The organism is Sphingopyxis yananensis (assembly GCF_020687785.1).
GTDB lineage: Bacteria > Pseudomonadota > Alphaproteobacteria > Sphingomonadales > Sphingomonadaceae > Sphingopyxis > Sphingopyxis yananensis.
The window spans coordinates 854,391-911,068 of record NZ_JAJEWI010000005.1; the positions used below are offsets into that span (position 1 = coordinate 854,391).

A 56,678-nucleotide genomic window follows, 5' to 3' on the forward strand; every position below is an offset into this window, starting at 1 on the left:
TCGTGCCCGTGTGGCAGAAACGGCAGTTTAAGGTGCAGCCAACTTGGCTGGAAATGCACAAAGTTCCGCGATCGGCGTCGGGAATGAACACCATTTCATATTCTTGGCCATCCGATGCAGACAGCAACCATTTGCGGGTGCCGTCATTGCTGACCTGCGCCGTGACCACGGTGGGGCGACCGACAATGAAGCGATCGGTCAGCCATGGGCGCATGGATTTGGCGATGTCTGTCATCTCGTCAAATTCGGTGACGCCGCGATGGTAAATCCAATGCCAAATTTGCTTGGCGCGCAGCTTGGCCGCTTTGACGTCCAATCCCGCTTCTTCGAGCGTAGCGCGGATAGCGTCGCGAGAAAGACCGACAAGGTCGATACGATTGCCGCCGCGCAGCGAAACAGTGCCCGTTATAACGGGGTCAATATGGCCAGGGATCTGCATGATGGCTGGCCATATAGTGATTTTTCGGGGTGAAAGCAATCGTCGTAGGGCTTTGGGCGGGGCCTGGGCGCGGCCTTGGGATAGCAAGGCTGTGGGGCGTGATAGACGCGGGATTTTTAAGCTGGCGGTGTGCCGCCAATGGCGTCTTCAAATTCTTCGGTGGGGCCGACATGGTCTTCGGCCGGTGTGCCCGCACAGCGCGGAAAAATGGCGTCGATGCGTCGTTTCAGTACTTCGTCAAATCCGCTTTGATTGGAAATACGGCTGTTAGACACGGTGAGTTCAGAAATGATCGCACCCTTAATGCGGTCCAGCGCATCTTGTTTCAAAATGCCAGCGTTCAGCAATTCTTCGCACAGCTGAATGAGGCCAACGGTGGTCGCATGGGCGCGCAGGCCGATGAAATCGAGGGTGCGGTGCCGTTCACGGGCCACGGAATCGCCGCGTAGGGTGTCGGTCATGATATCGTCTCCTCCTGATCATCAGCCGGACAGAATAGAGACTTTGGTTGCGTTCCTTGGTGGGACGCGGTTGGTGATCCGCCGTCTCTGTAGATTTAACCATGCGCCGCGCGGCGTGGGGGAGCAAGAGGTCTTTTTGAAAAAAGACGAATAAATGACCATATTTTGCGAAATATTTTCCTGTATTTTCGACAACTTATTGCGGTGGTCGTGATTTTGAATGCGTTTTCATGGTGCTTATGTCATGGAGATTTGGCGGGAGGGCGTCAGCCTTGGCGGGCGCAGCCAAGGGCGGCGGCATCGGCAGCGGTGGCTGCGCCGCGCAATTCATAGATGTCGTTGATCGTGCCGCCGCTTTCGGTGGTGCCGTGAACGCGCATATTTTCCGACGAACGCAGCGCGGTTAATATGGCGGCGTCCATACGCGGATCGCCAGCCCAGCCATGCATGGCATTGCCGCGCAATATGAAGCGCCGTTCCCCCACCGTCAGGCGCAATTCGCGCCCTTTGCCCAAAGGTTTGGACAAGCGAACGTAAAATTGGCCGAAAATGCGGGAATTGGGCCAATATCCAATGCTGGCATAGCTTTTGAATTGGGGCGTGCCATGGGTCGAAAAAGGTTTGGCAATGGCATAGCAGCGCGGTTCATCATCATCGCGAAAGGCCGCCCAATTGCCATAGACGCCCAAGGTTTTTCGCTCGCTAGCATGAAGGGGCGAAGTCACAAAAAGGGCGGCACAGAATGGGGCAAGGAGGAAAGCGGAAAAGCGCATAATATGGGATTGCCCGAACGGCGACATTTTGCAAGTCCGCCAAATTTTATAGACCAAGCCCGTGATGGTCTTGCCACCGCCAACACGTTCGTTAAGGAAGGAAGGTAAAGTTTTTTTGGTCCCCATTGGGCAGGCGACTCGCCTGTTGTTGCGGGCCGCACGGGGGATTGTCCCGCGTGAGCATTGAGGATGGCGGATTAGAATGAAAGCGACGATTGAACGCGCAAACCTTCTGAAGAGCCTTGGCCACGTGCAATCGGTGGTTGAACGGCGCAACACGATTCCAATCCTCTCTAACGTCTTGATCGAGGCTGATGCCAGCGGTCAGTTGAAATTGATGGCGACGGATCTGGATTTGCAGGTCGTGGAAACGGTGGCCGCCAAGGTGGAAACCGCCGGAACCACTACCGTGTCGGCGCACACTTTGTTTGAAATTGCTCGCAAATTGCCCGAAGGGGCAGAAGTCAGCTTGGCGGCGGCGGATGGCAAGATGCAGGTGAAGGCGGGACGTTCCAACTTTAACCTGCCGACTTTGCCGCGCGATGACTTTCCCGTCATTGCTGAGGGCGATTTGCCGACCAGCTTTGAATTGCCCGTCGCGGAACTGATTCAGATTATCGACAAAACGAAATTTGCCATTTCGACCGAAGAAACCCGTTATTATTTGAACGGGATTTTCATTCATGCGGCCGAAGATAATAGCGGGCCTGTGCTGAAAGCGGCGGCGACCGATGGCCATCGTTTGGCGCGTTACACCGTGACCCGCCCCGAGGGCGCAGCGGATATGCCGGACGTGATTGTGCCGCGCAAATGCGTTCAGGAAATCCGCAAATTGCTGGATGAAGCGGAAGGCAATGTGGAAATCAGCCTGTCGGCCAGCAAAATCCGGTTCCAACTGGGCAATGCGGTTTTGACGTCCAAGCTGATTGACGGGACCTTCCCTGATTACAGCCGTGTGATTCCGACGGCTAATGACAAATTGCTGCGGGTGGACCCTAAGGGCTTGTTCAAGGGTGTGGACCGCGTATCGACCATCGCCAGCGAAAAGACCCGCGCGGTGAAGGTTGGTCTGGACAAGGACCGTATTACCTTGTCGGTGACCAGCCCCGAAAATGGTACGGCGGCGGAAGAAATTCCGGCCAGCTATGACCATGACATGATGGAAATTGGGTTTAACGCCCGTTACCTGAGCGATATTTTGGGCCAGATTGATGGCGATAGCGTGGAATTGCATTTGGCCGATGCCAATGCGCCGACGCTGATCCGTGAAAGTGAGAAAAGCCCAGCGCTTTATGTGCTGATGCCGATGCGCGTATAATCTGACGCACTATTCGCTGATTACAAGAGCGGGCGAGGGGATGACCTTCGCTCGCTTTTTTATGGGCGTGAGATGATGATGGAGGGGGAATGGTGCGCGGTGCGGCGGAGTGGTTTATGGCACAATATGAACTGCCTAGCCTGTGGATAAGTTTTCTCCTTATCAGGCAGGCATGAAAAAGGGCGGGGTTTGACGCCCGCCCTTTTGGTGGATTGATGTCGCGCTTATTTTGCGAAGACGCGCCAGATAACGCCTGCGCCATCATCCGCGACCAAGACGCTGCCGTCTTTGGCGATTTGCACATCGGCGGGGCGGCCGCGTGTGGTTTTGCCGTCGCTGGCCAAAAATTGGTCGAGCAGGGTGATGGGCAGTGTGTTGGTCGGTTGGCCATTTTGGCCAAAGGGTATGAATATCACATCATAACCTGCCGCCGGTTCGCGGTTCCATGACCCATGACGCGCCACAAGCGCGCCATTGGCGAAGCGGTCGTCCAGTTTTTGGCCTTGGGTGAAGGTCATGCCCAAGGGGGCGGTGTGGGCGCCCAGCGCATATTTGGGACGCTTGGTATATTGGCGGCGGCTGTCCAGTTCAGGGTCCACGCGGTGGTCGATATGGCCACCCCAATAATACCAAGGCCAGCCGTAAAAATCGCCTTCGGAGACATCGGTCAAATAGTCTGGGACCAAATCGCTGCCCAGCATGTCGCGTTCATTGACCACGGTCCATAAACGGTCACTGCCTGGATAAAAGGCCAAGCCAACAGGGTTGCGGATGCCCGCCGCAAAGGTGCGGACATAGCCATTTTCGGGGCGAACCTCGAGAACCGCAGCGCGGCGGAATTCGGCGTTCATGCCGGATTCGCCGATATTGCTGTCGGCGCCAACACCGACATAAAGCCAGCCATTGGGGGCGATGGCCAAGCTTTTGGTCCAGTGGCGATTGGTGCCCTTGGCAGGCAAATCGGCGATTTTCTTGGGCGTGGTGGCGTTTTTCGTTTCGCCCGCCTTATAAGGGAAGGCCAGCAGGGCATCGGTTGCCGCGACATAAAGAGTGTCGCCGCTAAGGACCATGCCATAAGGAGAATTCACCCCTTCGATATAGGGGGTTTGGACGTCAGCCACGCCGTCGCCATTTGTGTCGCGCAGCAAGGTGATGCGGTTGGCGGAGGTGCCACTGGCCCCCGCTTTGGCCATCAGATTCTTCATCACCGCGCCCTCTATGCCGCCGTCCTTGCGTTCGGGGCTGCGGGATTCTGCGACCAAAATATCGCCGTTGGGCAGAACCAGCATGGTGCGCGGGCTGTCCAAATCCTTGGCGAACAGGGCGGTTTCCAGCCCTTCGGCGGCGCGGGGTTTGGTGCCAGCGGGCCAGCCTTGCACGGCCGGAATGCGGATGGTTGGGAAAATTTCTGATTTCTGGGACGCCATGACCGGCACGCGGCCTGACAGTTCCGCTGTCGAGAAGCGCGCCACATCGGGCCGCGTCAGATAGTAAAGGACAAGTCCGCCCACAATTAGCAGGCCGAGCAGGATGAGAAGAACAGGTTTCAGAAATTTGCGCATAGGCCCGTTTCTACACGGGACAGGCGGTGCGGCAAAGAGGCGAAACGCACCTGATTTGCGCTTTTTCTGCGATGGCCCGCATCGTGCGAGCCAGCGCAGAGATTTTGTGGATTAGACCCGAAGTCCGGCGACTTCGTCGAGGCCAGCCATGATATTGAGATTTTGGACACAAGCGCCGCTGGCACCCTTGCCCAAATTGTCGAGGCTAGCGACCAAGCGAAGCTGGCGTCCATCGGCGCTGGCAAAGATTTGCAGGTCCATTTGGTCGGTTGCCGCATCGCTTTTGCGCAGCAGCAATTCGCCAGCATCGCCGCGCGAGACGGAAATAAGCTTGCTGTCGGCATAATGGGCGAGGAGCGTTTCCAGCGCGGCGTCAGCAATTGGGTCGGCGAAATTTAAAGGAACTTCGACCAACATGCCGCGAAAGACGGGAACAACCGCTGGCGCAAAAAGTGGGTCATGGCTGAGGCCCGAATATTTTTGCATTTCCGGCACATGTTTGTGACCCATGGCAAAGCCATAGCTGCGAAAGCCAATGTCCTGATCATCCTCGAAGCGGGCGATCAATTCCTTGCCGCCGCCCGAATAGCCCGACACGGCGTTGAGCGACAAGCGCATGTCGGCGGGGATGATACCCGCCGCGACCAAGGGAGCGACCAAGGCCAAGAAACCCGTGGGGTAGCAACCCGGGTTGGAAACGCGCTTGGACGCCGCAATTTCGGCGCGTTGGGCAGCGCTGAGTTCAGCAAAGCCATAGGTCCAGCCCGTGGCCACGCGGTGCGCGGAGGATGCGTCGATCACGCGAACTGCGTCATTGTCGATCATCGACACCGCATCAACGGCGGCGGCGTCGGGCAAGCATAATATGACGAAATCGGCACTGTTCAGCGCGCCGCGGCGGTGCGCCGCATCTTTGCGCTGGGCATCGTCCAAGCGGATGAGCGAAAATTCGCTGCGACCTGCCAAACGCTCGGCAATTTCAAGGCCAGTTGTTCCGGCGGCTCCGTCAATAAAAATGCTGTAGGTCATAGCTTAGGGCAATCTTTTGAAAATCGGTGTTGGATCAGCGGTGTCGATGGTTCCCGATCGTCGGCTGACCGCCATGGACAGCGGTTCTGACACCACTTTCCCTTGGATGGGGCAAGCGTGGAGGACATGATCGGCGTCGATCATCAGACCGACATGATCGCCGATAAACATCAGGTCGCCGCGCTGCGGCGCATCGGCTGTGATGGTGGTAGCCATTTGCTGTGTGTCGGCATCGCGGGGCAAGGACAGGCCCGCCGCCTGCGCGCTAATTTGTACCAAGGCTGCCGCATCAATGCCCTTGGCTGTGCGGCCACCCGATAAATAGGGGGCGTCCAGAAAATGAGCGGCGGTGCTGGCCATATCGACAGGCGTGCCGACCGGCGTCACCGACGACAGCGGGACGAAACCAGCGCTGACCGCCAGCCATTCGCCCTGAACATCGCCCATCAACAAGGCCCCAAAAGGCAAGATGGCCGAACCGCCACTGTTGCTGTCCATTTTGCTGTGGACCAGCACATCGTCGCGGACGACCATATGGGTTGGCGCAATAGTGGGCCCCAAGGCATCCACCGCCACATAGCCGACGCGGTGGTCGGCGTGGCTATAGCCCCATGCCCAGCCGCCGGTGACGTCCAGCAACGCAAAGGCTTCGCCATAAAGCAATTCGCTGACCATTGGGGCGGACAGGTCGGGCGCATCGCGCATCGCCGCATAAGGCGCAACGCCGCTGCCCATCATGGGCGCGGCATAATGGGGCGCGAAATGTTCGCCCGCGACGGCAATGTCCGCCAGATCGGCGCGAATGGCGATCAGGCGCGTGTCAAAGCTTTTTGACACACCGGTCAGGCCAAATCGATTGTGGCCCAAAGGCGTCGATCCGGGTTGGCCCATCCGCACGGGGGCTGTCATCGCGTTGTTGCCAGTTTCCAAAATTGCTACGTCCTGATGATATGCGCGCCAGATAAATGGCGGATAATCGCGCGCCATTAGCTCAGCAACGGAGCGCGATCAAGCACCATCGCTGGCGTGGCGGCGGGCATAGCGGTGCTGCAACATGGCCCATGTGGCACGCAGACCCAATGCAGCGCCGCCCTTGGGCCGGCCCGGCTTGGAGGAGGGGCGCCACGCAAAGGTGTCAAAATGCGCCCAAGCTACCTTGTCAGGAACAAATTTTTGCAGGAATAGCGCCGCCGTGATCGACCCCGCAAAGCCCGATGCACTCGCATTGCCGAGGTCGGCGATGTCGGTTTCCAACAGGTCGGCATAATCATCCCATAGCGGCAGACGCCATAGCGGGTCGTCACGTTCAGTGCCGCCAGCCAGCAAATCCTGCGCCAATGCGTCATCATTGGCAAAGAGGGCGGGCAGATCTGGTCCTAAGGCAACGCGCGCGGCCCCCGTCAGCGTCGCGAAATTGACGATTAATTCGGGGCTATATTCGGCGGCCCGAGTCAGCGCATCGCCCAAGACCAAGCGGCCCTCTGCGTCAGTATTGCCGACCTCGACCGTCAAACCCTTGCGGCTGGTGAGAATGTCGCCGGGGCGGAAAGCGTCACCGGAAATAGCATTTTCCGCCGCAGCAATGAGCATATGCAAGCGCACGGGCAGGTTGGCGGACATGATGAGCTGGGCCAAGGCCAGCACATGGGCTGCGCCGCCCATATCCTTTTTCATCAAGCGCATACCCGAGGATGGTTTGATGTCGAGGCCGCCGCTGTCGAAACAAATACCCTTGCCAACCAGAGCGATGACCGGATGATCGGCCTTGCCCCACTGAATTTCAATCAAGCGCGGCGCGTGATGTTTGGCGGCGGCGCGGCCCACGGCGTGGATCATCGGATAGCCTTGCTCCAAGGCTTCGCCCCGTGTGACGATCAATTGTGCGCCATGGTCCTTGGCGATATGTTCCGCAGCGGCTTCGAGGGCGGTTGGTCCCATGTCGGCGGCGGGGGTGTTGACCAAATCGCGGACCAGCGCAGTGGCCTTGGCTTCGGCCAAGATCGCCGGAAGGGCGGCGACATCTTGGGTCAGAAGAACCCGTGCGGCTGTGTCTTGGGCTGGAGCGTCGGCATCGGGGGATGAGCGATAGCGATCAAAGCTATATTGGGCGGAGAGCCAACCAAATAGCGCCTTGCCAGCCTTGGCCCCGTCGAGGCGGTAGCGCCCTGCGGGCAAGCTGGCGGGCAATTTGGCCAAGCAATAGGCACCCAGTGCGGCGCGATCCTTGACCGCTGTTACCACGCTCCATTCTTGTGTGTCTTTGCCGGGTAAAATCGCGTGGGCATGGGGCTTGGGCCGGAAATCCTGCGCGATCAACATGGCTTTTTCGGCCGCAGATCGGCTTTGGAGCCATGGGTCATAGCTGGCTTCGTCCACGACGAATATGGTGTGAGCGTCCTGATCTTTATCAGGTTGAATGCGGGTGGAAAGATCGGTCATGCTGGTCATATAGGATGTTCGGGAAACTTTTTCGACCTTTGGTGTTATAGGGATATGGCAAAAATGAAATCTTTGACTTCGGTTGCATTTCCAGCGGTGGCGCTGGCGATGTTGGTGTCGGCCTGTTCTGGAAATGCGTCTGCTCCGCCAGCGGGAACAGCGGGGGAGAATGGAGCAAAGGATGCGAAGGCTGCTGAAACCAAGGCGGCCAGTACGGCCGGCGCGGGTCAGGCGAGCGCTGCCCCCCTTTTGGTTAAGAAAGAAAATGAAGCCCTAGATTTTACCTATGGCTATCCCGTTGAGGCGGCGGCCATTCCGGCGCTGGCGTCTTATTTGGACGCAGATGCTGAAAAGAAATTGGTGGATACGCAAAAGGCCGGAAATGAAGATGTGAAGAGCGCGAAGGAAAATAATTTTCCGGTGCGTCAGCATATGTTTTCCCAGATTTGGCAACGTGTAGCCCAGACCCCGAAATTTTTAAGCCTGTCGAGCGATGTCGAAACCTATACGGGCGGAGCGCATGGCATGGTGAATTTTGACAGCTTGTTGTGGGACCGCGAGAAAAAGATCGTGCTGCGCCCTGTGGATATTTTCACCAGCGCGGCGGCATTTGATGCCGCGATATCAGAGCCATTTTGCAAAGCCATCATATCGGCGAAACGGAAAAAAGGCATTGATCCGCAGATGGACAAGGATGGCGTGTTCGAATCTTGCCCCAAGGCAACGGAACAGACGATCTGGCTGGGGTCTAGCGATGGTCAGGCATTGGACCGTTTGACCATTGGCATTACCGCTTATGTTGTTGGCCCCTATGCCGAGGGGAGTTACAAGATTGATGTGCCGATGAACGCCGCCTTGGTGCGCGGGGTGAAGCCGGAATATGCAGCATTTGTAAAAGAGAAACGCTGATATTGGCGGTGTGAGCATGGGGTTTTGTGAATTTAAAAGCGCCGCTGACCCGATGATGGTCAGCGGCGCTTTCATGCGGTTGGGGCTGCACGGCCATAATAGGCCGTGCCGATTTTAGTCGGCTTATTCTGCCGCCTGAAGTTGGTTGATGCCGAGGGCGTTCTTGGCCTTGGTGCCAGGGGCATTTTCAAAGCATAGCAAACCGTCATCCACGGGCGCTTGGCGCATGTCGATGCGGTCGCGGACATAATCTTGGCTGAGGCGCCACGGATTATCCACAGCGCTTTTCGGCATGATGTGCATGGCGCGTTGGATATAGCCAGACGAGAAATCGAAGATATTGTCTTCGACCAAGCTGTTTGGATTGGCCAGCACGGGGGTGGCAATATCTTTGCCAGTGGCGGTCATATGGTTCAGCACACGGCAGACATATTCCGATACAATGTCGGCGCGCAGCGTCCAACTGGCGTTTAAATAGCCGAATACCGTGGAGAAGTTCGGAACATTGCTGAACATGCAGGCCCGATAATAAAAATGCTCATTCCAGTGGATAAGCTGGCCATCAACCCGAACCGGAATTTTGCCAGCAACCGCCAGTTTGAGGCCGGTGGCCGTGACAATGATGTCGGCGTCCAGATGCTTGCCGGATTTGAGCTGAATACCGGTGGGGTCAAAATGGTCGATATGATCGGTGACGACCGCCGCCCGATTATCTTTGATCGCGTTGAATAAATCGCTGTCCGGAACCAAGCAGAGGCGTTGTTCCCATGGGTTATAGGGCGGCGTGAACGCTTGTTCGTCATAGCGATCGCCCAGCGCCTTTTTGATTTTCTTGGTCAAAAATTCTTTGAATTTTTCCGGTTTTTCGCGGGCACGGCGAAAACCCGCGTCTTGCAAGGTCACATTTTTATAGCGCGTGATTTTATAGGCCAATTTTTCTGGCAGGACGGAACGCAGGAAGTTGGCGAAGCCGTCCTTGGCGGGGCGCGTGAACATCCATGTCGGGGTGCGTTGCAACATGGTTACATGGCCAGCCTCGCGCGCCATGGAAGGGACGATGGTGACCGCTGTGGCGCCCGAACCAATGACCACCACTTTTTTACCGCGATAATCCAGATTTTCGGGCCAAAATTGCGGGTGCAAAATTTGCCCCTGAAAATTTTCGCGGCCCGTAAATTCGGCCTCGAAAGGTTCGTCATAATCATAATAGCCAGAACCGAGATAAAGCCAGCGCGTCGTCGTGGTGCTGGTGTTTCCGGCGTCGTCCTGCATCGTCACGGTCCAACGGGCGGTGTCGCTGTCCCAATCGGCACCGACGACTTTTTGGCTGAAGCGGATGGTGTCGCGAATGCCGCGTTCATCGACGATGCGATTGAGATATTCCAAAATGGCTGGGGCGTCGGCGATGGATTTTTCGTGCCGCCACGGTTCGAATACAAAACCCAATGTATGCATGTCGCTGTCTGAGCGGATGCCGGGGTAACGGAATAAATCCCATGTGCCGCCCAAATTGGCGCGGCGTTCGACCATGCCAAATCGAAGTTGGGGGCAGTTGAGCTGTAAATGCACAGCCATGCCGATGCCGGAAATGCCCGCGCCGACAATCAAAACATCCTGATCCACCGGGTGGCTGGATGTGTTGGCGGCACCCTGACCGGCCGATGACGCCTGTGCAGATGATGCCCGATCAGATGATGGATGCGCTGTGGTGGCTGCCATTATCTTGTATCTCCCAATTTATATTTTGCGGAAACTCTACGCCTTTGGGTGGGATTTGCAACTGCGTTAACATGATTGAAGGTAGCTAATTGAAATCTTGTTTTGGCGGGTGGTGGACATGGGCAAAATGGGCGCAAGAAACCGCCTGCATCCTGCGACCAACTTGCGACTGACATCAATTTGTCATATGGGCGCAACGATTCTGAAATATATGGCGCTTTGCCACTTTGCATTATTGCATCGCATCTACCTTTGGAAAGGGAAATGGAATGCGCCAGATCGCTGTGCTTCCCTATCGCTTGGGCGGTGGGCGGCCGGATGGCCCAACGGAAATTATGTTGATTACATCGCGCGAAACAAAGCGTTGGGTAATCCCAAAGGGTAATCCTTTATCGAATATGGAGCTTCATGCCTCGGCTGCTGTCGAGGCAGAGGAGGAAGCTGGTGTGGTTGGCGCGGTTTGTCCGACGTCCATTGGCAGTTTCCAATATCGTAAGCGGCGCGCCAATGGGGCGTCGATCATGTATAATGTCGAAGTCTTTCCCTTGGCGGTGACCCATGAACTTTCTGAATGGAAAGAAATGGATGAGCGCGAGCGGAAATGGTTTTCCTTTAAAGAAGCGGCGAATGCGGTGGAAGAGGAGGATTTGCAAGCGCTGATCCGTTCCTTTGGTGCCATTGGTTTTCGCGCGGCTGCACAGCCCCGAAGTGTTGTGCAGAATGTTGCTCAAAAGACAGGGGTTAGCTGGATGTTCGCTTGGTTTCAGCGTTTGCTGCCGCGACAAGGTAATTTTTTCGAACTGTTTGAAAGCCACGCTGAATCATTGGTGCTGAGCGCCAATGCTTTGTCGCGCTTGTTGCAGGGTGGTCCGGGAATTGCCGATCATATTCAGGAAATTGTAGAACGCGAGCAAGACGCAGATGCGATCACGCGGGAAACATTGCAGACGGTACGCCGCACCTTCCTGACGCCATTTGACCGTAGTTCGATCACCAGCCTGATTGGCGCGATGGACGATGCGATTGACGAAATGCACAAAACCGCGGGTGCGGTGGACCTGTATGATGTGACGCAATTTGAACCAGAAATGCTGGATATTGCAGCGATTATCGTCGATGCCGCGCGCTTGACCGCTGAGGCATTGCCCTTGCTGCGCAATATTTCGGCCAATGCGCCGCGCTTGCATGAATTGACCGAACGCCTTGTGCGGATGGAAGGCCATGCGGACGAAATTCACGCCGTCGGCCTGAAGCGTGTGTTCAAGGAAATGGGGCAAAGTGATACGTCGCAATTCTTGATCGCCCGCGAAATTTATCGCCATTTGGAACGTGTGACCGACGCTTTTGAAGACGTTGCGCATGAAATTGATGGTTTGGTGATCGACCACGCCTGATCGGACAGGCCGTCCGATGGGCGGCCAATTCCACAGACAAAGAGCGGAACCATGCACGAAATCGCGCTTCCTCTTCTCGTCGGCCTCGTCATTTTGGCGTTGGCGTTCGACTTTCTGAACGGCCTGCATGACGCCGCCAACAGCATTGCCACGGTGGTGGCGACACGTTTGTTGAAACCGGTTCATGCGGTGTTGTTTGCGGCCTTTTTTAACTTTGCGGCTTATTTTCTGTCGCTGGCCTTTCCGGCACTTCACAAAGTGGCGGAAACCATTGGTGCGGGCTTGATCGACAAAGATCTGGTGACGCCTGCGGTGGTTTTTGGCGCGTTGGTTGGCGCGATGTTTTGGAACATCGTGACGTGGATCAAGGGTATTCCTTCATCGTCCAGCCATGCCTTGGTGGGCGGAATTGTTGGCGCAGGCGTCGCCCATGCCGGATTTGAAGGCATTCAATGGTCGGGCCTGAACAAAACGGTAATCGCCATTTTCCTGTCGCCCATGCTGGGCATGGTGCTGGCGATGATCGTGATGCTCTTGTCGAGTTGGGCGTTGCGGCGGGCGACCGCACGCACGGCGGAAAAAAGCTTTCGCGCCCTGCATCTGGTGTCATCGGCCGCTTATTCGATCAGCCATGGTTTGAATGATGCGCAAAAGACGATGGGTATTATTGCGGTGCTGCTATATTCGACCGGCTATTTGTCTGGTGAATTTCATGTGCCGCATTGGGTGGCCTTTGCTTGCTATGTCGCCATTGCGATGGGGACTTTGTCGGGCGGTTGGAAAATTATTGAAACCATGGGTGGGCGCATCACCAAATTGTCGCACCACCAAGGCTTTGCGGCATCAAGCGGCGGGTCGATCATGGTGTTTACCGCCAGCTTGCTGGGTATTCCGGTGTCCACAACCCATACGATCACCGGCAGCATCATTGGTGCGGGTGTATCGCGCCGTGCCAGCGCGGTGCGTTGGGGCGTGGCAGGGAATGTGATTTCCGCATGGTTCATCACCATTCCCGCAGCAGCGGCAGTGGGTGCGCTATTTTATTCGCTGACACGCCTGTTCTGACCCGCTGGGATTAGGACGGCGATAAAGCCGTGATGATAGAAGAAACCCGCTTTGGCGGGTTTCTTTTTGTCTGGAATGGCGGGGATGCCAAAAGGCATATTAGCGGGTTGGCCGATAGTCCACGGTTGCATGTCCAACCATGCGAACGGGCAAGTAAACTCCATTGGCATAAGCGCGTATTTGGCCGATCTCGAAATTTTCGACGCCCGCGCGCACGATAAAGTCCCCCTCGTGCCGCAGATCGACGGCGCGACGGATTTTGTCCTGAAGTTCCGTGATATCCTTGGTGAAATTTTGGGTGAGGGCGTCGGCAATTAAGGTTGCAAAGCCTGGGCTGTTGCCCAGTTTAATGAGCAAATCGCCGCCCACACCATTGGTGCTGCCAGTCACGCCCAAATTGGTAAAGCGGACGGTGGGGCTGCCGACGTCATTGACTGGTGTGGCGGTGACCCAGATTTTACCCGATGTCGTTTGCCCGCCTTGCGGGGTTGCTTTTAAGGTGATGCCCACCGCGATTTTCCCGTCCGGCGCGCCATAGCTGATCAGCTTTTCAAATTGCGCATGGACCGGCCCAATGCCGGGGATGTCGATCGGGCGAGCGGAGCGTTTGACAAGGGCGCGCAAAATGACCGGCGAGAGATGCTGATATTGCGCCAGCACCGGAATATGCACATCCAATTGCGGGTTGATTTTCGCCTTTTCTAAGGGAGGGAGAGGGGTGGCGGCTGGGTCGGCCGGACGGGCAGAGATATAGGCCCCTGTGACGGCTTCGATCGCGAAATTCAGGCGGCTTTTGGCACCGTCGATGTGATAGCCGCCATAAATGATACGCTGGGGGGTGAGGCGCAGCCAGACAGGTGGGTTTTCGTGGTTCAGTTCCAAAGAGGTGAAGCTTTGCCGCCAAATCGCGGCGGCTTGGGATTTGATGTCCAGCTTGGCAATTTCTTGGGATAGGGTGCGTTCGACATCGGCCAATACCGGTTTCAGCTTGGCATCCGCTTCGTCGGTGAAGGTGATGCGTTGGCCCAGAAAATCGATGCCCGGCGGCGTGGTCCAACCATAGCTGAGCCGCGCGGTGCCCCGTGCTTGCCAATTTTCGTTGATGTCGAAGCGGATGCGGGCATGGACCATCGCAGAGCCGGTGGCTGTTTCGCCCTTGAGTAGCCCGCCGACGTCGCGCGCGCTGATGCGGGCATGGATCGGCACGTCGGCCACAATGTCATTACCCTCGCCCCGTAGTATCACAGCGCCGCGTGTGACCGCGCCAATGATGGTGCAGCTGATGGCGGGGGTGACCTTGACCGCTTTGCCGAACAATTTGACACGCTGTGGTTCCACGCATTTTTTTTCTTTGCGGTTGATGGTCCAAAGCGTGCGGGGAAGGGCGCGGTCCAAGGCGTGTTGCAGCGATGCAGTGCTGGCGTTGATGGGGACAGCAATCAGCGATTTTTGTGTTGGAATAGGTGCTTTGTCGGTTGCCATGTCCGGCGCATCATCACGGTTTTTCGAACAAGAGCTGAGGGCCAGCACCAATAAGACGCCGCTTGTTAAGCGGCCAAGGTGAAATATTGCCCATCCCATGTTGCGCCCCCTGCTTGTTCACATGGGCTAACGCGGCAATTTGAAATCTGGTTCCCACGCCGCAAAGGCGCCGAAAAGCAAATTTATGTGTGTGTGGGGGGGGGGGAGGCGGGACGGAGTGGAAGGCCGTAGGCCCCGCCTCATGGGTTGTTGTCAGGGTTAACTGGCTTTTACGCCGAACAGATCATGTTCGTCGGCGTCTTCGATTTGGACGTCGATAATATCGCCAGCCTGCAAATCGGCAGGGACGTCGCGTAGATAGACATGGCCGTCGATTTCGGGGGCGTCGGCTTGGCTGCGGCCCGTTGCGCCCATGCTACCGTCTTCGTCAGGCTCGCCGACTTCGTCGATGATGACGGGCAGGGTGCGACCGATTTTCGCGGCTTGCTTGGCGGCGCTGATTTCGGCGGTTTTCTGCATGATGCGCTGATAGCGCTCTTCTTTGACCTCTTCGGGGACAGGGTCCGGCAGATTATTGGCCTGCGCGCCCTCGACAGGTTCAAAGCGGAATGCGCCCACGCGGTCGAGTTGGGCTTCGTCCAGCCAATTGAGCAGATATTGGAAATCTTCTTCGGTTTCGCCGGGGAAGCCGACGACAAAGCTGGAGCGGATGGCAATGTCGGGCGCGATGGCGCGCCAGTTTTTCAGGCGGTCCAGCACCTTGGCTTCGTTGGCGGGGCGCTTCATCAGCTTCAGCACCTTGGGGCTGGCGTGCTGGAAGGGAATGTCCAAATAAGGCGTCAGCAGCCCTTCGGCCATCAGGGGGATGACCTGATCGACATGGGGATAGGGATAGACATAGTGCAAGCGCACCCAAGGGGCGCGGTCATCGCTGGTGCGCAACTGACCAAGCTCGCGCGCCAAGTCTGTCATATGGGCGCGGACTTCGCGGTCTTTCCACATACGGGCGTCATGGCGCGTGTCGACGCCATAAGCCGATGTGTCTTGGCTGATCACCAGCAATTCTTTGGTGCCTGCCGACACCAGCTTTTCCGCCTCGCGCAGCACAGCGTCGATGCGGCGGCTGACCAATTTTCCGCGAATGTCGGGGATGATACAGAAAGAGCAGCTGTGGTTGCAGCCTTCGCTGATCTTGAGATAGCTGTAGTGGCGCGGCGTCAGTTTCAGCCCGCCTTCGGGGACCAGATCGACAAAGGGGCCTTGGGTGGCGGGCGCCGCTTCGTGGACCGCGTCGACGACCTGTTCATATTGATGCGCGCCGGTGACAGCCAAAACATTGGGGAAGCGGGCCCGAATGACGTCGGCTTCATTGCCCATACAGCCGGTGACGATAACACGGCCATTTTCAGCCATCGCCTCGCCAATCGCCTCGAGGCTTTCTTCTTTGGCGCTGTCCAAAAATCCGCAGGTGTTGACCAGCACCACATCAGCGCCAGCATAATCAGCGGAAAGGCCATAGCCGTCGGAGCGCAGCTTGGTCAGAATCCGCTCGCTATCCACCAGCGCCTTGGGGCAGCCGAGCGAAACCATGCCGACCTTGGGCTGGGTTGGGAGTGTTTTGACTGTCATGATTGGCATCGCCCTTAATCGATTTTTGGCTGCTTGTCACGCACCACGTCGCGGGGGTAGAGGCTGGCAAAAGGAGTCGTATAAAAATGGCGCAAATGAATTGGTTGGCCATCCTTGTTGCAGCCTTGTCAGGCTTTGTGGTGATCAATTTATGGTATGGTCCGCTGTTCGGCCGCGCATGGCGGCGGGTGGCGGGGATTCACGATAATAATATCAACCTGCCGCCAGCGCTTGTTTTTTACGGACTGGCTTTATTCTTTAGTTTTTTGGCTGCGGCGGTGGTCGGCCATTTGCTGAGCAATTTTCCGGACCGGCCCGCTTATGAATATGTGATGATGACCGGAGCCATTGGTGTGGGATTTGTTTTTCCGGCGCTGGCCATGCGGCATATGTTCACCCGCAAAAATAGCCGTTTATTGATGATCGACACCGCTGGTTGGACGATTTTCTATTTGGTCATGGGCGTGGTTTTTGCGGTTTTTTATTGATGCACCATCGAGGGTTTGCGAGCGGTGCTTGTTTTGATGTTTAGGTTGGTCCCTAATCTGTGGCGCCTTCGGCTGTATGCGATTCGGGGCTTGGGCTGTGAATCACTTCGACGATGCGGTCGCCATGTTGCAGGGATTTTGCTTCATCTTCCCAAAAGCCATAGGGTTTTCCAGCGCGATAGAGGCGCAGACCCTGACCGCCGCTGGCAAGGTTGGAAAGGCTGCTGCCCAATTCTTCGGCTTTGACGGCGCGTTCGCGCAGTTGGACGCGGCCGCCCACGCTGGCCAAATCTGTTAGATAGTCCGACACATGCTCGCCCTGCGCCGACCCCGCCAATAACAGGCCGGTAAAGCTGACGGGGTTAATGACCGTGGTTGCGCCCGCCTGACGGGCCAGCAATTCATTGTCTTTGCTGCGGATCACCACGCTGATGGGGACATGGGGGGCCAAATGGTGCGACGTCAGCACGATGAGGATAGACGCATCGTCGCGCCCCGCCGACACCAATATGGACGAGGCATTGGCAATGCGGACGGCGACCAGATTTTCGTCGCGGGTGGCATCGCCCTGCATGACATTACAGCCCATGGCTTCGGCCCGCCGGATGGGTTCGGGATTGGGGTCGATTACGACGATGGACGACGCTTTGGTGCCGCGCGCGATCAGCTCGCGCACCGCTTCATGTCCGCTGATGCCAAATCCCAGCACCACCAGATGATTGGATAATTTTGCTTGAATCTGCGCCATGCGCCATTTTTCCCAGCTTCGTTGCAGAACAAATTGATAAGCGGTGCCCACGAAAATGAACAGCACGGCGATGCGAATGGGGGTGACGATGACCGCTTCGACCAGTCGGGACCGGTCGCTGACGGGCACAATGTCGCCAAATCCGGTGGTGGTCACCGAGATCATGGTGAAATAGACGACATCGCCAAAGCTGACCTGCCCGTCCACCGTATCGCGTAAGCCGCCACGGTCGAACCAGTGGATCATGACCACCACGGCAATGAGGAAAAAGGCCACGCTGAGGCGGGTGAGGACATCGGCCCAGATCGGCCAATAAGTAGCGCGGCGCAGCGGTTGAAGGCGGCGCTGCATGGTTTGCCGAAATGTTTCGCGCTTGTTCATGGCCCCGCCGAATGATTTGTGGCGTACAGCCTAGCCCAATCGGGCCAGACTGCAAGCGATGGAAGGCCTGCTGTTGTTATTCACCCATGGCCGTGAAGCGCGAGCGCAGGGCCGCCAAGGAAGCGTCGTGGGTGAGGTCGAGTTGCAGCGGCGTGACCGAGATAAAACCGTCCGCAATGGCTTCTAGGTCGCTGTCATGCGCGGGCGAATGTTCGATGCCGTGCAGGCCGAACCAGAAATAGGGATAGCCGCGTGGGTCCGTTCCCTCGACGATGGTGCCGCGCGCATAATCATGAAAGCCTTGGCGGGTGATCCGCACGCCTTTGACAGCATCGGGCGCAATGGCGGGGAAGTTGATGTTGATGACGGTGCGTGGCGGAATGCTATAGTCGAGCAAGGGGCGCAATATTTTTTCGCCCCATGCCTCTGCCACCGCAAAGGGGATGGCGTCAGCCATGCCTTCGGTGGCGTAAACTTGGCTGAGCGCGATGGCGGGAACGCCCGCGAGCGCCCCTTCGATGGCGGCGGAAACCGTGCCGCTATAGGTGATATCATCGCCCAAATTGGCCCCGCGATTAACGCCGGACAAAATTAAATCAGGCTTTTCTGGCATTAACCGGCCCACCGCCATCATCACGCTGTCGGTAGGGGTGCCGGTGCAGGAAAAACGCTTTTCGCCATGTTGGCGGACGCGCACGGGGCGCGATAGGGTGAGAGAGTGGCCCGCGCCCGATTGTTCTTCGGACGGGGCGCAAACCCAGATATCGTCGGTCAATTGGCGCGCAATGGCTTCCAATACGGCCATGCCAGGGGCGTGATAGCCATCATCATTGGTCAGCAAAATACGCACATTTTTGTCCTTTGAATTGACGCTGTTGTATCGTTAAGCGGCGGGGGACAGCATGGTGATGCCGCCCATATAAGGGCGCAAGGCATCGGGGATGATGACGCTGCCGTCGGCTTGTTGATAATTTTCCAGCACGGCGACCAAGGTACGGCCAACCGCCAAGCCGGAACCGTTCAGCGTGTGAACAAATTCTGTGCCTTTGGCCCCTTCGCGGCGGAAGCGGGTGTTCATGCGGCGGCCCTGAAAATCGCCGCAGGTCGAGCAGCTGGAGATTTCGCGATAGGCCGATTGGCCGGGCAACCAGACCTCAAGATCATAGGTTTTGCGGGCGGAAAAGCCCATGTCGCCGCTGCACAGCAGCATTTTGCGATAGGGCAGGCCCAAGGCTTCGAGGATTTCTTCGGCCGCGCGGGTTTTGCGTTCCAGTTCGGCGTCGCTATCCTCGGGACGGGTGATCGACACCAGTTCGACCTTGGAAAATTGATGCTGGCGAATATAGCCGCGCGTGTCGCGCCCCGCAGAACCCGCTTCGGAGCGGAAGCAGGGGGTGAGGCTGGTCATGCGAACGGGCAGATCAGATTCGGGAATAATTTCTTCGCGGACCGCGTTGGTCAGGCTCATTTCCGATGTCGAGATCAGCCAGCGACCATCGGTGGTCTGGAACAAATCTTCGGCAAATTTGGGAAGCTGGGCGGTGCCAAAAGCGGCTTCGTCGCGCACCATCAAGGGGGTGACGCATTCGACATAGCCATGGTTTTCGGTTTGGCGGTCCAGCATGAATTGGCCCAAGGCGCGTTCGAGGCGGGCCATTTGACCGCGCAAAAAGGCAAAACGCGCGCCGGACATTTTGGCGGCGGTTTCAAAGTCCAATCCCAAAGCAGGGGCGAAATCGGCATGTTCCAAGGGTTGGAAGTCAAATTCGCGTGGGGTGCCCCAACGGGAAATTTCGACATTGCCGCTTTCGTCTTCGCCCGCAGGGACGTCGTCGGCGGGAAGATTGGGGATGGCCGCCAAACGGGCTTGGAGCGCGGCCAATTTTTCGCGTTCGGCGCTTTCTTGGTCGGGCAATTGGGTCTTGAGCGCCGCAACTTCCGCCTTCAGGCTTTCGGCTTGATCTTTGTCGCCCTTGGCCATGGCTTGGCCGATCAGCTTTGACGCTTCGTTGCGGCGGGCCAAACTTCCTTGAATTTCGGTTTGCAGCGCGCGCAATTCAGCGTCTGCGGCCAGAATTTCAGCCGAAAGTGGTGCAAGGCCACGGCGAGCGAGGCCAGCGTCGAAAGCGGCGGGATTGTCCCGTATCGTGCGAATATCGTGCATGGTGCCCGCTATGGCCGCGTGGAGGATGCGGCGCAAGTCTGGCGTCCTTGTTGCAGCCTAATTTATCGTCCATTTTGGTCCGTGGGATGGTGGATCATGTCGGCAGGCCATGGGGGCATTTTTGTGGCGGGATGCTCAGCGGAATAGTTTGGGAAATTCCATCGGCTTTGGAAGGAAATCATGATCCCCGCGATGAAAATATCAGGCTGGGGACAGGGATGGTCGGTGCAGCGGGGTAGAAAAGTAAATCCTTTGCTGAATAGTTGGTGAATAAGGGGGGTGATGGAATAATGCTGGCCCAAGCTGAGGTCGTGTGAACGGATTTTATTTGTAATTAACTATCGAGGGAAACTCTTCGTTACACGTTCTTCGATACTTAGGGTGATTATCTATAAGTCTGATTGGGAATGTGGCGGGAAAAGCACATTTTGATTTGCTTTGCTGGCTTGTCACCATCACTTCATACGGTTATTAGGCGCGACAAGGCGTTGGGCGTCATAACGGTGCCCTGCAAACAAGAGGATGATAGAGCCGGACATGGAGACTCAGACCCTCGATATTGGCGCGGATGCGCTGCGTAAGGCGATTTCTAACCTCGACTCGGATTATCTGCCGAGTGATGACGAAGAGTTTATGAATGAGCGGCAGCAGGAATTTTTTCGCGGGCTGTTGATCGCTTGGAAAAAATCCATCCTGAGTGAATCGGAAACCACGCTGGCATCGCTGCAAAATGGGCCATTGATGGCACCAGATTTGGCCGATCGGGCATCCAGCGAAACCGATTGGGCGCTGGAATTGCGGACGCGGGATCGCCAACGCAAATTGATCGCCAAAATTGATGCTGCGCTGCGCCGCATTGACGAGGGTGAATATGGCTATTGCCAAGTGACGGGTGAGCCGATTTCCTTGGGTCGTCTTCGCGCCCGTCCCATTGCCACCATGACGCTGGAAGCGCAGGAACGGCACGAACGGAATGAGCGCATTTCCCGCGATGATTAAGCTGGTTCAGCCGCTGGCAAGGATAGTATTATAAGATATTCATTGGGGAATATGCGATCCAATGCTATCTGAAATTATGTCTGATTCCTTGCCAGATGACCATTGCGCGGACGCTGATCCAGCGCCGCATGCTGAACGAAATGGCGAACGCCAAAGCTTGTTCATGCATGGCGCATTGACGCTTGCCTATATGGATGCGCCGCAGCGCGTGCGTATCCGCAACCTGTCCAAGGGCGGGGTTATGGTGGAAAGCGCCCTGCCTGTGGAGATGGGCGAGCGGCTGGTTATTGAATTGCCCAATATTGGCGCGGTGCGTGGCCGTGCGGCATGGGTTGTGGAGGGCCGCTTTGGCGTGGCCTTTGACGCCGAGGTGGACCCCAATCAAGTGCGCCGCAAGGTCGAAATCACCAGCCCGAAAAACGAAGCTTATGTGGATTTGAACAAGCGTGTGGGGCGGCCTGGCTTTCGCAGTTGATCAAGCGTTGGCGGCGGGGGGCGGTGGATGTTGATGCCGCCCAACAATCGGTAATCTGTTTGCCATGACGCCAAAGGGATGCCACCAAAAAGCTGATAGCGGATGGGTGTTTGCAGCAAAATGCGCGTTCGCCAATTCGCAGATCATCAAATCGGGTTGGTGTGGCCATAGCGATTGGATTCTGGCCGCTACAAATCTGGCCAATAGGCTCTTGTCATTCTGACGATGAAATAATGGGAAAAGATCAAGCGGGGCCCCGCCCGATAGCCGGGCGACGCTGTGCGGCCCGGCTGGGTGTTTTGGCGATGCTTATACGCCGGCTAAGGATTCTTTTAATTTTAGCTTTTGTTTTTTAAGCTGAGATAACAGGGTCATATTGGGCGCAGGACGGCGCTCTTCTTTGTCAATCTTGGTCTGAATATCTGCGTGGCGGGATTGCAGCGCAGCTAAATGGGAATTGCTCATGCTCTTCTCCTCTCGACTCGACTGGAACTTTGAATAGATCATAGATTGGGGGCGAAATCTCCCCCATTCGACCAGATGGTTTCCATTGCGGATGGATTGACGCCGTGGCATCAGCAGCATGTGACTATGGACGAACTTGAACAGCGGCTAGAGGCGCTGAAAATCGAACATCGGGATTTGGACGACGCGATTGTTGCCATGTCTGAAAGAGCGATTCCCGACATGATGCAATTGGCGCGGCTAAAGAAGCGCAAGCTGCAATTGCGCGATGAAATGGCGTGGTGCGAAGATCAATTATTGCCGGATATTATCGCCTGATCGATGTGGGTTTCCCGTCAATATATTGATAAATTTATCTTTTGATAAAAACCATATTGTCCGGCTTTGGCACGTATAGGACCGTATGTGGGGCGTCCTATTGCAATTTGGTGATGCTGTGTCATGCCGCTATCTATGTGGAACGGTGATGCAAATCCGGTGATGGAATGGGCGCATGTGGCGCCTGTTCGCCGTGCGCAAATCGAAAGCCTGTATTCCGAAGCCTTGATCCTGATCGATGAGGCGCAGCAGATGTTCGCCCATGCGCAGGTGATGAATGCTGGCGGCTATGACCCCGAATTTACCGTAGCGGTGATGAGCGAGGTGATGTTGACCACCGCGCGGCTAACCCATGTTCAGGCGTGGTTGTTGCACCGCCGTGCGATGATCGCCGAGGACCCCAGTGCGCGCGGTGATGATAGGGCGGTGGTGCTGGATGGTGTGACGCCCGCCGATTGGGCTATTTGTCATTATATGCCGGAAGCGATGCGCCGGATTGTCGCGGCGAGTGAGCGGCTGATGGAGCGTTTGCATGTGATGGACAGCATATGGCGGGAAACCCCGATGGCGCTGCCCCATGTGGTGCCGGTGCATGAGATGATGGACATGCTGCGCGCGCGCCTGTGACGCGGGCGATAGGCTATGCTGGCCTATGAGCTTATAATCAATTGACCCATGCGCCATGGGCGTGGGCTTGTGCCAGCTTATGGGGTTCCGGGGCGGACGGCCAATGGCGCAAGATCAGTTCATGTTGCAACAAGCTGCGGTTCGCTTCGAGGGAAATCCATGCGAGCGGGCGGTCCGGGGTGGCGGCGCGCCCTGCGGCTTCCATCGCAAGGATGATATGCTGTTGCTGGTCGTCCGGAATATATTGCCAGACGATGGAGTGCATCAGCACCCGCGTTGTCCCAGCTAGCTGGGGGCGGCGCAATTGTTGTTCGACAAAATCGGCGGCGTTCATGCGCGACAGGCTGGGCGGCTTGGCTTGGGCGGCCGCAATGGCGGCTTCGAGGCGCGCAAAGCGTATGGGGTTGTCGGGCCAGATATAGGCTTTTAGGCGATTGGCTTGTTCGTCATCGCACAAATCAATGGGCGCGACATCGCAGCCAGCCAGCGATATGAATTCTAAGCTGTGTTGCGGCGGATGATGGCCGCGCCATTCGGGCTGAAGGCGCATGACGGCGTCTTGGGGGCCGACATGCACCCCGCCCAAATCATAATGATAGCGGTCGATCATCAGGTTAATCCCCGCGCTGGACCCAATTTCCATGACGTCAAAGCGAGCGGGGCAGCCTTGGTGGGTCAGCCACAACATGGCGGCGATGAAGCTGCTGGAGCGGCCTGCTTCGTTGGTTTGGGGCGGGCTGTCGAGCCAAGTTAGCAGTTCCGCGTCAAAGCGGCGGGCGACAGCGTTGATGATCAGCGCGTCATTGACCCCCGTGGCATCGGCATAAATGGGTGCAAGGTCGGGGGCTTGATGGGCCATATGCAGCGCATGAAAGCCCGCTGCGGCGCGCAAGGGGAGGGCATCGGCCAGCGCATTGCCGGCCCAATGGGCCATGCGGTGCGCAAAAAGGCTATGTGGCTCGCCCAGCAATTGGGCGATCGCCGCCACGACCCGCGCGGTGATGGGGGCGCCATTGGCGCGGCAATAGTCGACTTGATTGGCAAAGGCTTGTGCGACCGACAATGACGGCACGGGGGTGGCGGGCGCAGATGGCGGGGCGGCGGAATTTTTATCCGCTGGATGCGCATTTGGGTTGGAAAGATCGCGGTCTTGCATTGCCCTTTTCTCCCGTTCGCACTATGTGCCACACGCTTATGCCCGATCCTATCATCTTTGCCATCCCCAAGGGACGCATCCTCGACGAGGCTTTGCCGTTGCTTGCCCGTGTGGGCATCGAACCGGCCGCCGATTTCTTTGATAAAAAAAGCCGTGCGCTGATTTTTGGGACCAATCATCCCCATATATCCTTGATCCGTGTGCGCGCTTTTGACGTGGCGACCTTTGTCGCGCACGGCGCGGCCCAGATGGGCATTGTCGGGTCGGACGTTATTGACGAGTTTAATTATAGCGAGCTTTATGCCCCTGTGGATTTGGGCATAGGCCATTGCCGTGTGTCCTTGGCAGGGCCGGAAAATAGCGCGCCGCCGGGAATGAGCGAGAGCCATATTCGCGTCGCCACCAAATATCCCAACATCACCCGCCGCTATTTTGAGGGGCAGGGGATTCAGGCGGAATGCGTTAAGCTGAACGGGGCGATGGAAATTGCGCCCAAGCTGAATTTGGCCAGCCATATTGTCGATCTGGTATCCACAGGGCGGACCTTGGTGGAAAATGGCCTGAGCGAACAGGTGGTGATTAGCGAAGTGTCGGCGCGTTTGATCGTCAACCGCGCGGCGTTTAAGCTGCGATCCGCCGAAGTTCCGGCCTTGGTGGAACAATTCCGCGCGGCGGCGGCGCAAGGGGCTGATGATGCTGCGGCTTGACGCCAGCGCCGCCGATTTTGCAGCGCAATTTTCGGCCTTGGTGAATGACCGCCGCGAAAGCGCGTCGGATGTGTCGGTTGATGTGGCGGCGATTCTTGCGGCGGTAAAGCGCGATGGCGATGCGGCTTTGGCCGATTATACCGCGCGCTTTGATCATTTTGATTTGAACGAACAAGGGTGGAGCATTTCGGCAGCGGAATGCGCCGCCGCTTATGATGCGTTGGAACCCAAATTGCGCGATGCGCTGATATTGGCGGCAGAGCGTATTCGTGCCTATCATGCCGCGCAATTGCCCGAAGACCGCGATTACCGCGACGCAGCGGGGGCCCGCTTGGGTGCACGCTGGCGCGGTGTGGACGCGGCGGGTGTCTATGTGCCCGGCGGCCGCGCGGCCTATCCATCATCTGTGTTGATGAACATCATTCCCGCCAAGGTTGCGGGTGTGGACCGCATTGTGATGGTGACACCAACCCCCAAGGGTGCGGTGAACCATACGGTGATGGCGGCCGCTCATATTGCGGGCGTGGACGAAATTTGGCGTGTTGGCGGGGCGCAAGCCATTGCGGCCTTGGCCTATGGCACCGAGAAAATCGCGCCGGTCGATGTGGTGACGGGCCCTGGTAATGCGTGGGTGGCCGAAGCGAAGCGCCAAGTTTATGGCGTGGTGGGCATTGATATGGTGGCCGGACCCAGCGAAATTGTGGTGGTGGCCGATGGGAAGAATGACCCATTGGTGATTGCCGCCGATTTGCTGAGCCAAGCCGAGCATGACCCGACCAGCCAGTCGATTTTGTTCACCGATGATGCGGCCTTTGCCGATGCGGTGGCGGCCGGCGTGGAACATCATATCCCGCGCCTGTCGACCGCCGATACCATGCGGACAAGCTGGGATGATAATGGCGCGATTGTGCTGGTGCCCAGCCTGAGCGACGCAATTGCCCTGTGCGACCGTCTGGCCCCCGAACATTTGGAATTGGCCGTGGATGCCGACGAAGCGGACGCTTTGTTCGCCAAGGTGCGCCATGCGGGGTCGGTGTTTTTGGGTCGCCAAACGCCGGAAGCGATTGGCGATTATGTTGCCGGACCCAATCATGTGCTGCCTACGGGCCGCCGTGCGCGCTTTTCCAGTGGTCTGTCGGTGACAGATTTTATGAAACGCACCAGTTTTCTGGCGCTTGATGACGCCGCTTTGGCCGCCATTGGGCCCGCTGCGGTGGCTTTGGCCGATGCGGAAGGCTTGCCTGCCCACGCATTGTCGGTCAGCCAGCGCCTTAATTGAAATGAAGTGACTATGTCGAAACGCTCTATATCTCGTTCTGCGGCCCGCCTCGCGGCGGTGCAAGCCTTGTATCAGCATGAAATGGAAGGCACGCCCGTGGCGGCCTTGATCCATGAATTTCACCTGCACCGCTTGGGTGCTACCATCGAAGAAGAAGAATATGCGGGCGCGGATGTGCCTTTCTTTGACGATGTGGTGAAGGGCACTTTGGCGCGGCTGGACGAAGTCGATACCGCGATTACGGCGCGTTTGGCAGAGGGATGGTCGATGGACCGTCTGGACCGCACGATGAAGGCGATTTTGCGCGCCGGTGCTTATGAACTGATCGCCCGCGAAGATGTGCCGATTGGCGCAGCAGTGAGCGAATATGTCGATGTGGCCAAAGCCTTTTTCAGTGGCCGTGAACCAGCCTTTGCCAATGGTTTGTTGGACGCCATTGGCAAGGCCGTGCGCGCCAAATAAGCGAAGATTTTCGTCGCGCCTGATCCGCCGCCGCATTATCCTTGGGCCATGGCTGATGGATGGTGTGACTGGCAAAAGGATCAGGCGGGATGAGCCAAGAATTTGATTTCATTGCCCGTCTGCGGGCCATTGCCAGTGATCCTGCCGCAAGAGGCTTGGCCGATGATGCGGCTGTGCTGGGCGATTTGGTGATGACCCACGATATGATCGTGGAAGGGGTACATTATCTGCCCGACGACAGCCCGCAGGATATTGCTTGGAAATTGATCGGGGTGAATCTGTCCGACCTTGCCGCCAAGGGGGCAAAGCCGGTTGGCGTATTGATGGGTTATAGCCTTGGCGATGCGGCGTGGGACAGGGCATTTGCGGATGGATTGGCAGATGCTTTGGCCGCTTATGATGTTCCATTGCTGGGCGGGGACACGGTGCGGATGCTGGCGGGCGCGCCGCGCGCATTGGGCTTGACCGCATTGGGCCGCGCACCAGCGGGTGGTGCGCCGCTGCGCAGCACTATGCAAGCGGGTGATGATCTGTGGGTGAGTGGCACCATTGGTGATGCGGGGCTGGGTCTGGCGCTGAGGCTGGGGCAGATTCAGTTGGATGACGCGGAAGATGCTTATGCCGCTTACGCACGGCCCGTACCGCGCTTGGCGCTGGGGCAGGCAGCCGCGCCCTTTGTCAGCGCGATGATGGATGTATCGGATGGATTGTTGATCGATACGCTGCGCATGGCGCAGGCGAGCGGTTTGGCCGTGACGTTGCAACTGGACGCTGTGCCCTTGTCGTCCAGCTTTGTGCGTGCCCATGGCGACGGGCCTGATGCCTGTTTGACCGCGGCGACGGCGGGCGAAGATTTTGAACTGTTATTTTCCGCGCGTGCTGACATGGCACCGCAGATATTGTCGCTGGCGGACCATGTCGGTGTGGATGTGGTGCGGGTCGGGCAGGTGAGCATTGGGGACGGATTGCAACTGCGATACCGAAATTCCCCTGTTTCTTTGCCAGAAAAGCTGGGCTGGATGCATTAGGGTCAGCGCCCATATATTTCACGTTCGAGGCGCCGAAATGGCGAAGATATTAGTTTGGGGTGGATGCAGCGGGTCGCATCGCTACCCGCACGGATGCACGAGCCTGAGATCGAGGCCATTTCGGCGTCCCGTAGGGATTTGACCGATAGGCCCCATGGCTTCGTCGAAAATCCTTGAAATATTATCATATTCCTTCGGCTTTTCTCCTCGCCCTGCGGCCTATCGCCTCAAACCTCGAACGTAAAATATATGGGCCCTGACCCTAAAACCACGCAATATCCGATCATTATCGGAAAATATATGGGCCAGATGACTATAGAAAAAGCGCACTTGCCCTAAACAATCTTTCTTTCCATAACTGAAAGTCCGAACAATTTGGGGTGGTCGCATCAGGGAGAGGGCGCACCAGCAACAATAGGCGGGGCGTTTTCGACTGTTAAACATGGGTCCACCCCCAGTTTTGGGGAAGGAATAACCATTGTTAGATCCGGTTTTAATCGCGATAGCGTGCGGCATTCTTGCCGTCTTATATGGTCTGATTACAGCAAAACAGGTTTTGAGTGCGCCCGCGGGTAACGCCAAAATGCAAGAAATTGCTGGCGCTATTCAAGAAGGGGCCAAGGCTTATTTGGGCCGCCAATATCGCACCATTGCCATTGTTGGCGTGGTGGTGGCGATTTTGGTCGGCTATTTCTTGGGCGCTATTTCGGCGACGGGCTTTTTAATCGGGGCCATTTTGTCGGGCGCGGCGGGATATATTGGCATGCATATTTCGGTGCGGGCCAATGTGCGGACCGCCGCTGCAGCGCAGACGGGCTTGCAGGCCGGACTGACGATGGCTTTTCGCGCGGGCGCGATCACCGGATTGCTGGTGGCGGGTCTGGCGTTATTGGCGATTGCAGCCTTTTTCTATTATTTGACGGCCTTTGCCGGATATAGCGTGGGCGGCAGTGACCGCACCGTGGTGGACGCCTTGGTGGCCTTGGCCTTTGGTGCATCGCTCATTTCCATCTTTGCACGTTTGGGCGGCGGTATTTTTACCAAAGCGGCGGACGTGGGCGCGGATTTGGTCGGCAAGGTGGAGGCGGGTATTCCCGAAGATGACCCGCGCAACCCCGCCGTGATTGCGGACAATGTGGGCGACAATGTTGGCGACTGTGCGGGCATGGCGGCCGATTTGTTTGAAACCTATGTCGTGACTGTCGGCGCGACGATGGTGTTGATGGCTTTGTTGTTGAAAGGCGCGGGGGACGCGCTGATGCCGTTAATGAGCCTGCCTTTGTTAATTGGCGGGGTGTGCATCATCACGTCGATTATCGGCACTTATTTCGTGCGGCTGGGCAAAAGCAACAATGTGATGGGGGCGATGTATAAGGGCTTTTTCGTCACGGCTTTGCTGTCCATTCCCGCCATTTGGTGGTCGATCAGCCACACATTGGGTGATATGAGCGCCAATATTGCGAGCACCAATTTCAGCGGTGAAGATTTATTCTTTTGTTCCATGGTCGGCTTGGTGATCACCGCGCTGATCATTTGGATTACTGAATATTATACGGGCACCAATTATCGCCCTGTGCGGTCGATCGCCAAAGCGTCGGAGACTGGGCATGGCACCAATGTCATTCAGGGACTGGCGATTTCGTTGGAAGCAACGGCGCTGCCCACCATCGTCATTTGTGTGGGGATTATTGTCACCTATCAAGTGGCGGGACTGATTGGCATTGCCTTTGGCGCAACTGCGATGCTGGCCTTGGCGGGCATGGTTGTGGCGCTGGATGCTTATGGGCCCGTCACCGATAATGCGGGCGGCATAGCGGAAATGGCGGGGCTGGATGACAGTGTTCGCGAAAAAACCGACCTGCTGGACGCGGTGGGCAACACCACCAAGGCTGTCACCAAAGGCTATGCCATTGGGTCGGCGGGTTTGGCGGCACTGGTGTTGTTTGGCACTTACACGGCGGATATTACCGAATATTCGGCGGCCCTAGGGTTGGATGCACCCCTGACATTTTCCCTGTCATCGCCTTATGTGATTGTGGGATTGTTGCTGGGGGCGTTGCTGCCTTATTTGTTCGGCGCGCTGGGCATGACTGCGGTGGGCAAGGCGGCAGGCGATGTGGTGAAGGATGTGCGCGACCAATTTGCACAGGATAAGGGCATTATGGACGGCACCAGCCGCCCCAACTATGCCCGCACGGTGGATTTGGTGACCAAGGCAGCCATTCGGGAAATGATCATCCCGTCCTTGTTGCCGGTCTTGGCCCCGATTGCCGTCTATTTCATCATCCTGTGGGTGGCGGGTCCGGTGGCCGCGCTCGAAGCCTTGGGTGCCTTGTTGCTGGGTGTGATTGTGGGCGGCTTGTTCGTTGCCCTGTCGATGACATCGGGCGGCGGCGCTTGGGATAATGCCAAAAAATATATCGAAGATGGTCATCACGGCGGCAAGGGCAGCGAAGCCCATAAAGCGGCGGTGACTGGCGATACCGTCGGTGATCCTTATAAGGATACGGCCGGCCCTGCGGTGAATCCGATGATTAAAATCACCAATATTGTTGCGATATTGTTGCTGGCGGTGCTGGCACACGGATAGCCGATATGAAATCGGGGCGTTTCCATATTAAAAGTGGAAACGCCCCGACCATCCTCGGGGGGAGGATCGCGTTAAATGTCTAGCTTTGCAGGGCCTCGAAATAGCGATTGAGGCGTGAGCGGGATTCGTCGCTGAGCCGCATGTTGATGCGGCGACCGTCATTGGGGTCTTGTTGGCGGATCAGCCACCCTTGATCGGACAAAAGCTTGATCCAGCGCAGCGCCGTCGTGGTGGGCACGGCTGCTGCAATACAAAGGCTGGAAACGGAAACGTCGCTGCCTTCGAGTTCGGCGGCATATAGGTCAAGCAGCATGTCCCATGCGGGGTCGGCGAAAATTTCCGCGCTAAACAAATTTTCGCGCTTGCGCCGCTGGCGAATACGGTCACGCACGCGGGCTGCAAGCACCAATTTGTCGGCTGGGTCGCCGATGGCTGGGTGCGTGCGGCGCGCGTGTGTAAAGCCGTTATTTTCTGCGGCAAAGCCGATGAAGTTGCTGGGGAAGCCTGAACTAGCTTCATCGAATAAGGGGGCAGGGGCAGGGGTGGCGGATGTCCAAGACCCAGAGGAGATTTTTTCGATACTCTCTCTCAGGCTGTCAATTTGTTCCTCAAGGTCACGGATACGCCGACTATTAGCCCAGCCGCTATCGGCATGGGTTTGAAATTCCTCGGGCCTACTCATCTTGCTCATGATCTGTCTTTCCACCAAAAACAGCGTCCGAATTGGGCTATAGTCATGGGTTAGCAGATGGGTTGGAGGCGAGAATGTGGCATAGGTTCACTTTCGGTAGTATTTCCCCAACAATTTGAATTTAGTGCATTTAAATTTGGCCTCAAAATGATGCAATTTTATAGTAAAGTTTATGGAACTTTTCCCTGTTTCGTGAAATGGGAGGCTGCGCGCATCGGTGTTCCATAAGTAATTGTTATATAAGTAACCTTTATTTCAACGCATAGCGCGCAGCGGTATATCATCTGGTTCAGAATGGATGTGATCCGAAAAATATCCAATCTCAACCGGTGCGGCTGGCATGCCGAAGTAAAATCCTTGGGCCTGCGGGCAGCCTTCGTCAGATATAATTTTACGTTGTGCATCGGTTTCAACGCCTTCTGCGACCACTGGTAAGTCGAGGCTGCGGCCGAGGCCCACAATGGCGCGCAAGATCGATCGGGCGCTATCTTGGTGGGTCAACTGGCTGACAAAGCTGCGATCGATTTTGATCTTGTCAAAAGGGAAGGCCTGAAGGTTGCTGAGCGAGCTGTAGCCGGTACCAAAATCATCCATGACAATGCGGATGCCCAGCATTTTGAGGCGATGCAAAATGCTGAGCGCCGAATCCCGATCCCGCAGCATGACGCTTTCGGTGACTTCCAGTTCCAGCCGATGCGGAGCAAGGCCGGAATCTTGGAGAGCAGACGCCACGATGGCGGGAAGATTGGGCATTTGAAATTGAACCGCCGACACATTGACCGCAATGCTGATATGGTCTGGCCATTGCCGAGCGGTATTGCATGCTTCGCGCAAGACCCATTCCCCAATGGGGATGATGGCACCAATATCTTCGGCAATGGGGATGAATTGGTTGGGAGCGACCGTTCCACGTTCGGGGTGGTCCCAGCGTAGCAAGGCTTCATAGCCAATAATGTCGCCCGCATCGGTGGACACGAGGGGTTGATACATGAGGCGCAATTGGCCGCGCGCGACGGCGTGGCGCATATCATGTTCCAAATTGCGGCGTTCGCGAACCAAACGGTCCATATCTTGGTCGAAGAAACGCGCGGTTCCTCGGCCGCCGTCCTTGGCGCGATAGAGCGCAAAGTCGGCATGATGGCGCAGCATTTCGCCATGATGGGCGTCGTCGGGATAGAGCGCCACGCCAATGCTGACGCCGACGGCCATCGGGTCGCGCGTAATATCCATTTCGACGGCAAAGGCGTTCAGAATGCGCTGGGCCAATTGTTGTGCGTCATCGACACCATGAACATGGCGTTGGATGATTAAAAATTCGTCCCCGCCGATGCGAGACACCAAGTCGCAATGCGATACATTATCGCGCAGCAGGGCCGCGACACGGCATAAAATCGCATCGCCTGCGGCATGGCCGAACACGTCATTCACCGCTTTGAATCGATCAAGGTCGAGCGCGAGCAAAGCGAAATTTTCGTCGGTTTTGCACAATTGATCCAGCACCATGGTGAAATGGGCGCGGTTGGGTAGGTCGGTTAGGGCGTCGTGGGCCGCAAGATGCGCGATGCGCTTTTCCGCCTTTTTGCGCGCCGTGAGGTCGCGGACCGCCAAGACTTGGCATTGTTTTCCGCGATATTCGATATCATGGGTGTTGACCTCGACAATCATAAACTCGCTATTGAGACGGGCGACTGTGGCCTCTGCTGGGCGGGTGCGGGGTTGATGCAGAGGCTCTCCATCCGTTGGTTCGAACCAATGATTGGGGTCGGCGCCAATCAGATCCTGTGGTTCGACCTTGAGCAAAGCCGCGAGTTGGTGGTTTGCTTCGATAATGCGGCCGTGGCTGATAATCGCCAAGCCTTCGAGGGTCGCTTCGGTTAAGCCACGCAAATCCGTTAACATGCGGTCGACGATGGCGCTGATGATGACGGCCAATATCATGGTGAAGGTGACAGCGGCTATGCTGCCGACCAGCCAATTCGGATTGGTGTCGATATTGGTCAGGCCCAGCGTGGGGTCTGGAACCAAGATAGTGGCAGACATGGCCGTAAAGTGCAGCGCGATGACGCCAAAAATAGCAAAAGCCGCAGGGATGACAATTTGCCAAGCGCCCTGAAGCTTGGAAAAGCTATAATAAGCTGCACTGAAGGCAAGGGCCACCAAAATGCAGGATGTGATGATCGGCGACCATTGATAATGAATGGATGCAGGAGCAATAATCGCAGACATGCCTGTGAAATGCATGGCGGCGATGCCCAGCATGGCGACGATACCGGCGGTTAAGCAGCGACCGCTATGGGGTTTGGAACCCATGATTTGCAAGCTGATGCCAAAACCAAGGATGACAAACACCACGCTGAGGGTCGTCAGCCCAGGCCCAAAGCTGATGGGCATGCTGCCGTCATAAGCCAGCATGGCGATAAAGTGGGTCGCCCAAACCCCTAGCCCCGCGACAATGGATGTGACGAGCAGCCAACGGCGACGGCGCGCCTCGACGCAGTCGGTGGCACGCTTGAGCAGCAAAAACATGGCCATGCTGCCGAATATCCACACCAAAGCGGCCAATAGGACAAGGCCGTGTTGATGTTGTTCGGCAATACATTCGACGACACGAAACATGTTTTCCCCCTATTTAGAGGAGTAGATGTGACCCAAGAGGGTTAACACTATGTTGTGATACTTTCCTATGTGGTAGTAAATATTGGAAATTGGATCGTGATTGGAAACTTAACGAATTGAATTATACGGATAATGGCCGGAATATGCTGCCATATTGGTAGTTGTTTCATGGGCGATGGTTCGTGGGGCCTAGCACTTGCGTCAGACGGCGGGCCGTGCAAGGGCAGGCGGCGATAGGCGGAGGATATGCCCTGTACGGTTTGGTCGGCCCATGCTGATCGGCGAAGCAGAAGGTGATATAGAAAGAGGATGCGTGATGCAGTTTGACGTGGTGATTGTAGGCGGTGGTCATGGCGGTGCGCAGGCAGCGGTGGTGCTGCGGACGCAGAAATATGAAGGCACGATTGCGATTATCGGCGATGAGCCCGAACTGCCTTATGAACGCCCCCCTTTGTCCAAAGAATATTTTGCGGGCGAAAAGGAATTTGAACGCATTTTGCTGCGCCCTGAAAAATATTGGAACGAACGCGGTATCACCATGATGCTGGGCCAAAAAGTGGTGGCCGTCGATGCCGACGCGCATCAGGTGACTTTGGCCGATGGCACGAGCGTGGGTTATGGCAAGTTGATTTGGGCCACGGGCGGTTCGCCGCGCGTTCTGCCTTTGCCTGGCGGCGATTTGGCTGGCGTTCAGGGCGTGCGGACCCGCGCTGATGCGGATGCCATGAAACGGGCGTCGGAAACAGCGCAGAATATTGTGGTCATTGGCGGCGGTTATATTGGCTTGGAAGCCGCAGCGGTGTTGAGCAAGGCTGGCAAGAAAGTGGTGTTGCTAGAAGCCTTGGACCGCGTTTTGGCCCGCGTGGCGGGAGAGCCTTTGTCGCGATTCTATGAACTAGAGCATCGCAGCCACGGCGTGGACCTGCGTCTTGGTGTGGGCATTGAGGCGCTGGAAGGCGACGGTCATGTCACCGGCGTGCGTTTGGTGGGCGGCGAGGTGATCCCTGCGGATCTGGTGATTGTCGGTATTGGCATTGTGCCCGCCGTCGAGCCTTTGCTGGCGGCTGGCGCAGAGGGCGGCAATGGTGTGAATGTGGACAGCATTTGCCGCACCAGCTTGACCGATATTTACGCCATTGGCGATTGCGCGGCGCACAGCAATGGCTTTGCCGAAGGCGCGACCATAAGATTGGAATCGGTGCAGAACGCCAATGATCAGGCCAACGTAGTCGCCAAGTCGATTTGCGGTACGGATCAGGATTATCATGCCGTGCCTTGGTTCTGGTCGAACCAATATGATTTGCGTTTGCAAACCGTTGGCCTGTCGACAGGGCATGATGAAGCTGTGCTGCGCGGGGATGTGGCGGCGCGCAGTTTCTCGATTGTTTATTTGAAACAAGGCCGTGTGATTGCGCTGGATTGTGTGAACGCGACCAAAGATTATGTTCAGGGCCGTGCGTTGGTGCTGAACGGCGCGGAAATCGCGGCAGAGAAATTGGCGGATGCCAGCGTGCCGTTGAAGGAAATGCTGACGGCTTGATGCGGTCAGCCCAGCATTGCAGCCATCCCCCCTATATGGCCACCCTGTCAGGGATGGTCGGATGATATGGGGGGAGTGGTGGCTGCGTTGGGGACCTCGGCTGAATATGGGGTGACGGCCTATCAACCGCCTGACTGGGTTCGCGATTAAGAAAGCGCCGTGCAGAGCGGGCGAGGCGGCGCAGCGCGATGATCACCACAATCGCCGCGATCAGCAACACGAGGGCGATGACCACCCCCAGCATGGGAAAAGCAACGACCAGAGCCAACAGACCGGTTGTGGCGACGTCTTCGCCCGCGGACACAGCGGCGTTGGTGTAGGGTTCGGGGCTGAGGTTGACCATCGCCCGCGTGCCCGACTTTGCGCCGTGGCTGATGAGGGCAGCGCCCCCGCCCAGCAACAGCGACACCACTTGCCATACAGGATCAGAGGCATCGACGACCGCCAAGGTTAAGAGCGCGCCGCCGACAGGGCGAATGACGCTGTGGACCATATCCCAAAAACTGTCGAACCATGCGATTTTGTCGGCTAGAAATTCAGCCACCGTGCCCGCCGCCGCGATGCCCAGCACCCAGGGATTTGCCAAGACTTGCAGCGATTGCAGATGTTCGGGCAAGGGCAGCCAGCCAAAATGCATGGCAACCCCCGTCACAAAGACGGTCAGATAGAGACGCCAACCGGCCAAGAGGCTGAGACTGCCTGCAACGCCCAAAATTTCGGTTATGCCCACCGCGCTCTCCCCGAACAGAATAGATATTTTGTGCCGTGTCGTCCGATAGCGGCTGCGATATCATGGGAAGAAATGCTTATCGCGAACAATGGCTGCATGATGGACGCTCGGTGGGTGATGGAACGAGCCTTTTGCTGATCCGATGCGGTGTTCGACTTGGTGCTATTGATGGGGTGACAAGCGCCCTGCGGCTGGATAGGGTTGGGCCATGACAAATAAAAAGCGCGACGGGCAAGCATCCCTGCCGGACAATGCCATTCCAGCAGCGACGCTGGTGATCATGCGCCCGGGAGAGGGTGCGGGGCCTGACGAAATCCTGCTGGTCAAGCGGGCGTCGAACATGGCCTTTGCGGCGGGGGCGATAGTGTTTCCCGGTGGCCGGCTGGATGACGATGATTATTTGGTCGCGCGCCAACATGGCTTTGCCGACGGCGACCCCGATGGCGCTGCGCGGGTGGCCGCCTTGCGGGAAACATTGGAAGAAACGGGTATGGCGGTGGGCTGGGACAGCCTGCAAGGGCCCAAGCTGGACGAGGTTCGGCGTAGCTTGTTAAACGGTGGTTTATTGTCGCAAATTTTGGAGCATCGCGGCGAGAAGATCGCTTTGGATAGCTTGGTTCCCTTTGCGCGTTGGTGCCCGAATTTCAAAGAAGCCCGTACCTTTGATACAAGATTTTACGCCGTTCAAGCGCCTAGCGAGCATGCGGAGCTGAGCTTTGAGGAAGCGGAGCTGAGCCATTTATTTTGGGCGAGCGCCCGCGATACGTTGGATATGGCCGATCGCGGCGAGGTGGATGTTATTTTCCCAACGCGCCGCAATTTGGAACGCTTGGCCAGCGCGCCGCTGTTTAGCGAATTTTCGCGCCATGCCGCAGATTATCCGCCGCAATTGATTACGCCGTGGCTGGAAGACCGCGAGGGCGATACGCATTTGTGCATTCCCGACGGCATGGGATATCCCGTGACATCGGAATTGTTCAAGACCGTGCGGCGTAGTTGACCCCCAAGGCGGGGTTTTCGTTGACGGCGACTTATAGGGTGACCGCCCGCATGGCGCGCGAACGGGCCAAGGGGATGGCGCTGCGCGCTGTGCTGCGTTGCTGTGGGTCTATGGCGGCGTAGAGGATATGAAAGCCGGCATCCTGAGCCGAACCATCGGCATCGCCGCCAGCATCGCCAATCACCTCGCCCCATGGGGCCACCGCCAAGCTGTGACCATAGGTAGAGCGGCCATCGGCATGCTGGCCGCATTGCGCGGTGGCCAAGACATGGCAACCGGTTTCAATGGCGCGGGCGCGCATCAAGACATGCCAATGCGCCTCGCCCGTGGGGACCGTGAAGGCGGCCGGAATGGCGATCACTTCTGCGCCCATATCGGTTAAGCGGCGGTATAATTCGCCAAAGCGCAGGTCATAACAAATGCTCAGGCCCATTTTGCCCAAAGGTGTGTCCACCACCACCACTTGGTTGCCGCCGTCATATAGGGCGGATTCGGTCCAAGCCTCGCCCGTCGGCAGGGATACGTCGAACATATGGATTTTGTCGTAGCGGGCCTGAATCTGGCCATTTGCGTCGATGACATGGGTGCGGTTGACGCGGCGTTGGCCGTCCTGTGCCAGAAACGCAATCGACCCTGTGTGCAGCCACAGCCGATGTTGGCGCGCCAGATTTTGCAGTTCGCGCAGGTGCGGACTGTCTTGTTCCGTATAAATGTGGGGCGCGGCGCGCTGGCGGTCCCTGTCGAGCAACAGCGACATTTCGGGCAACATGAGCATGACCGCCCCCTGTGCTGCGGCTTGTTCCATACCCAAGGCGATGTGCGCCAAATTGGCGTCAGGATCGGTCCCGCTGGTCATTTGCATCAGGGCGGCGATGGGCGGGTTGGTCATGTTGGGGCCTTGTGTGATGGCAAAAGAGCGGCGACGGCAAAATCATTCATTTCCGGTGTAAATTAACCATAGATGCGATGCGTTGCAAAGATTGCCTTATATAGCGGCATTTTATTGGGGGCGGGGCGGAACTGCTTTTTCCGCAACAAGTTCATTAGCCAGACAGGTTTCATGGCGATAAGCAATATATATGGTTCAATATTTCGCGCGGCGCGCATTTCGTTTTCAGCACAAATTGATTCTGTCGGTTGCAGCGGCCGCTTTGTTGTGCCCGACCCCAATGTTGGCGAAGGAAAAAGCGCCGCAGCAGCAGGTTCAGCGCAAGGCGGATCAGGATTGGCTCTATGCCGGATCGGATATTCCGCGCGATGCGGGGTGGCGTTTTGGTATTTTGCCCAATGGCCTGCGCTATGCGGTGCGGCGCAATGAAGTGCCGCCCGGCCAAGTCGCCATTCGCGTACGCATGGATGTCGGGTCGCTGCACGAAACAGAGGCGGAGCGCGGCTATGCCCATTTGCTGGAGCATCTGAGCTTTCGGGGGTCGACCTATATTCCGGATGGCGAAGCCAAGCGCATTTGGCAACGTTTTGGCGTTAGTTTTGGCAGCGATTCCAATGCGGTGACCACGCCGACCCACACCGTGTATAAATTGGACCTGCCCAGCGCGACCAACGCCAGCTTGGACGAAAGCATGAAATTGCTGTCGGGTATGTTGCGCGCGCCCGCCATTAATAATGTTTCGGTGCGGTCCGAACGCGGTGTGACCATGGCGGAACTGCGCGAAAATGACGGGCCGCAGTCGCGGGTCTCCGAACAATTGGTCGGCCATATGATGGCGGGAACATTGCTGGCCGATCGCCGCCCGATCGGCACGGTGGCATCGCTGTCGTCCGCCGAGGCAGAGGCGGTTTCTGCCTTTCATGACCGTTGGTATCGGCCCAGCCGCGCGGTGGTGGTGATATCGGGCGATGGCGACCCTGTGCTGTTTGAGCAGTTGATCAAACGCTATTTTGGGGATTGGCGCGGCAAAGGGCCAGCGCCCGCCGACCCTGATAAGGGCGCTTTGGATGTGTCCGCGCCGGAGGTGCTGAATATTGTCGAACCGGGCCAGCCGGTGGGCTTGTCGCTGGGCTGGGTACGGCCCTGGGTGAAGCGGGTGGATACGCTGGACAACACCTATCGACTTTATATGGAATATTTGGCGCAAGCGTTGGTGAACCGCCGCTTGGAAAATCAGGCGCGGCGCGGCGGCAGCTTTTTGGTGGCGACGGCCAGCCAAGAATATACCAGCCGCACGGTGGACACGACCTTGGTCAATATTGTGCCAGTTGGGGATTGGAAGGCGGCGCTGGCGGATACCCGCGGGGTGATTGCCGACGCGCTGCAAACCGCGCCGTCACAGGCCGAAATTGACCGCGAATCCAATGAAATTGCGGCCTATTTGCGCAAGGAATTGGAAAATGCCAGCAATGAACCAGGGGCGCGTTTGGCGGATGATCTGGTCAATAGTGTGGACATCAACGAAGTGGTCGCTAGCCCGCAGACCCATGTGAATATCTTTGAACAGGTGCGCGCGCGCGCCACACCGGACGAGTTGTTGGCGGTGACGCGCGCGCTATATCAGGGCAAGGTCAAGCGGTTGGTGCTGATTACGCCGACGCCGGTCGAGGGCGGCACGGCGGCCTTGCAAGCGGCCTTTGATGCGCCCGTTACCCCCATTGACCAACGGCTGAGCAGCAATGGCGCGAAGTTTAGCGATTTGCCCAGCATCGGCCCCGCGGGATCGGTGATCGCGGAACAGCGGATGGCGGGGATGCGGCTGGACCAATTGCATTTGTCCAATGGCGTGCGCGCCATGGTGACCGACAATTTGATTGAACCCGGCAAAGTGCGTGTGCGCGTGCGCTTTGGGTCGGGATATCGCAGCCAGACGGCAAACAAACCCAATTTGCTGTGGTCGGGCGATTATGCCTTGATGGCCAGCGGTGTCGGGCCGTGGGGATTGAACGACATGGACGAGGCGATGAATGGTCGCCAGATTCAGATGAATTTTGCGGTCGAGGATGACGCCTTTGAATTAACCGCCGAAAGCAGCACGGCGGACATTGCCGATCAATTGACGCTGTTGGCCCAGAAATTGGCGCACCCGCGCTGGGATGCGGCGCCCGTGGCGCGGATGCGGGTCAGTATGTTGACCGGATATGATCTGGCCGAAGCGACGCCCAATGCGGTGCTGGATGCGCAATTGCGCGGCCTGTTGTCCGACAATGACCCGCGTTGGACTCCGCCCAGCAAGGCAGAGATTGAGGCGCTGACGCCGGAAAGTTTCAAGGCATTTTGGCAGCCCTTGTTGGCCAGCGGGCCCATTGAGGTGCAGTTGTTCGGCGATTTGCGCGGGGTCGATTATCGTGCCTTGCTGGCGTCGACCTTTGGGGCTTTGTCGCCGCGCACCCGTGTGGAACCGGAAGCTGGGGCGCTGGTGCGTTTCCCCAAGGCCGGCACGCAGCCCACCGTTGTGCATCATAATGGCGATGGCCAACAGGCCGCCGCCGTCATGGCATGGCCGACCAGTGGCGGCTTGCAAGACACAAGGGACAGCCGCGCGTTGGAGGTTTTGGCGTCGGTGTTCAGCGACCGCTTGTTTGACCGTCTGCGGTCGGAACAGGGCAGCAGCTATAGCCCGATGGTGCAAAGCAATTGGCCCACTGCCTTTGGGAATAGCGGCGGCTATATCATGGCGCTGAGCTTGCTATCCTATCAAGATATCGCGCCATTTTACGATATTGTCGCGGATATTTCCGCCGATTTGATCGCCAACCCACTGAGCGCGGACGAATTGGCGCGTCATTTGGGGCCGCTGCGCGAGCAGTTGATGCGGGCATCCACCGGCAACGCCTTTTGGCAATATGTGCTGCGCGGGGCGACACGCGATACGCGCATTGCGCAAAATGCCATTTCGATGGAGGCCGATTATAACAGCGTTACTGCCGCCGATGTTCAGCGATTGGCGGCGCGCTATATGCGCGGAAAAATGCCATGGAAACTGGCGGTGTTGCCGCAAAAAGTGACAATGGCAGATGTGGAGCAAGCCGGCAAAGTGGACCGCCGCGTGGGAGATGTGCCCCAAACGGCACCGCAGCCTGTGCCAGCCCCGCAACCGACCCCGACCACGCGCCCTGTGGCCCCGCGCGACCCCGCCGTGCCGACGGGGTCGCCGCTGCCCGTTGGGTGATGGGGCCGGCAGGGCGGCCTAGCCGCGTGCCACGTTCATTTTTGCGGCATAGCCGCCCCGCACCGTGGCGTTGACTTGGTCGAACAAGGCTTCGGGGTCGCTGCGGCGCAATTGGGCAATGGCTTGTTCCGCGCCGGTCGCCAAAATCAATTCCCGCGTGCCTTGGTCCATCGCCGCCAATATGGCGTCGGCGGCCATGCTGGGTGCCATACCATTTTCAATGGCTTGGTCGCTTTCCCCGCGCTTGCTGCCGTCGGCGGTCAGCGCGTTGCGGCTGACATTGGTGCGCACGCTGCCCGGCGCGACGACCAAGATTTTGACGCCCAAATGCTCATTTTCCGCGCGGACACTGTCGTGATAACCGATGAGCCCATGTTTGGCGGCGCAATAGGCGCTGCGCAGCGGGACGCCTGCAATGCCCGCAACACTAGAGATAGCGATGATCTGGCCAGATCCGGCTTGCACCATATGGGGCAAGACTTGCTGCGTTAGCGCGATGGGGGCTAGCAGATCGACCCCAATGATATTTTCATAGACGGAAAAATCCGTTTCAATGGCCAGACTGCGCTGGGAAATGCCAGCATTATTGACGAGACCTTCGATGCGGCCTTTCCAATCCAAGGCGCGCTGGGTGATGGCGGGCAGGGCGGCATAGTCGGTAGCTTCGAAGGGGAGGACCAAGGCGTCGCCTGCCAAGCTATAAGCCAATTCATTGAGGGCCTGCACATTGCGGCCCGATAAAATGACATCAGCCCCCCGCGCCGCCAAAGCTTGTGCCAAGGCCGCGCCAATGCCGGACGATGCGCCGGTGATCCACCAGACGGGTTTCTTCACATCATTCTCCCATTCCTATTATGCGCAGATGGTGCGTTGGCGTGGGGATATCGTCAAGCGGAGGAGCGGCCATTTGGGGCGGGGGTGGCAATTTTGTGGCGACTCTGCTATAAACACGGTCAACACGTTTGCTATTTGGTCGCTGGCTTGGGTCATGCGGCATATTGGCAGGCGTTCCGATGGAGCCAATTCACTTGTCCTTATAAAAGGCTAGCGCCAATTTCAAAATCGTGATCCTGCATTTGAAGGGGTCGCGTTTTTCTGCGCTGGATAGGATGGACAAGGGTTAAGAAAGGAACATGCATGTCCGCTAGCACGCTGCTTTTTGAAGTGGGGGACTATGTCGTTTATCCAAAGCATGGCGTAGGCCGTGTTATTGAGTTGCAAAAGTCGGAAATCGCCGGAATGCAGTTGGAACTTTATGTTCTGCGTTTCGAAAAGGAAAAAATGACCCTGCGCGTTCCTACCAACAAAGCCGAAGGCGTTGGTATGCGCAAATTGTCTTCGGACAAGACGCTGAAGGAAGCGTTGCAGGTGTTGACCACCAAGCCCAAGGTGAAGCGCACCATGTGGGCGCGCCGTGCGCAAGAATATGAAGCAAAGATCAATTCGGGCGATCTTGTATCGATTGCCGAAGTGACCCGCGACTTGTTCCGTGCTGATGACCAGCCAGAGCAAAGCTATTCCGAACGCCAAATCTTTGAAGCGGCATCCAGCCGTTTGGCCCGCGAATTGGGCGCGATGGAAGAGACGGACGAAAAATCGGCTCAGTTGAAAATTCTGCAAATTTTGAACGAACATGCGCCGAAATATTATGCGGAAAATGCGGTCGTATAATCGCGCTTTGGTCCTGTGATGGGCCAAATGATCCGTTGAAATGCAAAAGGGCGGTCCGATATGGGCCGCCCTTTTTTATGAAGCGTGATTTAGGGTCAAGACCTAGGCGGGATAAAGGGCGTTGACGAAAAACAGTCCGTCCGGCGGCGCGTTGAGGCCCAAAGCGGCGCGGTCGGCGGCTTGCAGGGCGCCTTGCAGATCATCTTTGGTCCAGCGGCCCACACCGACCAGCACCAAACAGCCGACCATCGAGCGCACCTGATGATGCAGGAAGCTGCGCGCCGCTGTTTCGATGATAATATCTTGGCCGTGGCGGCTGACGTCCAACTTATCCAGCGTTTTGACGGGGCTTTCGGCTTGGCAATGGGCCGAGCGAAAGGTGGTGAAATCATGGAGGCCGATCAGCAATTGGGCGGCGTCGTGCATGGCGTCCGTGTCCAAGGCTTTGGGATATTGCCAGCATAGCCCCTTGTCCCATGTCAGCGGCGCGCGGCGGTTGATGATGCGATATTCATAGGAACGGCCGATGCAGGAAAAGCGGGCGTGCCATTCGGGGGCCACTTCTTCGCAGGCCAGCACCGCAATGGGGGCAGGGCGAAGCTGGGCGTTAATCGCCTCCATAAAGCGAAAGGCGGGCAGGGGTTTTTCAATATCGACATGCGCGCGCATGGCGACGGCGTGGACGCCCGCATCGGTGCGGCCCGCGCCCATGACAATGCAGTCCTGCCCCGTGATGCGCTGGATGGCTTCTTCAAGGGCTTGTTGAACGCTGGGGCCGTGTTTTTGGCGCTGCCAGCCCATATAAGGGCGGCCATCAAATTCAATGGTAAGGGCAAATCGGGTCATCTGCGCCCTTTGCCGCTTTCGGCCTGAAAAGTCGAGCGGGGCAGCAAAGGGCGCAGGCAGAAGGAAAGTGCTAAGCCAGTTTGGTGCCCGCCTTGATCGGGCGGCCACGCAGCAGGTCGGCGGCGTCCATCGCGGGCTTGCCTTGGCGCTGCACGCGCGTAGCGCGAATGGCACCGGGGTTGCAGGCGATGGTTAAGGCATCGTCCACGGTGGTGGCGGGGCTGGCCCCGATCATGCTTTGGGCAGGGGACAGAATATCGGCGTTCAGCAATTTATAGCGTTCGCCGTCATATTCGAAAAAGGCCCCGGGCATGGGGTTGAAGGCGCGAATTTGCCGTTCCACCTGAACCGCGCTGGTCAGAAAATCGAGGCGGGCCTCGCTCTTTTCGATTTTTGACGCATAGGTGACGCCGTCGTCGGGTTGTGGTTCGGGTTGGAAGGCGTGAAGGTCGCTGAGGACGCGCACCATCATGCGTGCGCCCATATCGGCCAGTTCGTCGGTTAATTCGCCGGCGCTTTTACGGGCGATGGGGGTGCGTTCGATAAAGCGCATATCGCCCGTGTCCAGACCAACATCCATTTGCATGATGGTGACGCCAGTTTCCATGTCGCCCGCCAAGATTGCGCGCTGGACGGGGGCCGCGCCGCGCCAGCGGGGCAGGATGGAGCCGTGGACGTTGAGGCAGCCGTGGCGAGGCGCATCCAAAATGGCGGAGGGCAAAATCAGACCATAGGCCGCGACAATCGCGACATCCAAATCCAAGGCGGCAAAGGCGGCTTGTTCGTCGGCCGATTTCAGGCTTTTGGGGGTGCGGACCTCTAGGCCATGGTCCTCTGCCCATAAATGCACCGCGCTTTTTTGCAATTTCTTGCCGCGCTGGGCGGGGCGGGGCGGCTGGCTGTAGACCGCCACTATGTCGTGACCCGCAGCATGAAGCGCGGCCAAAGTCGGTACCGCAAATGGCGGCGTTCCCATGAAAGATATGCGCATAGGCTGGCTTTGCAGAAGCTTTGCCCGCTTCGCAAGGGCCGTTTGCCGCCAACAGGCTTGCATGGACACCAAAGCCGCGCCAAACAGCAGGCATGGCATCGACGGAAATTGAAGCATTGGTCCAGCAATTGGCGCGTTTGCCAGGCCTGGGCCCGCGTTCGGCGCGCCGCGCCGTGCTGCATTTGATGAAAAAACGCGAAAGCGCCTTTGTCCCCTTATTGGCGGCGCTGCAAAATGTGTCGGACCATCTGGTCACTTGTGGGAAGTGCGGCAATGTCGATACACGCGACCCATGCGGCATCTGCACCGATGCGCGGCGGGATGCGCGGTCGATTTGTGTGGTCGAAGAAGTATCGGACCTGTGGGCGCTGGATCGGTCGCGCCTATTTCCCGGACGTTATCATGTGCTGGGTGGACGATTGTCGGCGCTGGAGGGGGTCAGGCCGCAAGATTTGAATATCGACGCGCTGATCGTTCGCGTGGCGGATGGCGGCGTGGATGAAGTGGTGTTGGCAATGAACGCCACGCTGGAGGGGCAGACGACCGCCCATTATCTGGCGGAACGGTTGGAGAATTTCCCCATTCGCCTGACGCAATTGGCCCATGGTTTGCCGGTGGGCGGCGAGCTGGATTATTTGGATGACGGCACTTTGGCGCAGGCTTTGCGCGCCCGTAGGCCAGTGGCTTGATGCGGCATTTCGGGAAATGGGGTTGCCTGCTGCTATCCGCGATAGGGCTGGTGTTGGCGGGATGCGGGGTGCGCGAAGCGCGGCCCAGCGAGTTGGAAATGGACCGCGCCGATGCCGCTTTGCAGGCGGAGCCTTGTATTGGGGAATTGGTCGATTGGCACCGCAGCTATTATTATCACGCCAAATATTTTGGCGATGAAGTGGAAAAGGCGGCCAAGGAAGATCGATCACCGCGCGCCAGCGGGCATTTGCGCCATATTTTGGGTTTTGAATTGTTGCACACGCAGTCGGATGGCGAGCAGCGCATCAGCTTGACGAGCCCACCGCGTGGCGGCGCGGCGGCCAGCGATGGCGATAGAATAGTGCGCCGCGCCGCAGGAACATTTAATCTGCGCACCGGTGATTTGGACATGGCCCATTGCGACGCAGAGGCCCGCTAAGGCGTGGCCGCCGATATGAGTGACGGGGATGCGCCAAGGGCGGCCCGATAAAATGGCGCGAATATTGCCCAAAACGGCGGATTGGGACGTACGGCCCCTTGACATTGACGGTGCACGCCATAACTCGCCCCCATGGCCATTCTTCCTATTATTGAAACGCCGGATCCGCGTCTGCGCGTCATTTCCGAGCCCGTCGAAACATTTGACGATGAGCTGAAGCAGCTGATCGCCGACATGTTTGAAACCATGTATGACGCCCCCGGCATTGGTCTGGCGGCCATTCAGGTAGGCGTGGCCAAGCGGATTTTGGTGATCGATCTGCAAGAACCCGATCCTGAAGACCCCGACGGTAAAAAGCTGATCCGCGAACCGCGCATATTCATCAATCCGGTATTTTCCGAGGAATCGGAAGATGACAGCATTTACCAAGAAGGCTGTCTGTCGGTGCCGGAACAATATGCCGATGTCATTCGTCCCGCCGAAGTGACGGTGGATTGGCAGGATGAGAACGGCGACAAGCATCGCGAACGCATGACGGGGTTAATGGCGACCTGTATCCAGCATGAGCATGATCATCTGGAAGGCATTTTGTTCATCGACCATTTGTCGAAGCTGAAGCGCGACATGCTGTTGAAGAAGCTGGCGAAAGCGCGGCGCTGATCGCGAATATCGACGCCCGATTGGGCATGAAAAAAGCGGCGCCTGATGATGATCAGGTCGCCGCTTTTTTATGGGCCATCCCACCCTTGATGGGCGATGGGCGATGGGCGGGGCGGTTTAGTCTGCTTTTTTCGCGACGCCGACCATGGCGGGGCGTAGCAGACGGTCTTTCATCATATAGCCTGCCATCATTTCCTGAACGATGGTGCCGGGTTCTTTGTCGCTGGGGATTTCGACCATGGCTTGGTGCTGGTTTGGGTCCAGCGGCAGGTCGATGGACGCGATGCGGGTGATGCCATGGCGTTCAAACACGCTTAGTAATTCGCGCTCGGTCGCCTCTAGGCCGGTGACAAAAGGCTTGAACGCTTCGTCGGCGCGCTGTTCGTCGCTGAGTGCGCCCAAGGCACGGCCCAAATTGTCGGCAACCGACAAAATGTCGCGCGCAAATTTGGTGGCGGCATAGGCGTGCGCGTCCGACACTTCTTTTTCCGCACGGCGGCGAACATTTTGGGTTTCCGCTTTGGCGTATAACAGGTCTTGTTGAAGCGTCGCAATTTGTTCCTGCAACGCCGCTTCGGCGTTCACATTCTCACCCTCCGCTGCGGGAGTTTGCGTGGCTTGGTCGATGGCTTCGCCGTTTTCGATCGGCGTTTCATTTGTGTTTTCTGTCATAACCCTATCGTATCAGTTTCGAGAGCGATTGTGCGGTAAAATCCACCATGGGAACTATGCGGGCATAGTTCAAGCGTGTGGGGCCAATAACCCCCACCACGCCGACAACACGGCCATCATGACCATGATAGGGCGCGGCGATAACGGACGAACCGGATAGCGAGAAGAGCTTGTTTTCCGATCCGATAAAAATGCGTGCGGCGCTGCCTTCGCGGGCGTTGTTCAGCAGGCCGACAATATCTTGTTTATTTTCCAATTCATCCAGCAATTGTCGCACACGGTCCAGATCGCCCGCCATGCTATCGTCCAGCAAATTGGCTTGGCCGCGCACGATCAAGACGGGGCGATCCGCCCCATCGGTGGACCAAATCGCCAGACCTTTGGCGACCAAATGGGCGGCGGCTTGGTCAATGGCCAGTTTTTCTTGGTCCATTTCGCGTTGCAGGCGGCTTTGCGCCTCGGCCAACGTCATGCCCGCCATCATGGCGGTGATGTAATTTCCAGCCTCGACCAAGGTTGATGCGCCAATGCCGTGCGGCAGGTCGATGATGCGGTTTTCCACTGTGCCATCGCCCGCGACCAAGACGGCAAGGGCTTGGTTTTGCGTCATGGGCACAAAGGAAATCTGGCGCAATGTGCGTTCGGATTTGGGCACCAAGACCAAGCCCGCACAGGCCGACAGGCCAGATAGCGCGGCGGTGGCTTGTGCCAGCGCGCTTTCAATGGGACCAGCGTCTGTGATGCTTGCTTCGATTTGGGCGCGGTCATTGGCGCTGGTTTCGGCCACTTGCATCATGCCGTCGACGAACAGGCGTAGGCCTTGTTCGGTCGGCAAGCGGCCCGCACTGGTGTGCGGACTGGCGAGCAGGCCCAGTTCCTCGAGATCTTGCATCACATTGCGAATCGAGGCGGGCGAAAGGTTGAGCGCCGAAAATTTGGATAAGGTTCGCGATCCAACCGGTTGTCCGGTTTCCAAATAGCTGTCGACCACCATACGAAATACATCGCGGGCGCGCGTCGTCAATTCGGTGAAGGGCGGCGTCAACATGATGATAAAATAGGGATGCTGGCCAGAAGGGCAAGAACCCCGCATCCCGATGCACGAGAATTTCCGCAGAAAGAGGCGGGAAAGCGAGCGTGGGGCATTGAGCCAAGCGGGTCTGCGTCCTAAAGGCGGGGGCAATTCATTATCGAAAGGAAATTTATGCGTCCCTCAGGCCGCTCGCCCGACCAAATGCGTCCGATCAGCATCGAGACGAATTTCACCATCCACGCCGAAGGCAGCGTGCTGGTTTCTTTCGGCAATACCAAGGTGTTGGTGACCGCCAGCATCGAAGAAAAAGTACCGCCATTTTTGCGCGGCAAGGGTTCGGGCTGGGTGACCGCGGAATATGGCATGTTGCCACGCGCCACGCACACGCGCGGCAGCCGTGAAGCGGCCAAGGGCAAGCAATCGGGCCGCACACAGGAAATCCAGCGTCTGATCGGCCGCTCGCTGCGCGCTGTGGTGAATATGGAAAAGCTGGGCGAACGCCAGATTGTGATCGATTGCGATGTGATTCAGGCCGATGGCGGCACGCGCACAGCCTCGATTTCCGGCGCTTGGGTGGCGCTGCGTTTGGCGGTGAACAAATTGCTGGCATCGGGCGCGTTGAAGGTGGACCCGATTGAAGATCAGGTCGCGGCCATTTCGTGCGGCAATTATAAGGGCACGGCGGTGCTGGACTTGGATTATGACGAAGATAGCGTGGCGGAAGCCGACGGTAATTTCGTGCTGACCGGCAAGGGTCAGATTGTCGAAGTGCAAGCATCGGCAGAAGGCGCAACCTATGACGAAGAAGGCTTGCTGCGCCTGCTGCGCTTGGCCCGTATTGGTTGCGGCGAAATTTTTGCCGCGCAAAACAAAGCGGTGGCAGGATAATCATGCGCAAGCTCTCTGCCGGTAAGCTGGTGATTGCCAGCCATAATCAGGGCAAGGTGCGGGAAATCCGCGCCTTGCTGGCACCCTTTGGTATCGAACCTGTTTCGGCCGGAGAGCTTGGCTTGCCGGAACCCGAGGAAACCGGAACGACATTCCGCGAAAATGCGCTGCTGAAAGCCCATGCCAGCGCAAAGGGGACTAATTTGCCCGCTTTGGCCGATGACAGCGGTTTGGAAGTCTTGGCCCTTGGTGGCCGCCCTGGCGTCTACACGGCGGATTGGGCGGAGCGCCAATGGTTTGAGGGCGAAAAGGGCCGCGATTGGTATATGGCGATGGGCAAGGTTGAAGGACTGCTGGCCGAGCAAGGACCAGATGTCGACCGTAGCGCCCGTTTTGTTTGCACGCTGGCCATTGCGTGGCCGGACGGCGAGGAAGCGGTGTTTGAAGGCATAGTGGACGGCGATTTGACATGGCCGCCGCGTGGGGACTTGGGCTTTGGCTATGACCCAATGTTTGTGGCCAAGGGTTATGATCGGACCTTTGCGGAAATTGACCCTGCGGAAAAACATCAAGTCAGCCACCGCGCCGATGCCTTTGCTAAATTGGTTGCAGGCGCATTTTGATAGAAGGAAAGGCGGGAGCGATGATGTTTCCGCCTTTCGCTTTTGCTGATGGGGCGAAAAGCGGCTAGAGGGCGGGGATGCCCGAAAATATTGCCCTTTATGTCCATTGGCCCTTTTGCGTTTCCAAATGCCCCTATTGCGATTTCAACAGCCATGTGCGCGGCAGCGTGGACCAAGAAATTTGGCGGGGCGCATTGTTGAAGGATTTGGCGCATGAGGCGGAATTGCTGCCTGACCGCCGAATAAGTAGCATTTTTTTTGGTGGCGGCACGCCAAGCTTGATGCCGCCCGCCACCGTAGCGGCGGTGATTGCCGAGGCCGATCGGTGGTGGGGGCTCACCGATGATTGCGAAATCACGCTGGAAGCCAATCCGAACAGCATTGAAGTGGCGAATTTTCCTGTCTTGGCGGATGCGGGGGTGAACCGCATTTCCATTGGTGTGCAAAGCTTTGACGCGCGTGTGTTGCAATTTTTGGGGCGGGCGCATTCGGGAGAAGAGGCGCGGCGGGCGATTGCCGCAGCGCAGGAGCATTTTGCGCGGGTGAGCTTTGACCTGATATATGCACGGCCGGATCAGACGATGGCGGCGTGGGAAGTGGAACTCCGCGAGGCGCTGGCTTTTGGCACAGGGCATTTGTCGCTGTATCAATTGACCATCGAGGCGGGCACACGCTTTGCGACCTTGGCGGCCAAAGGCGATTTGGTGATTCCCGATGGCGATAGCGCGGCAGACCTGTTTGATGTGACACAGGCGATGACAGCGGCGGCTGGCCTGCCCCGCTATGAGGTGAGCAATCATGCGCGTGTTGGCCAAGAAAGCCGCCATAATCTGACCTATTGGCGCTATGGCGATTATGCCGGTGTCGGGCCGGGGGCGCATGGGCGCAGGCTGAGCCAAGCGACGGAGCGGCATAAAAAGCCAGAGAATTTCATTAGCGCGGTGGAGCGCAACGGGCATGGCTTGAAGGTGGAACAGGATTTGCCGCCGCATGAACGCGCCACCGAAGCCATGCTGATGGGCCTGCGGCTGACCGAGGGGCTGGATTTGGCACGGGTGGAGATGCGCAGTGGCTTGGCGCGTGATGCCTTTTTTGACGCCGCCGCCGCCGCACGGTTGGCGCGTCAGGGGTTGGTGACGCATTTGGGTGACCGTTTGACCGTGACGGATGATGGGATATTGCTGCTCGATTCCTTGCTTTCCGAATTGGTGTTGACTGAATAATCTGAAGCAACAAGCGGAGGCAGACGGGTGCAGCAGATTATCACCGCATGGATGGACCATCTGGACAATGAAAAGCGCCGGTCGGAGCATACGCTGCGCGCTTATGGTGCGACGGCGGAGCGGTTTTGCGGATTTTTGATGGAGCATCATGGCCGCGCGGTGGACGAGGATTTGCTGCGCGGACTGGGGGCGAATGACCTGCGGTCTTATTTGGCGGTGCGGCGCGCCGGCGATGGCATTGGCAACGCGTCAGCCGCGCGGGAATTAAGCGCGCTGCGCAATTTTCTGGCCTTTGTGGGGGGCAGCAACAAAGCGGTGCCGCAACTGCGCGGACCCCGTGTGAAGCGCGGATTGCCGCGCCCCATTGCGCCGGAACAGGCGATGGATTTGGCGCAAAATATGGCGTCCACCGCCACCCAAAATTGGATGGGGGCGCGGGATTTTGCGTTGCTGCTGCTGCTTTATGGGGCGGGCCTGCGCATTGGCGAGGCGCTGGCGCTGCGCGGCGATGTTTTGCCGCTGGGCGAGAGATTGCGAGTGACGGGCAAGCGCAGCAAAATGCGCATCGTGCCGATTCTGCCGCAAGTGGCGGCGGCGGTGCAGGCTTATGTGGATGCTTGCCCTTATGATATTAGCGCCGATCATCCACTGTTTTTGGGCGCGCGGGGGGCGGTGTTGTCGCCTGCCGTGGTGCGGGCCAATGTGCGCTCGGCGCGGCGCAGCTTGGGCCTGCCGGAACGCACCACGCCCCATGCGCTGCGGCACAGCTTTGCGACGCATTTACTGGCGGGCGGCGCGGATTTGCGCAGTTTGCAAGAATTGCTGGGCCATGCCAGCCTAGCGTCGACACAGGTGTATACGGGCGTTGATGCGGCCCATTTGATGGATGTGTATCGCAACGCCCACCCACGGGCCTGAGTGCCGTTCGGACGGCTGGTTTCCGTTGGTTGCAGATGGTTGCACGGGCGTTAAGCTTTTTCCAACTGTTCATGGCGATTCTCGCACATATGCCCGCAGGGCGATGGATGGGCCTTGAAAAATAGGCTTTGCATCGCCCTATAAGTGGGTGAAGATCATGTGGGTTGCACCGCTGGGCGGGCCAATGGGATGAATTTGTGACGAATATGATGGACCGTCGAATGATGTTGGGGGGCTTGGCTGGCCTGATGGGTGTCGCCGCTGCTGGCCCCGCCAAGGCGCAATTTCCGCTGTCCGGCACGGGCGGATTTGGTGGGAATGCCGCGCCTTTGCCGCCAACATGGACACCGCCAGCGCCCGTTGATTATCTGGCCGTGGCGCGCCGCCAATTGGCCATTCAGGGCACGCGTATTGGGCAGAGCGACCGTGTTGGCGTGGTTGATTTTGGCTTGGCATCATCGCGCCCGCGTTTTGCGTTGGTGGATATGGTGGCGGGCAAGGTGGATTTATATCCCGTCACCCATGGGCGCGGTTCGGACCCCCAGCATGATGGATGGTTAAAAAGCTTTTCCAACCGCGTTGGGTCGCTGGCGACATCACGCGGGGCCTATCGTACCAGCGATTATTATTGGGGCGCGAACGGGTCGTCGATGCGGCTGCAAGGTTTGGAGCCGGACAATAATAATGCCGATGTGCGCGCCATTGTGGTGCATGGCGCATGGTATGCCGAACCCCAGCTCATCCAAACGCAAGGCAAGCTGGGCCGCAGTGAAGGTTGCTTTGTATTCGGCGAGGCTTTGTTGCCGATGATCTTGTATAAATTGGGGCCGGGGCGGTTGCTATTTGCCGACCGTTTGACCCAAACGCCCGCCAGCAATTTTGCGCCGCCAGTGCCAGGGACGGAAAATCTGATTAGGGCGACCGCCCAGCAACATTTGCCTGTGAAGGCCGATTGATACGGCCAAAATAGCGCATGTCACCGATGTTATGGGTATAAAAAATCCCCGCTTTGGAACAGTCCAAGCGGGGATTTTTTATGCGCCGAAACGGGGCTGGCGAATCAATAAATACCGCTGACCGTGGGGGCGGTGACCTTGGGCTTGTCAGCGGCCTTTTCAGGCGCGGCGGGTGCCGAGGGGGCCGCTGCTGCTGGTGCCGCGGGCTTGGCTGCTGGCTTGGCCGACGTGGATGCCGCTGGGGTGGCCGAGGTTGCGGGGGCCGCAGGGGCGGTGGCGGTCAAGACGGTCGCGGCCTTGCGGCCATCCTTGGCGAAGCTGGCGACCACGGGGGCGTCGCGATCGTATAGGTCGTTCAGCTTTTTCACGCCGCCCTTGCCGTCGGGAACGACGGTCCAATAAGCGACATAAACAGGGAAGGGTTCTTCGAAACGAAAGCGCGTGGTTTCGCCGCTGGCGATGGCGGCGCCAAATTCTTCGGCTGTTTTGCCAGCGAATAAAATGGACATCAGGCCCGAGAAATGCAGCGCCCGTTCGGTACGGATACAGCCGTGGCTGAAGGCGCGTTCGGCGGCGTTGAACGCGCCCTTGGAGGGGGTGTCGTGCAAATAGATGGCATGTTCGTTGAGCATTTCCATCTTCATCACACCCAGCGCATTATTGGGGCCAGGCTTTTGCGTGACCCACAGATTTTTGCCGCTGCCCGTCCATGTATAGCCTTGGGCGCGGGCGCGGGCGGGGTTGGTGGCAATGGTGTGGCCAATGCCTTCGTTGACGATGCTGCGCGGCAATTTCCAATCGGGATTGACGATAATGCCGGTGGCCAATGGGTTAAGCTGCGGCGTTGCCGTGGCGGGTTTGCCGACCACCGCCTTGTGGGTGGCGATCAGCGTATCTTCGTGAATAACCCGCGTCAGATATTCGGGGACGTTGCTGACGACATAACGGCTGCCCAATTGTTGGGGCATCCAGCGCCAGCGTTCCATATTCACGCGGATTGCGTCGGCATCGGCCTTGGTCTTGGCCTTGGGCAGGGCAGCGCGCAGCACGGCAAAGTCGGCATGGGCTGGATTGAAGCGGGCTAGGGTCGCAGGCAAATTGCCCGCCGTCAGGGCGTCGCGGAGCATGGGCAGCAAGGGCAGATTTTCGGCGTCCTTGTCGGTCATAAACCATTGGCGGCGCGCCGCATTGGGGGTGCGGCCATCGCGCAAATGGGTGGCCAGCAGCAAATAAGCGTCGGTTGCAACTTGGTTCAGCAAATGTTGGTCGTTGCCATCAATGGCGGCTTGCAAAGTGGCGGGGCTGTAATCTTTGGTGAATAGACCTTCTTTGCCCACATCCTGAATGAACGCCAGCAGAGCGCGGGCGTTGGCTTTGCTCCAATCCGGCAGGGCTTGTTCAGCCTCATTGACCATAGTTGGTGCGTCGTCTGTCACGCGGTCCGGTTGCAGGACAACGCTGTCTTCCTTGACATTGCTTTGCGCGCTGGCGGGTGCGGCCAGCAATGCAAAGGACAGAGCCGCCGCCGAAACGGCACGAATGGAGAAAGGGGGGGAAGAAGTCATGACCAAGGTCATAGACAATCTTCCCCCCCTTTGAAAGAAGCGGACCAATAATTTTAACGCCAAATCAAGATGAACAAATGTTCATCTGATTCAAGCTTCTTCGCTTTGTGCCAGCCATTCTTCGAGCCACTTAATCGTATAGTCGCCGTTGATGACATCGGGCTGGGCCAACAAGGCTTGATGCAGTGGGATATTGGTTTTGACGCCGCTGACCACCATTTCTTCGAGCGCGCGGCGCATCCGCATCATGCAGCTTTCACGGGTGCGACCGTAAACGATCAGCTTGCCGATCATGCTGTCATAATAAGGCGGAATGGAATAGCCCGCATATAGCCCGCTATCGACCCGAACATGCATGCCGCCAGCGGGGTGATACAGGTTGATCTTGCCGGGCGATGGCATGAACGTGCGCGGGTCTTCGGCGTTGATGCGGCATTCCATCGAGTGACCGCGAAATTCCAGTTCATCTTGGCGAACCGACAGGCCTGCGCCGCCAGCGATGCGAATTTGTTCGCGGACCAAGTCGAAACCGGTGATCATTTCCGTGACGGGATGTTCCACCTGAATACGGGTGTTCATTTCGATGAAGTAAAATTCACCATTTTCCCACAGAAATTCGATGGTGCCAGCACCGCGATAGTGCATTTTCGCCATAGCGTCGGCGCAGATGCCACCCATGCGGGCGCGTTCGTCGGCCGAAATAACGGGCGAGGGGGCTTCTTCCAACACCTTTTGGTGACGGCGCTGCAAAGAACAGTCGCGTTCGCCCAAATGGATGGCGTTACCCTTGCCATCGCCAAATATCTGAAATTCGATGTGGCGTGGGTTGCCCAGATATTTTTCCATGTAAACGGTGGGATCGCCAAAGGCCGCCGCCGCTTCGCTGCTGGCTTGGCCCATCAGCGATTCGAGGCTTTCGGCGTCCGGCACCACCTTCATGCCGCGACCACCGCCGCCCGATGCCGCCTTGACCAGCACCGGATAGCCGATTTCTTCGGCGACGCGGATGGCTTCTTCGCTGTAAGTTACGGCGCCGGTGGAACCGGGAACAACGGGCAGGCCCAAGGCTACCGCCGTGCGCTTGGCTTCGACCTTGTCGCCCATAGTACGGATATGTTCCGGCTTGGGTCCGACAAAGCAAATGCCATGCGCTTCGGTGATTTCCGCAAAGCGAGCATTTTCCGACAGAAAGCCATAGCCAGGGTGGATGGCGTTCGCATTGGTGACCTCTGCGGCCGAAATGATGGCGGGGATGTTCAGATAGCTGTCCTTGGCGGACGGCGGGCCAATGCAAACCGCTTCATCGGCCAAACGCACATGCATAGCATCTGCGTCTGCTGTCGAGTGAACGGCCACCGTTTTGATGCCCATTTCCTGACAGGCGCGGTGAATACGCAAAGCGATTTCGCCGCGATTGGCGATTAGCAGTTTTTCGATGGTCATGCCCAAATTCCCAAAGCTGTGATTAGGCGATGGTGAACAGCGGTTGGTCATATTCGACCGGCTGGCTGTTTTCGACATGAACGGCGGTCAACGTGCCCGATGTTGGGGCGGTGATGGGGTTCATCACCTTCATCGCTTCGACGATCAAAATCGTGTCACCAGCCTTAACCGTGCTGCCGACAGCGGCAAAAACAGGCGCGCTGGGTTCAGGCGACAGGTAAACCGTGCCAACCATGGGCGATTTCACCGCATTGGCAAAAGCGTCGGCGGCTGGGGCGGCTGGGGCGGCTGGGGCGGCCGCAGCCGGGGCGGCTGCTACAGGGGCTGCCGCCAGCGGGGCAGGCGCATAAACGGGGGCAGCCGCCGCCGTGACGGTGCGGGCCACGCGGATTTTGCGGTCGCCATCTTCGACTTCGATTTCGGTCAAATGTGTATCGTCCAACAGTTCCGCGAGGGCGCGAACAAATGCGGGATCGATATTAATGCCATGATCTTTATGATCAGCCATGAGATATAGTCCTTTTTGCGGTGCTTTATGCACCTGATCTTATTGTTTATGGCGCTCTCTTTGTCAGAGACGGACGGCAGCGTCCAGCGCCAGTGTGTAACTGCCCGCCCCATGGCCGGCGAAATGCTGAGCCGCTGCCATACCGATATAGCTGGTATGACGAAAGGCCTCTCTTTTCATTGGGTCGGATAAATGTACTTCGATCACGGGGACGGAAATAGATTTTATCGCGTCATGCAGCGCGACCGATGTGTGCGTATAGCCACCCGCGTTCAGCAGCACCGCCTTGGCCCCCGCAAAATGCGCCTCGTGCAGCCAATCGATCAGCACACCTTCATGGTTGGATTGGCGGCAATCAACGCGGACACCCAGTTTTTCCGCCTGAATTTCCAGGCGCTGGTGAATATCGTCCAATGTGTCATGGCCATAAATATCCGGTTCACGCGTGCCAAGCAGGTTGAGATTGGGGCCTGATAAAATGAAGATAACCGGCTGGTCGGACAAGATAGGGCCTTTCGGTTGCGGTGGTTGCTGATGTCCCTATATGAGCGAAGCGGAAAAAGGAAAAGTCAGCTTCAAATAAAGGCGGAGCCGTGATTTCGATTATATTAAATGGCGAACCTCGCCAAGTGCGCGGGGGCAGTATCGCTGATCTGGTGGCATCCTTGGGTTTGGATGTGAAAAAAGTCGCTGTGGAACGCAACCGCGACATTGTGCCGCGTTCGATCTTGGGCGACGTCGCCTTGGC

General features: G+C 57.6%; 55 protein-coding genes (2 of these 55 cut by a window edge). 27 read left to right on the forward strand and 28 right to left on the reverse strand.

Annotated elements, in window-relative coordinates; genetic code table 11:
• From rlmN to LKO31_RS06550, 3 genes are all read right to left on the reverse strand, one after another.
• Positions 1-439 carry the 5' end (the start) of a 23S rRNA (adenine(2503)-C(2))-methyltransferase RlmN gene (gene rlmN, locus LKO31_RS06540; RefSeq protein ID WP_227689403.1) on the reverse strand. Its footprint begins 800 nt before the window's first position, so 439 of the gene's 1,239 nt are visible here — the first part of the coding sequence; the start codon lies at positions 437-439; the stop codon falls past the left edge of the window.
• 116 nt (positions 440-555) lie between these two features.
• Entirely contained in the window at positions 556-900 is a 345-nt protein-coding gene (locus tag LKO31_RS06545) for a hypothetical protein (RefSeq protein ID WP_227689405.1), read from the reverse strand.
• 266 nt (positions 901-1,166) lie between these two features.
• Positions 1,167-1,625: a hypothetical protein gene (locus LKO31_RS06550; RefSeq protein WP_227689407.1), complete on the reverse strand. Its 459-nt coding sequence runs from the start codon at positions 1,623-1,625 to the stop codon at positions 1,167-1,169.
• Between the two features lie 250 nt (positions 1,626-1,875).
• Here LKO31_RS06550 and dnaN point away from each other — a divergent pair, with 250 nt between their 5' ends.
• Positions 1,876-2,991, forward strand: coding sequence for a DNA polymerase III subunit beta (gene dnaN, locus LKO31_RS06555; protein WP_227689409.1), 1,116 nt, complete (start codon positions 1,876-1,878; stop codon positions 2,989-2,991).
• Positions 2,992-3,215: 224 nt separating this feature from the next.
• Here dnaN and LKO31_RS06560 read toward each other — a convergent pair whose 3' ends face one another.
• The 4 genes from LKO31_RS06560 to LKO31_RS06575 form a co-directional block, all read right to left on the reverse strand.
• Positions 3,216-4,553 carry a PQQ-dependent sugar dehydrogenase gene (locus tag LKO31_RS06560; protein WP_227689411.1) on the reverse strand — a complete coding sequence of 446 codons (1,338 nt, stop codon included), beginning with the start codon at positions 4,551-4,553 and terminating at the stop codon, positions 3,216-3,218.
• Positions 4,554-4,664: 111 nt separating this feature from the next.
• A complete protein-coding gene (gene argC, locus LKO31_RS06565) occupies positions 4,665-5,582 on the reverse strand; it encodes an N-acetyl-gamma-glutamyl-phosphate reductase (RefSeq protein ID WP_227689413.1) in 918 nt (305 codons plus the stop codon).
• A gap of 3 nt (positions 5,583-5,585) precedes the next feature.
• A complete protein-coding gene (locus tag LKO31_RS06570; protein ID WP_227689415.1) occupies positions 5,586-6,491 on the reverse strand; it encodes a C40 family peptidase in 906 nt (301 codons plus the stop codon).
• A 99-nt stretch (positions 6,492-6,590) separates the two neighbouring features.
• The gene (locus tag LKO31_RS06575; RefSeq protein ID WP_227689416.1) at positions 6,591-8,021 is read right to left on the reverse strand and encodes a leucyl aminopeptidase family protein; all 1,431 of its coding nucleotides are present in this window, start codon (positions 8,019-8,021) and stop codon (positions 6,591-6,593) included.
• Positions 8,022-8,084: 63 nt separating this feature from the next.
• On the opposite strand from LKO31_RS06575, the gene LKO31_RS06580 reads away from it, so the two are divergent.
• Positions 8,085-8,930 (forward strand): DUF4163 domain-containing protein, encoded by an 846-nt coding sequence (locus LKO31_RS06580; RefSeq protein WP_227689418.1) that lies wholly within the window; start codon positions 8,085-8,087, stop codon positions 8,928-8,930.
• A 123-nt stretch (positions 8,931-9,053) separates the two neighbouring features.
• On the opposite strand, the gene LKO31_RS06585 is transcribed toward LKO31_RS06580, so the two are convergent.
• The gene (locus tag LKO31_RS06585; protein ID WP_227689420.1) at positions 9,054-10,649 is read right to left on the reverse strand and encodes a flavin-containing monooxygenase; all 1,596 of its coding nucleotides are present in this window, start codon (positions 10,647-10,649) and stop codon (positions 9,054-9,056) included.
• A gap of 269 nt (positions 10,650-10,918) precedes the next feature.
• Here LKO31_RS06585 and LKO31_RS06590 point away from each other — a divergent pair, with 269 nt between their 5' ends.
• Entirely contained in the window at positions 10,919-12,043 is a 1,125-nt protein-coding gene (locus LKO31_RS06590) for a DUF47 family protein (RefSeq protein WP_227689422.1), read from the forward strand.
• A gap of 51 nt (positions 12,044-12,094) precedes the next feature.
• A complete protein-coding gene (locus LKO31_RS06595; RefSeq protein ID WP_227689424.1) occupies positions 12,095-13,108 on the forward strand; it encodes an inorganic phosphate transporter in 1,014 nt (337 codons plus the stop codon).
• Between the two features lie 99 nt (positions 13,109-13,207).
• On the opposite strand, the gene LKO31_RS06600 is transcribed toward LKO31_RS06595, so the two are convergent.
• Positions 13,208-14,689 carry a DUF4403 family protein gene (locus LKO31_RS06600; protein ID WP_227689426.1) on the reverse strand — a complete coding sequence of 494 codons (1,482 nt, stop codon included), beginning with the start codon at positions 14,687-14,689 and terminating at the stop codon, positions 13,208-13,210.
• A gap of 159 nt (positions 14,690-14,848) precedes the next feature.
• The gene (rimO, locus tag LKO31_RS06605; protein ID WP_227689428.1) at positions 14,849-16,219 is read right to left on the reverse strand and encodes a 30S ribosomal protein S12 methylthiotransferase RimO; all 1,371 of its coding nucleotides are present in this window, start codon (positions 16,217-16,219) and stop codon (positions 14,849-14,851) included.
• 86 nt (positions 16,220-16,305) lie between these two features.
• Here rimO and LKO31_RS06610 point away from each other — a divergent pair, with 86 nt between their 5' ends.
• Positions 16,306-16,707, forward strand: coding sequence for a DUF1761 domain-containing protein (locus LKO31_RS06610; protein ID WP_227689430.1), 402 nt, complete (start codon positions 16,306-16,308; stop codon positions 16,705-16,707).
• Between the two features lie 52 nt (positions 16,708-16,759).
• Here LKO31_RS06610 and LKO31_RS06615 read toward each other — a convergent pair whose 3' ends face one another.
• From LKO31_RS06615 to serS, 3 genes are all read right to left on the reverse strand, one after another.
• Positions 16,760-17,836 (reverse strand): potassium channel family protein, encoded by a 1,077-nt coding sequence (locus tag LKO31_RS06615; protein ID WP_227689432.1) that lies wholly within the window; start codon positions 17,834-17,836, stop codon positions 16,760-16,762.
• A gap of 76 nt (positions 17,837-17,912) precedes the next feature.
• Positions 17,913-18,686, reverse strand: coding sequence for a 5'/3'-nucleotidase SurE (gene surE / locus LKO31_RS06620; protein WP_227689438.1), 774 nt, complete (start codon positions 18,684-18,686; stop codon positions 17,913-17,915).
• 33 nt (positions 18,687-18,719) lie between these two features.
• The gene (gene serS, locus LKO31_RS06625; protein WP_227689611.1) at positions 18,720-20,000 is read right to left on the reverse strand and encodes a serine--tRNA ligase; all 1,281 of its coding nucleotides are present in this window, start codon (positions 19,998-20,000) and stop codon (positions 18,720-18,722) included.
• A 537-nt stretch (positions 20,001-20,537) separates the two neighbouring features.
• Between serS and dksA the strand changes: the two genes are divergently transcribed.
• Both dksA and LKO31_RS06635 read left to right on the forward strand, forming a co-directional pair.
• Positions 20,538-20,999, forward strand: a complete 462-nt coding sequence (gene dksA, locus LKO31_RS06630) for an RNA polymerase-binding protein DksA (RefSeq protein WP_227689440.1) — start codon at positions 20,538-20,540, stop codon at positions 20,997-20,999.
• A 76-nt stretch (positions 21,000-21,075) separates the two neighbouring features.
• On the forward strand, positions 21,076-21,474 hold the full coding sequence (locus LKO31_RS06635; RefSeq protein WP_227689442.1) for a PilZ domain-containing protein: 399 nt from the start codon (positions 21,076-21,078) through the stop codon (positions 21,472-21,474).
• A 309-nt stretch (positions 21,475-21,783) separates the two neighbouring features.
• Here LKO31_RS06635 and LKO31_RS06640 read toward each other — a convergent pair whose 3' ends face one another.
• The gene (locus LKO31_RS06640) at positions 21,784-21,939 is read right to left on the reverse strand and encodes a DUF465 domain-containing protein (protein WP_227689444.1); all 156 of its coding nucleotides are present in this window, start codon (positions 21,937-21,939) and stop codon (positions 21,784-21,786) included.
• Between the two features lie 126 nt (positions 21,940-22,065).
• On the opposite strand from LKO31_RS06640, the gene LKO31_RS06645 reads away from it, so the two are divergent.
• Complete coding sequence (locus tag LKO31_RS06645; protein ID WP_227689446.1) at positions 22,066-22,257, forward strand: YdcH family protein; 192 nt, start codon at positions 22,066-22,068, stop codon at positions 22,255-22,257.
• Positions 22,258-22,380: 123 nt separating this feature from the next.
• Positions 22,381-22,884 carry a DUF1465 family protein gene (locus LKO31_RS06650; protein WP_227689448.1) on the forward strand — a complete coding sequence of 168 codons (504 nt, stop codon included), beginning with the start codon at positions 22,381-22,383 and terminating at the stop codon, positions 22,882-22,884.
• 37 nt (positions 22,885-22,921) lie between these two features.
• On the opposite strand, the gene LKO31_RS06655 is transcribed toward LKO31_RS06650, so the two are convergent.
• Positions 22,922-24,040: a DUF2332 domain-containing protein gene (locus tag LKO31_RS06655; protein WP_227689450.1), complete on the reverse strand. Its 1,119-nt coding sequence runs from the start codon at positions 24,038-24,040 to the stop codon at positions 22,922-22,924.
• Positions 24,041-24,078: 38 nt separating this feature from the next.
• Between LKO31_RS06655 and hisG the strand changes: the two genes are divergently transcribed.
• From hisG to LKO31_RS06680, 5 genes are all read left to right on the forward strand, one after another.
• A complete protein-coding gene (hisG, locus tag LKO31_RS06660) occupies positions 24,079-24,747 on the forward strand; it encodes an ATP phosphoribosyltransferase (protein WP_227689451.1) in 669 nt (222 codons plus the stop codon).
• Complete coding sequence (hisD, locus tag LKO31_RS06665; protein WP_227689452.1) at positions 24,731-26,026, forward strand: histidinol dehydrogenase; 1,296 nt, start codon at positions 24,731-24,733, stop codon at positions 26,024-26,026. The genes hisG and hisD overlap by 17 nt, the downstream gene beginning before the upstream one ends.
• A 12-nt stretch (positions 26,027-26,038) precedes the next feature.
• Positions 26,039-26,488, forward strand: coding sequence for a transcription antitermination factor NusB (gene nusB / locus LKO31_RS06670; RefSeq protein ID WP_227689453.1), 450 nt, complete (start codon positions 26,039-26,041; stop codon positions 26,486-26,488).
• Positions 26,489-26,577: 89 nt separating this feature from the next.
• The gene (gene thiL, locus LKO31_RS06675) at positions 26,578-27,516 is read left to right on the forward strand and encodes a thiamine-phosphate kinase (protein ID WP_227689454.1); all 939 of its coding nucleotides are present in this window, start codon (positions 26,578-26,580) and stop codon (positions 27,514-27,516) included.
• Between the two features lie 478 nt (positions 27,517-27,994).
• Positions 27,995-30,106, forward strand: coding sequence for a sodium-translocating pyrophosphatase (locus LKO31_RS06680; protein WP_227689455.1), 2,112 nt, complete (start codon positions 27,995-27,997; stop codon positions 30,104-30,106).
• Between the two features lie 79 nt (positions 30,107-30,185).
• Here LKO31_RS06680 and LKO31_RS06685 read toward each other — a convergent pair whose 3' ends face one another.
• Positions 30,186-30,797, reverse strand: coding sequence for a helix-turn-helix domain-containing protein (locus LKO31_RS06685; RefSeq protein WP_227689456.1), 612 nt, complete (start codon positions 30,795-30,797; stop codon positions 30,186-30,188).
• A gap of 255 nt (positions 30,798-31,052) precedes the next feature.
• Positions 31,053-33,413: a bifunctional diguanylate cyclase/phosphodiesterase gene (locus LKO31_RS06690; protein ID WP_227689457.1), complete on the reverse strand. Its 2,361-nt coding sequence runs from the start codon at positions 33,411-33,413 to the stop codon at positions 31,053-31,055.
• Between the two features lie 316 nt (positions 33,414-33,729).
• On the opposite strand from LKO31_RS06690, the gene LKO31_RS06695 reads away from it, so the two are divergent.
• Complete coding sequence (locus LKO31_RS06695; protein WP_227689612.1) at positions 33,730-34,953, forward strand: NAD(P)/FAD-dependent oxidoreductase; 1,224 nt, start codon at positions 33,730-33,732, stop codon at positions 34,951-34,953.
• A gap of 31 nt (positions 34,954-34,984) precedes the next feature.
• Here LKO31_RS06695 and LKO31_RS06700 read toward each other — a convergent pair whose 3' ends face one another.
• Positions 34,985-35,683 (reverse strand): DUF4126 domain-containing protein, encoded by a 699-nt coding sequence (locus LKO31_RS06700; protein WP_227689458.1) that lies wholly within the window; start codon positions 35,681-35,683, stop codon positions 34,985-34,987.
• 208 nt (positions 35,684-35,891) lie between these two features.
• Between LKO31_RS06700 and LKO31_RS06705 the strand changes: the two genes are divergently transcribed.
• Positions 35,892-36,683, forward strand: a complete 792-nt coding sequence (locus tag LKO31_RS06705; protein ID WP_227689459.1) for an NUDIX hydrolase — start codon at positions 35,892-35,894, stop codon at positions 36,681-36,683.
• Positions 36,684-36,714: 31 nt separating this feature from the next.
• Here the strand turns inward: LKO31_RS06705 and LKO31_RS06710 are convergent, their stop codons facing one another.
• The gene (locus tag LKO31_RS06710; protein ID WP_227689460.1) at positions 36,715-37,572 is read right to left on the reverse strand and encodes a carbon-nitrogen hydrolase family protein; all 858 of its coding nucleotides are present in this window, start codon (positions 37,570-37,572) and stop codon (positions 36,715-36,717) included.
• 190 nt (positions 37,573-37,762) lie between these two features.
• Here LKO31_RS06710 and LKO31_RS06715 point away from each other — a divergent pair, with 190 nt between their 5' ends.
• A complete protein-coding gene (locus LKO31_RS06715; protein ID WP_227689461.1) occupies positions 37,763-40,804 on the forward strand; it encodes a M16 family metallopeptidase in 3,042 nt (1,013 codons plus the stop codon).
• An 18-nt stretch (positions 40,805-40,822) separates the two neighbouring features.
• On the opposite strand, the gene LKO31_RS06720 is transcribed toward LKO31_RS06715, so the two are convergent.
• Positions 40,823-41,638: an SDR family NAD(P)-dependent oxidoreductase gene (locus tag LKO31_RS06720; RefSeq protein WP_227689462.1), complete on the reverse strand. Its 816-nt coding sequence runs from the start codon at positions 41,636-41,638 to the stop codon at positions 40,823-40,825.
• 303 nt (positions 41,639-41,941) lie between these two features.
• Here LKO31_RS06720 and LKO31_RS06725 point away from each other — a divergent pair, with 303 nt between their 5' ends.
• Positions 41,942-42,475, forward strand: a complete 534-nt coding sequence (locus tag LKO31_RS06725) for a CarD family transcriptional regulator (RefSeq protein WP_227689463.1) — start codon at positions 41,942-41,944, stop codon at positions 42,473-42,475.
• 102 nt (positions 42,476-42,577) lie between these two features.
• Here the strand turns inward: LKO31_RS06725 and truA are convergent, their stop codons facing one another.
• Together truA and fmt are read right to left on the reverse strand one after the other, a co-directional pair.
• Positions 42,578-43,321, reverse strand: a complete 744-nt coding sequence (truA, locus tag LKO31_RS06730; RefSeq protein ID WP_227689464.1) for a tRNA pseudouridine(38-40) synthase TruA — start codon at positions 43,319-43,321, stop codon at positions 42,578-42,580.
• A gap of 70 nt (positions 43,322-43,391) precedes the next feature.
• Positions 43,392-44,312 (reverse strand): methionyl-tRNA formyltransferase, encoded by a 921-nt coding sequence (gene fmt / locus LKO31_RS06735; RefSeq protein ID WP_227689465.1) that lies wholly within the window; start codon positions 44,310-44,312, stop codon positions 43,392-43,394.
• Positions 44,313-44,404: 92 nt separating this feature from the next.
• Here fmt and recR point away from each other — a divergent pair, with 92 nt between their 5' ends.
• The 3 genes from recR (at position 44,405) to def (ending at position 46,101) form a co-directional block, all read left to right on the forward strand.
• Positions 44,405-45,001: a recombination mediator RecR gene (recR, locus tag LKO31_RS06740; RefSeq protein WP_227689466.1), complete on the forward strand. Its 597-nt coding sequence runs from the start codon at positions 44,405-44,407 to the stop codon at positions 44,999-45,001.
• A complete protein-coding gene (locus LKO31_RS06745; protein WP_227689467.1) occupies positions 44,998-45,441 on the forward strand; it encodes a hypothetical protein in 444 nt (147 codons plus the stop codon). The genes recR and LKO31_RS06745 overlap by 4 nt, the downstream gene beginning before the upstream one ends.
• Positions 45,442-45,573: 132 nt before the next feature.
• Positions 45,574-46,101 carry a peptide deformylase gene (gene def / locus LKO31_RS06750; protein WP_227689468.1) on the forward strand — a complete coding sequence of 176 codons (528 nt, stop codon included), beginning with the start codon at positions 45,574-45,576 and terminating at the stop codon, positions 46,099-46,101.
• Positions 46,102-46,218: 117 nt separating this feature from the next.
• On the opposite strand, the gene LKO31_RS06755 is transcribed toward def, so the two are convergent.
• Positions 46,219-46,773 carry a nucleotide exchange factor GrpE gene (locus LKO31_RS06755; RefSeq protein WP_227689469.1) on the reverse strand — a complete coding sequence of 185 codons (555 nt, stop codon included), beginning with the start codon at positions 46,771-46,773 and terminating at the stop codon, positions 46,219-46,221.
• A gap of 4 nt (positions 46,774-46,777) precedes the next feature.
• The gene (hrcA, locus tag LKO31_RS06760) at positions 46,778-47,821 is read right to left on the reverse strand and encodes a heat-inducible transcriptional repressor HrcA (protein WP_227689470.1); all 1,044 of its coding nucleotides are present in this window, start codon (positions 47,819-47,821) and stop codon (positions 46,778-46,780) included.
• Positions 47,822-47,977: 156 nt separating this feature from the next.
• Here hrcA and rph point away from each other — a divergent pair, with 156 nt between their 5' ends.
• The 5 genes from rph to LKO31_RS06785 all read left to right on the forward strand — a co-directional run bounded on the left by rph (position 47,978) and on the right by LKO31_RS06785 (position 52,414).
• A complete protein-coding gene (rph, locus tag LKO31_RS06765; RefSeq protein WP_227689471.1) occupies positions 47,978-48,694 on the forward strand; it encodes a ribonuclease PH in 717 nt (238 codons plus the stop codon).
• Between the two features lie 2 nt (positions 48,695-48,696).
• Positions 48,697-49,317, forward strand: a complete 621-nt coding sequence (gene rdgB, locus LKO31_RS06770) for an RdgB/HAM1 family non-canonical purine NTP pyrophosphatase (RefSeq protein WP_227689472.1) — start codon at positions 48,697-48,699, stop codon at positions 49,315-49,317.
• 77 nt (positions 49,318-49,394) lie between these two features.
• Entirely contained in the window at positions 49,395-50,540 is a 1,146-nt protein-coding gene (gene hemW / locus LKO31_RS06775; RefSeq protein WP_227689473.1) for a radical SAM family heme chaperone HemW, read from the forward strand.
• A 51-nt stretch (positions 50,541-50,591) separates the two neighbouring features.
• Complete coding sequence (locus LKO31_RS06780; RefSeq protein ID WP_227689613.1) at positions 50,592-51,458, forward strand: tyrosine-type recombinase/integrase; 867 nt, start codon at positions 50,592-50,594, stop codon at positions 51,456-51,458.
• A 221-nt stretch (positions 51,459-51,679) separates the two neighbouring features.
• Complete coding sequence (locus tag LKO31_RS06785) at positions 51,680-52,414, forward strand: murein L,D-transpeptidase catalytic domain family protein (RefSeq protein ID WP_227689474.1); 735 nt, start codon at positions 51,680-51,682, stop codon at positions 52,412-52,414.
• A 104-nt stretch (positions 52,415-52,518) separates the two neighbouring features.
• Here LKO31_RS06785 and LKO31_RS06790 read toward each other — a convergent pair whose 3' ends face one another.
• The 4 genes from LKO31_RS06790 to LKO31_RS06805 all read right to left on the reverse strand — a co-directional run bounded on the left by LKO31_RS06790 (position 52,519) and on the right by LKO31_RS06805 (position 56,434).
• Positions 52,519-53,979, reverse strand: a complete 1,461-nt coding sequence (locus LKO31_RS06790; protein WP_227689475.1) for a L,D-transpeptidase family protein — start codon at positions 53,977-53,979, stop codon at positions 52,519-52,521.
• 90 nt (positions 53,980-54,069) lie between these two features.
• Positions 54,070-55,422 carry an acetyl-CoA carboxylase biotin carboxylase subunit gene (gene accC, locus LKO31_RS06795; protein ID WP_227689476.1) on the reverse strand — a complete coding sequence of 451 codons (1,353 nt, stop codon included), beginning with the start codon at positions 55,420-55,422 and terminating at the stop codon, positions 54,070-54,072.
• Between the two features lie 22 nt (positions 55,423-55,444).
• On the reverse strand, positions 55,445-55,930 hold the full coding sequence (accB, locus tag LKO31_RS06800) for an acetyl-CoA carboxylase biotin carboxyl carrier protein (RefSeq protein ID WP_227689477.1): 486 nt from the start codon (positions 55,928-55,930) through the stop codon (positions 55,445-55,447).
• Positions 55,931-55,993: 63 nt separating this feature from the next.
• On the reverse strand, positions 55,994-56,434 hold the full coding sequence (locus LKO31_RS06805; protein WP_227689478.1) for a type II 3-dehydroquinate dehydratase: 441 nt from the start codon (positions 56,432-56,434) through the stop codon (positions 55,994-55,996).
• 89 nt (positions 56,435-56,523) lie between these two features.
• Between LKO31_RS06805 and thiS the strand changes: the two genes are divergently transcribed.
• Positions 56,524-56,678, forward strand: partial view of a sulfur carrier protein ThiS gene (thiS, locus tag LKO31_RS06810; protein WP_227689479.1) — the 5' portion only. It continues 49 nt past the right edge of the window; only the first 155 of its 204 coding nucleotides appear in the window; the start codon lies at positions 56,524-56,526; its stop codon lies beyond the right edge, outside the window.

Bases quoted from the DNA above. Each gene is read 5' to 3' on its own strand.
- LKO31_RS06545 (WP_227689405.1), bottom strand. From the start codon at position 900: ATGACCGACACCCTACGCGGCGATTCCGTGGCCCGTGAACGGCACCGC.
- dnaN (WP_227689409.1), top strand. From the start codon at position 1,876: ATGAAAGCGACGATTGAACGCGCAAACCTTCTGAAGAGCCTTGGCCAC.
- LKO31_RS06560 (WP_227689411.1), bottom strand. From the start codon at position 4,553: ATGCGCAAATTTCTGAAACCTGTTCTTCTCATCCTGCTCGGCCTGCTA.
- argC (WP_227689413.1), bottom strand. From the start codon at position 5,582: ATGACCTACAGCATTTTTATTGACGGAGCCGCCGGAACAACTGGCCTT.
- LKO31_RS06570 (WP_227689415.1), bottom strand. From the start codon at position 6,491: ATGACAGCCCCCGTGCGGATGGGCCAACCCGGATCGACGCCTTTGGGC.
- LKO31_RS06575 (WP_227689416.1), bottom strand. From the start codon at position 8,021: ATGACCGATCTTTCCACCCGCATTCAACCTGATAAAGATCAGGACGCT.
- LKO31_RS06580 (WP_227689418.1), top strand. From the start codon at position 8,085: ATGAAATCTTTGACTTCGGTTGCATTTCCAGCGGTGGCGCTGGCGATG.
- LKO31_RS06585 (WP_227689420.1), bottom strand. From the start codon at position 10,649: ATGGCAGCCACCACAGCGCATCCATCATCTGATCGGGCATCATCTGCA.
- LKO31_RS06590 (WP_227689422.1), top strand. From the start codon at position 10,919: ATGCGCCAGATCGCTGTGCTTCCCTATCGCTTGGGCGGTGGGCGGCCG.
- LKO31_RS06595 (WP_227689424.1), top strand. From the start codon at position 12,095: ATGCACGAAATCGCGCTTCCTCTTCTCGTCGGCCTCGTCATTTTGGCG.
- LKO31_RS06600 (WP_227689426.1), bottom strand. From the start codon at position 14,689: ATGGGATGGGCAATATTTCACCTTGGCCGCTTAACAAGCGGCGTCTTA.
- rimO (WP_227689428.1), bottom strand. From the start codon at position 16,219: ATGACAGTCAAAACACTCCCAACCCAGCCCAAGGTCGGCATGGTTTCG.
- LKO31_RS06610 (WP_227689430.1), top strand. From the start codon at position 16,306: ATGGCGCAAATGAATTGGTTGGCCATCCTTGTTGCAGCCTTGTCAGGC.
- LKO31_RS06615 (WP_227689432.1), bottom strand. From the start codon at position 17,836: ATGAACAAGCGCGAAACATTTCGGCAAACCATGCAGCGCCGCCTTCAA.
- serS (WP_227689611.1), bottom strand. From the start codon at position 20,000: ATGCACGATATTCGCACGATACGGGACAATCCCGCCGCTTTCGACGCT.
- dksA (WP_227689440.1), top strand. From the start codon at position 20,538: ATGGAGACTCAGACCCTCGATATTGGCGCGGATGCGCTGCGTAAGGCG.
- LKO31_RS06635 (WP_227689442.1), top strand. From the start codon at position 21,076: ATGTCTGATTCCTTGCCAGATGACCATTGCGCGGACGCTGATCCAGCG.
- LKO31_RS06640 (WP_227689444.1), bottom strand. From the start codon at position 21,939: ATGAGCAATTCCCATTTAGCTGCGCTGCAATCCCGCCACGCAGATATT.
- LKO31_RS06645 (WP_227689446.1), top strand. From the start codon at position 22,066: ATGGACGAACTTGAACAGCGGCTAGAGGCGCTGAAAATCGAACATCGG.
- LKO31_RS06650 (WP_227689448.1), top strand. From the start codon at position 22,381: ATGCCGCTATCTATGTGGAACGGTGATGCAAATCCGGTGATGGAATGG.
- LKO31_RS06655 (WP_227689450.1), bottom strand. From the start codon at position 24,040: ATGCAAGACCGCGATCTTTCCAACCCAAATGCGCATCCAGCGGATAAA.
- hisG (WP_227689451.1), top strand. From the start codon at position 24,079: ATGCCCGATCCTATCATCTTTGCCATCCCCAAGGGACGCATCCTCGAC.
- hisD (WP_227689452.1), top strand. From the start codon at position 24,731: ATGATGCTGCGGCTTGACGCCAGCGCCGCCGATTTTGCAGCGCAATTT.
- nusB (WP_227689453.1), top strand. From the start codon at position 26,039: ATGTCGAAACGCTCTATATCTCGTTCTGCGGCCCGCCTCGCGGCGGTG.
- thiL (WP_227689454.1), top strand. From the start codon at position 26,578: ATGAGCCAAGAATTTGATTTCATTGCCCGTCTGCGGGCCATTGCCAGT.
- LKO31_RS06685 (WP_227689456.1), bottom strand. From the start codon at position 30,797: ATGAGCAAGATGAGTAGGCCCGAGGAATTTCAAACCCATGCCGATAGC.
- LKO31_RS06690 (WP_227689457.1), bottom strand. From the start codon at position 33,413: ATGTTTCGTGTCGTCGAATGTATTGCCGAACAACATCAACACGGCCTT.
- LKO31_RS06695 (WP_227689612.1), top strand. From the start codon at position 33,730: ATGCAGTTTGACGTGGTGATTGTAGGCGGTGGTCATGGCGGTGCGCAG.
- LKO31_RS06705 (WP_227689459.1), top strand. From the start codon at position 35,892: ATGACAAATAAAAAGCGCGACGGGCAAGCATCCCTGCCGGACAATGCC.
- LKO31_RS06710 (WP_227689460.1), bottom strand. From the start codon at position 37,572: ATGACCAACCCGCCCATCGCCGCCCTGATGCAAATGACCAGCGGGACC.
- LKO31_RS06715 (WP_227689461.1), top strand. From the start codon at position 37,763: ATGGTTCAATATTTCGCGCGGCGCGCATTTCGTTTTCAGCACAAATTG.
- LKO31_RS06725 (WP_227689463.1), top strand. From the start codon at position 41,942: ATGTCCGCTAGCACGCTGCTTTTTGAAGTGGGGGACTATGTCGTTTAT.
- truA (WP_227689464.1), bottom strand. From the start codon at position 43,321: ATGACCCGATTTGCCCTTACCATTGAATTTGATGGCCGCCCTTATATG.
- fmt (WP_227689465.1), bottom strand. From the start codon at position 44,312: ATGCGCATATCTTTCATGGGAACGCCGCCATTTGCGGTACCGACTTTG.
- recR (WP_227689466.1), top strand. From the start codon at position 44,405: ATGGCATCGACGGAAATTGAAGCATTGGTCCAGCAATTGGCGCGTTTG.
- def (WP_227689468.1), top strand. From the start codon at position 45,574: ATGGCCATTCTTCCTATTATTGAAACGCCGGATCCGCGTCTGCGCGTC.
- LKO31_RS06755 (WP_227689469.1), bottom strand. From the start codon at position 46,773: ATGACAGAAAACACAAATGAAACGCCGATCGAAAACGGCGAAGCCATC.
- hrcA (WP_227689470.1), bottom strand. From the start codon at position 47,821: ATGTTGACGCCGCCCTTCACCGAATTGACGACGCGCGCCCGCGATGTA.
- rph (WP_227689471.1), top strand. From the start codon at position 47,978: ATGCGTCCCTCAGGCCGCTCGCCCGACCAAATGCGTCCGATCAGCATC.
- rdgB (WP_227689472.1), top strand. From the start codon at position 48,697: ATGCGCAAGCTCTCTGCCGGTAAGCTGGTGATTGCCAGCCATAATCAG.
- hemW (WP_227689473.1), top strand. From the start codon at position 49,395: ATGCCCGAAAATATTGCCCTTTATGTCCATTGGCCCTTTTGCGTTTCC.
- LKO31_RS06780 (WP_227689613.1), top strand. From the start codon at position 50,592: ATGGACCATCTGGACAATGAAAAGCGCCGGTCGGAGCATACGCTGCGC.
- LKO31_RS06785 (WP_227689474.1), top strand. From the start codon at position 51,680: ATGATGTTGGGGGGCTTGGCTGGCCTGATGGGTGTCGCCGCTGCTGGC.
- LKO31_RS06790 (WP_227689475.1), bottom strand. From the start codon at position 53,979: ATGACTTCTTCCCCCCCTTTCTCCATTCGTGCCGTTTCGGCGGCGGCT.
- accC (WP_227689476.1), bottom strand. From the start codon at position 55,422: ATGACCATCGAAAAACTGCTAATCGCCAATCGCGGCGAAATCGCTTTG.
- accB (WP_227689477.1), bottom strand. From the start codon at position 55,930: ATGGCTGATCATAAAGATCATGGCATTAATATCGATCCCGCATTTGTT.